The 57,479-nt window shown below is 43.1% G+C and carries 53 protein-coding genes and 2 pseudogenes (1 of these 55 running past the window's edge); 24 read left to right on the forward strand and 31 right to left on the reverse strand.

What is annotated here, in order from left to right; translation table 11 throughout:
- Nucleotides 1-226 precede the first annotated feature (226 nt).
- The 4 genes from AAY47_RS17495 to AAY47_RS17510 all read right to left on the reverse strand — a co-directional run bounded on the left by AAY47_RS17495 (nucleotide 227) and on the right by AAY47_RS17510 (nucleotide 6,349).
- Nucleotides 227-1,048 carry a TonB family protein gene (locus AAY47_RS17495; RefSeq protein WP_047771514.1) on the reverse strand — a complete coding sequence of 274 codons (822 nt, stop codon included), beginning with the start codon at nucleotides 1,046-1,048 and terminating at the stop codon, nucleotides 227-229.
- A 20-nt stretch (nucleotides 1,049-1,068) separates the two neighbouring features.
- Nucleotides 1,069-4,023: a TonB-dependent receptor domain-containing protein gene (locus AAY47_RS17500; protein WP_047771516.1), complete on the reverse strand. Its 2,955-nt coding sequence runs from the start codon at nucleotides 4,021-4,023 to the stop codon at nucleotides 1,069-1,071.
- Nucleotides 4,024-4,040: 17 nt separating this feature from the next.
- Nucleotides 4,041-5,516 carry a porin family protein gene (locus AAY47_RS17505; RefSeq protein WP_047771518.1) on the reverse strand — a complete coding sequence of 492 codons (1,476 nt, stop codon included), beginning with the start codon at nucleotides 5,514-5,516 and terminating at the stop codon, nucleotides 4,041-4,043.
- Nucleotides 5,517-5,608: 92 nt separating this feature from the next.
- Nucleotides 5,609-6,349: a Slam-dependent surface lipoprotein gene (locus tag AAY47_RS17510; RefSeq protein ID WP_047771520.1), complete on the reverse strand. Its 741-nt coding sequence runs from the start codon at nucleotides 6,347-6,349 to the stop codon at nucleotides 5,609-5,611.
- Between the two features lie 568 nt (nucleotides 6,350-6,917).
- On the opposite strand from AAY47_RS17510, the gene AAY47_RS17515 reads away from it, so the two are divergent.
- Nucleotides 6,918-7,682, forward strand: coding sequence for a hypothetical protein (locus AAY47_RS17515; protein ID WP_047771522.1), 765 nt, complete (start codon nucleotides 6,918-6,920; stop codon nucleotides 7,680-7,682).
- Here AAY47_RS17515 and AAY47_RS17520 read toward each other — a convergent pair.
- From AAY47_RS17520 to fdhD, 4 genes are all read right to left on the reverse strand, one after another.
- Nucleotides 7,679-9,187: a porin family protein gene (locus tag AAY47_RS17520; protein WP_152669836.1), complete on the reverse strand. Its 1,509-nt coding sequence runs from the start codon at nucleotides 9,185-9,187 to the stop codon at nucleotides 7,679-7,681. The two genes, AAY47_RS17515 and AAY47_RS17520, sit on opposite strands and share 4 nt — an antisense overlap.
- Before the next feature lie 148 nt (nucleotides 9,188-9,335).
- Nucleotides 9,336-10,055 carry a Slam-dependent surface lipoprotein gene (locus AAY47_RS17525; RefSeq protein ID WP_047771523.1) on the reverse strand — a complete coding sequence of 240 codons (720 nt, stop codon included), beginning with the start codon at nucleotides 10,053-10,055 and terminating at the stop codon, nucleotides 9,336-9,338.
- A gap of 286 nt (nucleotides 10,056-10,341) precedes the next feature.
- Nucleotides 10,342-11,067 carry a Slam-dependent surface lipoprotein gene (locus AAY47_RS17530; RefSeq protein ID WP_047771524.1) on the reverse strand — a complete coding sequence of 242 codons (726 nt, stop codon included), beginning with the start codon at nucleotides 11,065-11,067 and terminating at the stop codon, nucleotides 10,342-10,344.
- Between the two features lie 253 nt (nucleotides 11,068-11,320).
- A complete protein-coding gene (gene fdhD / locus AAY47_RS17535) occupies nucleotides 11,321-12,166 on the reverse strand; it encodes a formate dehydrogenase accessory sulfurtransferase FdhD (RefSeq protein ID WP_047771526.1) in 846 nt (281 codons plus the stop codon).
- 115 nt (nucleotides 12,167-12,281) lie between these two features.
- Between fdhD and AAY47_RS21855 the strand changes: the two are divergent.
- A pseudogene (locus tag AAY47_RS21855) lies at nucleotides 12,282-12,445 on the forward strand (hypothetical protein); the annotation flags it as partial.
- Between the two features lie 88 nt (nucleotides 12,446-12,533).
- Here the strand turns inward: AAY47_RS21855 and AAY47_RS17545 are convergent.
- The gene (locus AAY47_RS17545; protein ID WP_047771528.1) at nucleotides 12,534-14,606 is read right to left on the reverse strand and encodes a plasmid pRiA4b ORF-3 family protein; all 2,073 of its coding nucleotides are present in this window, start codon (nucleotides 14,604-14,606) and stop codon (nucleotides 12,534-12,536) included.
- Between the two features lie 391 nt (nucleotides 14,607-14,997).
- On the opposite strand from AAY47_RS17545, the gene AAY47_RS17555 reads away from it, so the two are divergent.
- Nucleotides 14,998-16,647, forward strand: a complete 1,650-nt coding sequence (locus AAY47_RS17555) for an LTA synthase family protein (RefSeq protein ID WP_047771531.1) — start codon at nucleotides 14,998-15,000, stop codon at nucleotides 16,645-16,647.
- Between the two features lie 93 nt (nucleotides 16,648-16,740).
- Here AAY47_RS17555 and AAY47_RS17560 read toward each other — a convergent pair whose 3' ends face one another.
- Nucleotides 16,741-17,400, reverse strand: a complete 660-nt coding sequence (locus AAY47_RS17560; RefSeq protein ID WP_047771534.1) for a helix-turn-helix transcriptional regulator — start codon at nucleotides 17,398-17,400, stop codon at nucleotides 16,741-16,743.
- Nucleotides 17,401-17,494: 94 nt separating this feature from the next.
- On the opposite strand from AAY47_RS17560, the gene AAY47_RS17565 reads away from it, so the two are divergent.
- Together AAY47_RS17565 and AAY47_RS17570 are read left to right on the forward strand one after the other, a co-directional pair.
- On the forward strand, nucleotides 17,495-18,907 hold the full coding sequence (locus tag AAY47_RS17565; protein ID WP_047771535.1) for an MFS transporter: 1,413 nt from the start codon (nucleotides 17,495-17,497) through the stop codon (nucleotides 18,905-18,907).
- 115 nt (nucleotides 18,908-19,022) lie between these two features.
- Nucleotides 19,023-20,051 carry a TPM domain-containing protein gene (locus tag AAY47_RS17570; protein ID WP_047771537.1) on the forward strand — a complete coding sequence of 343 codons (1,029 nt, stop codon included), beginning with the start codon at nucleotides 19,023-19,025 and terminating at the stop codon, nucleotides 20,049-20,051.
- Nucleotides 20,052-20,277: 226 nt separating this feature from the next.
- On the opposite strand, the gene cml is transcribed toward AAY47_RS17570, so the two are convergent.
- The 5 genes from cml to AAY47_RS17595 form a co-directional block, all read right to left on the reverse strand.
- The gene (gene cml, locus AAY47_RS17575; protein ID WP_047771539.1) at nucleotides 20,278-21,492 is read right to left on the reverse strand and encodes a CmlA/FloR family chloramphenicol efflux MFS transporter; all 1,215 of its coding nucleotides are present in this window, start codon (nucleotides 21,490-21,492) and stop codon (nucleotides 20,278-20,280) included.
- Between the two features lie 348 nt (nucleotides 21,493-21,840).
- Entirely contained in the window at nucleotides 21,841-22,983 is a 1,143-nt protein-coding gene (locus AAY47_RS17580; protein ID WP_047771541.1) for a Fic family protein, read from the reverse strand.
- A gap of 411 nt (nucleotides 22,984-23,394) precedes the next feature.
- Complete coding sequence (locus AAY47_RS17585; RefSeq protein WP_047771542.1) at nucleotides 23,395-23,793, reverse strand: type II toxin-antitoxin system death-on-curing family toxin; 399 nt, start codon at nucleotides 23,791-23,793, stop codon at nucleotides 23,395-23,397.
- Entirely contained in the window at nucleotides 23,790-24,011 is a 222-nt protein-coding gene (locus tag AAY47_RS17590; protein WP_047771543.1) for a type II toxin-antitoxin system Phd/YefM family antitoxin, read from the reverse strand. The genes AAY47_RS17585 and AAY47_RS17590 overlap by 4 nt, the downstream gene beginning before the upstream one ends.
- A gap of 484 nt (nucleotides 24,012-24,495) precedes the next feature.
- Nucleotides 24,496-25,359, reverse strand: coding sequence for a YicC/YloC family endoribonuclease (locus AAY47_RS17595; RefSeq protein WP_047771545.1), 864 nt, complete (start codon nucleotides 25,357-25,359; stop codon nucleotides 24,496-24,498).
- A gap of 124 nt (nucleotides 25,360-25,483) precedes the next feature.
- Between AAY47_RS17595 and rph the strand changes: the two genes are divergently transcribed.
- Nucleotides 25,484-26,227, forward strand: a complete 744-nt coding sequence (gene rph / locus AAY47_RS17600) for a ribonuclease PH (protein WP_047771547.1) — start codon at nucleotides 25,484-25,486, stop codon at nucleotides 26,225-26,227.
- A 118-nt stretch (nucleotides 26,228-26,345) separates the two neighbouring features.
- Nucleotides 26,346-26,987: an orotate phosphoribosyltransferase gene (gene pyrE, locus AAY47_RS17605; protein ID WP_047771549.1), complete on the forward strand. Its 642-nt coding sequence runs from the start codon at nucleotides 26,346-26,348 to the stop codon at nucleotides 26,985-26,987.
- Nucleotides 26,988-27,261: 274 nt separating this feature from the next.
- Here the strand turns inward: pyrE and slmA are convergent, their stop codons facing one another.
- The 3 genes from slmA to coaBC all read right to left on the reverse strand — a co-directional run bounded on the left by slmA (nucleotide 27,262) and on the right by coaBC (nucleotide 29,732).
- On the reverse strand, nucleotides 27,262-27,861 hold the full coding sequence (slmA, locus tag AAY47_RS17610; RefSeq protein ID WP_047771550.1) for a nucleoid occlusion factor SlmA: 600 nt from the start codon (nucleotides 27,859-27,861) through the stop codon (nucleotides 27,262-27,264).
- 160 nt (nucleotides 27,862-28,021) lie between these two features.
- On the reverse strand, nucleotides 28,022-28,480 hold the full coding sequence (gene dut, locus AAY47_RS17615) for a dUTP diphosphatase (RefSeq protein ID WP_047771552.1): 459 nt from the start codon (nucleotides 28,478-28,480) through the stop codon (nucleotides 28,022-28,024).
- The gene (gene coaBC / locus AAY47_RS17620; RefSeq protein WP_235428406.1) at nucleotides 28,458-29,732 is read right to left on the reverse strand and encodes a bifunctional phosphopantothenoylcysteine decarboxylase/phosphopantothenate--cysteine ligase CoaBC; all 1,275 of its coding nucleotides are present in this window, start codon (nucleotides 29,730-29,732) and stop codon (nucleotides 28,458-28,460) included. Before coaBC ends, dut begins: the two co-directional genes overlap by 23 nt.
- Before the next feature lie 307 nt (nucleotides 29,733-30,039).
- Between coaBC and radC the strand changes: the two genes are divergently transcribed.
- From radC to mutM, 8 genes are all read left to right on the forward strand, one after another.
- Nucleotides 30,040-30,732: a RadC family protein gene (gene radC, locus AAY47_RS17625; RefSeq protein ID WP_047771596.1), complete on the forward strand. Its 693-nt coding sequence runs from the start codon at nucleotides 30,040-30,042 to the stop codon at nucleotides 30,730-30,732.
- Nucleotides 30,733-31,008: 276 nt separating this feature from the next.
- Nucleotides 31,009-31,245, forward strand: a complete 237-nt coding sequence (gene rpmB / locus AAY47_RS17630) for a 50S ribosomal protein L28 (protein ID WP_038239873.1) — start codon at nucleotides 31,009-31,011, stop codon at nucleotides 31,243-31,245.
- Between the two features lie 11 nt (nucleotides 31,246-31,256).
- On the forward strand, nucleotides 31,257-31,424 hold the full coding sequence (gene rpmG / locus AAY47_RS17635; RefSeq protein ID WP_010847629.1) for a 50S ribosomal protein L33: 168 nt from the start codon (nucleotides 31,257-31,259) through the stop codon (nucleotides 31,422-31,424).
- A gap of 160 nt (nucleotides 31,425-31,584) precedes the next feature.
- Nucleotides 31,585-32,703 carry a glycosyltransferase family 4 protein gene (locus AAY47_RS17640; protein ID WP_047771556.1) on the forward strand — a complete coding sequence of 373 codons (1,119 nt, stop codon included), beginning with the start codon at nucleotides 31,585-31,587 and terminating at the stop codon, nucleotides 32,701-32,703.
- A 191-nt stretch (nucleotides 32,704-32,894) separates the two neighbouring features.
- Entirely contained in the window at nucleotides 32,895-33,884 is a 990-nt protein-coding gene (locus AAY47_RS17645) for a glycosyltransferase family 9 protein (protein WP_047771558.1), read from the forward strand.
- A 16-nt stretch (nucleotides 33,885-33,900) separates the two neighbouring features.
- Complete coding sequence (locus tag AAY47_RS17650) at nucleotides 33,901-35,022, forward strand: glycosyltransferase family 4 protein (RefSeq protein WP_047771560.1); 1,122 nt, start codon at nucleotides 33,901-33,903, stop codon at nucleotides 35,020-35,022.
- Nucleotides 35,003-36,181 (forward strand): glycosyltransferase family 4 protein, encoded by a 1,179-nt coding sequence (locus AAY47_RS17655; RefSeq protein ID WP_047771562.1) that lies wholly within the window; start codon nucleotides 35,003-35,005, stop codon nucleotides 36,179-36,181. Before AAY47_RS17650 ends, AAY47_RS17655 begins: the two co-directional genes overlap by 20 nt.
- A gap of 123 nt (nucleotides 36,182-36,304) precedes the next feature.
- Nucleotides 36,305-37,114 carry a bifunctional DNA-formamidopyrimidine glycosylase/DNA-(apurinic or apyrimidinic site) lyase gene (gene mutM, locus AAY47_RS17660; RefSeq protein WP_047771563.1) on the forward strand — a complete coding sequence of 270 codons (810 nt, stop codon included), beginning with the start codon at nucleotides 36,305-36,307 and terminating at the stop codon, nucleotides 37,112-37,114.
- Between the two features lie 38 nt (nucleotides 37,115-37,152).
- Here the strand turns inward: mutM and coaD are convergent, their stop codons facing one another.
- The 6 genes from coaD to rfaQ form a co-directional block, all read right to left on the reverse strand.
- Nucleotides 37,153-37,635: a pantetheine-phosphate adenylyltransferase gene (gene coaD / locus AAY47_RS17665; protein ID WP_047771564.1), complete on the reverse strand. Its 483-nt coding sequence runs from the start codon at nucleotides 37,633-37,635 to the stop codon at nucleotides 37,153-37,155.
- A complete protein-coding gene (locus AAY47_RS17670) occupies nucleotides 37,632-38,411 on the reverse strand; it encodes a glycosyltransferase family 2 protein (protein ID WP_047771566.1) in 780 nt (259 codons plus the stop codon). The genes coaD and AAY47_RS17670 overlap by 4 nt, the downstream gene beginning before the upstream one ends.
- The gene (gene waaA / locus AAY47_RS17675) at nucleotides 38,411-39,688 is read right to left on the reverse strand and encodes a lipid IV(A) 3-deoxy-D-manno-octulosonic acid transferase (protein ID WP_047771567.1); all 1,278 of its coding nucleotides are present in this window, start codon (nucleotides 39,686-39,688) and stop codon (nucleotides 38,411-38,413) included. The genes AAY47_RS17670 and waaA overlap by 1 nt, the downstream gene beginning before the upstream one ends.
- A gap of 104 nt (nucleotides 39,689-39,792) precedes the next feature.
- Nucleotides 39,793-40,896, reverse strand: coding sequence for a glycosyltransferase (locus AAY47_RS17680; RefSeq protein ID WP_047771568.1), 1,104 nt, complete (start codon nucleotides 40,894-40,896; stop codon nucleotides 39,793-39,795).
- Nucleotides 40,893-42,023: a glycosyltransferase family 4 protein gene (locus AAY47_RS17685; RefSeq protein ID WP_047771569.1), complete on the reverse strand. Its 1,131-nt coding sequence runs from the start codon at nucleotides 42,021-42,023 to the stop codon at nucleotides 40,893-40,895. The genes AAY47_RS17680 and AAY47_RS17685 overlap by 4 nt, the downstream gene beginning before the upstream one ends.
- Nucleotides 42,020-43,090, reverse strand: a complete 1,071-nt coding sequence (rfaQ, locus tag AAY47_RS17690; protein WP_047771571.1) for a putative lipopolysaccharide heptosyltransferase III — start codon at nucleotides 43,088-43,090, stop codon at nucleotides 42,020-42,022. The genes AAY47_RS17685 and rfaQ overlap by 4 nt, the downstream gene beginning before the upstream one ends.
- Before the next feature lie 218 nt (nucleotides 43,091-43,308).
- On the opposite strand from rfaQ, the gene AAY47_RS17695 reads away from it, so the two are divergent.
- The 3 genes from AAY47_RS17695 (at nucleotide 43,309) to AAY47_RS17705 (ending at nucleotide 46,295) form a co-directional block, all read left to right on the forward strand.
- Nucleotides 43,309-44,271: a polysaccharide deacetylase family protein gene (locus AAY47_RS17695; protein ID WP_047771572.1), complete on the forward strand. Its 963-nt coding sequence runs from the start codon at nucleotides 43,309-43,311 to the stop codon at nucleotides 44,269-44,271.
- Between the two features lie 80 nt (nucleotides 44,272-44,351).
- Nucleotides 44,352-45,245 (forward strand): hypothetical protein, encoded by an 894-nt coding sequence (locus AAY47_RS17700; protein ID WP_047771573.1) that lies wholly within the window; start codon nucleotides 44,352-44,354, stop codon nucleotides 45,243-45,245.
- A gap of 162 nt (nucleotides 45,246-45,407) precedes the next feature.
- Nucleotides 45,408-46,295, forward strand: a complete 888-nt coding sequence (locus AAY47_RS17705) for a GNAT family N-acetyltransferase (protein WP_047771598.1) — start codon at nucleotides 45,408-45,410, stop codon at nucleotides 46,293-46,295.
- Here AAY47_RS17705 and rfaC read toward each other — a convergent pair.
- The 3 genes from rfaC to rfaD are packed head-to-tail and all read right to left on the reverse strand — an operon-like array spanning nucleotide 46,275 to nucleotide 49,252.
- Complete coding sequence (gene rfaC / locus AAY47_RS17710) at nucleotides 46,275-47,252, reverse strand: lipopolysaccharide heptosyltransferase RfaC (RefSeq protein WP_047771574.1); 978 nt, start codon at nucleotides 47,250-47,252, stop codon at nucleotides 46,275-46,277. The two genes, AAY47_RS17705 and rfaC, sit on opposite strands and share 21 nt — an antisense overlap.
- Entirely contained in the window at nucleotides 47,252-48,304 is a 1,053-nt protein-coding gene (rfaF, locus tag AAY47_RS17715; RefSeq protein ID WP_047771576.1) for an ADP-heptose--LPS heptosyltransferase RfaF, read from the reverse strand. The genes rfaC and rfaF overlap by 1 nt, the downstream gene beginning before the upstream one ends.
- A gap of 9 nt (nucleotides 48,305-48,313) precedes the next feature.
- The gene (gene rfaD, locus AAY47_RS17720) at nucleotides 48,314-49,252 is read right to left on the reverse strand and encodes an ADP-glyceromanno-heptose 6-epimerase (protein ID WP_047771577.1); all 939 of its coding nucleotides are present in this window, start codon (nucleotides 49,250-49,252) and stop codon (nucleotides 48,314-48,316) included.
- A gap of 295 nt (nucleotides 49,253-49,547) precedes the next feature.
- On the opposite strand from rfaD, the gene kbl reads away from it, so the two are divergent.
- Entirely contained in the window at nucleotides 49,548-50,744 is a 1,197-nt protein-coding gene (kbl, locus tag AAY47_RS17725; protein ID WP_047771579.1) for a glycine C-acetyltransferase, read from the forward strand.
- A 9-nt stretch (nucleotides 50,745-50,753) separates the two neighbouring features.
- Nucleotides 50,754-51,779, forward strand: coding sequence for an L-threonine 3-dehydrogenase (tdh, locus tag AAY47_RS17730; RefSeq protein WP_047771580.1), 1,026 nt, complete (start codon nucleotides 50,754-50,756; stop codon nucleotides 51,777-51,779).
- A gap of 128 nt (nucleotides 51,780-51,907) precedes the next feature.
- Here tdh and AAY47_RS22945 read toward each other — a convergent pair.
- Both AAY47_RS22945 and envC read right to left on the reverse strand, forming a co-directional pair.
- A pseudogene (locus tag AAY47_RS22945) lies at nucleotides 51,908-52,054 on the reverse strand (divergent polysaccharide deacetylase family protein); the annotation flags it as partial.
- Between the two features lie 98 nt (nucleotides 52,055-52,152).
- Nucleotides 52,153-53,466 (reverse strand): murein hydrolase activator EnvC, encoded by a 1,314-nt coding sequence (envC, locus tag AAY47_RS17740; protein ID WP_047771583.1) that lies wholly within the window; start codon nucleotides 53,464-53,466, stop codon nucleotides 52,153-52,155.
- 329 nt (nucleotides 53,467-53,795) lie between these two features.
- On the opposite strand from envC, the gene AAY47_RS17745 reads away from it, so the two are divergent.
- The 4 genes from AAY47_RS17745 (at nucleotide 53,796) to cysE (ending at nucleotide 56,637) form a co-directional block, all read left to right on the forward strand.
- Nucleotides 53,796-54,233: a rhodanese-like domain-containing protein gene (locus tag AAY47_RS17745; protein WP_047771585.1), complete on the forward strand. Its 438-nt coding sequence runs from the start codon at nucleotides 53,796-53,798 to the stop codon at nucleotides 54,231-54,233.
- A 74-nt stretch (nucleotides 54,234-54,307) separates the two neighbouring features.
- A complete protein-coding gene (secB, locus tag AAY47_RS17750) occupies nucleotides 54,308-54,778 on the forward strand; it encodes a protein-export chaperone SecB (protein ID WP_047771586.1) in 471 nt (156 codons plus the stop codon).
- On the forward strand, nucleotides 54,778-55,797 hold the full coding sequence (gene gpsA / locus AAY47_RS17755) for an NAD(P)H-dependent glycerol-3-phosphate dehydrogenase (protein WP_047771588.1): 1,020 nt from the start codon (nucleotides 54,778-54,780) through the stop codon (nucleotides 55,795-55,797). Before secB ends, gpsA begins: the two co-directional genes overlap by 1 nt.
- An 18-nt stretch (nucleotides 55,798-55,815) precedes the next feature.
- A complete protein-coding gene (gene cysE / locus AAY47_RS17760) occupies nucleotides 55,816-56,637 on the forward strand; it encodes a serine O-acetyltransferase (protein WP_047771589.1) in 822 nt (273 codons plus the stop codon).
- Between the two features lie 75 nt (nucleotides 56,638-56,712).
- Here cysE and trmL read toward each other — a convergent pair whose 3' ends face one another.
- Both trmL and AAY47_RS17770 read right to left on the reverse strand, forming a co-directional pair.
- On the reverse strand, nucleotides 56,713-57,216 hold the full coding sequence (trmL, locus tag AAY47_RS17765; RefSeq protein ID WP_047771590.1) for a tRNA (uridine(34)/cytosine(34)/5-carboxymethylaminomethyluridine(34)-2'-O)-methyltransferase TrmL: 504 nt from the start codon (nucleotides 57,214-57,216) through the stop codon (nucleotides 56,713-56,715).
- A gap of 139 nt (nucleotides 57,217-57,355) precedes the next feature.
- The coding region annotated (locus AAY47_RS17770) for a hypothetical protein (protein WP_235428407.1) crosses the window boundary (this coding region is incomplete at its 5' end): on the reverse strand, nucleotides 57,356-57,479 show 124 of its 546 nt. 422 nt of the annotated region lie beyond the right edge of the window.

A 57,479-nucleotide genomic window follows, 5' to 3' on the forward strand; every position in this document is an offset into this window, starting at 1 on the left:
AGATGCCTACTATAGCAACTGACCGCCTTTTTCAGAAATTGCACTTATCATGCGAATCCAAGGGGAGTTAAAATAAAAAAATTATTTTTCTTTGAGTTATGGTGAATTGCTTTATATTTTTTAAAAATTTCATTATGTTGTTTAACTTTGAGAAAGTGATAGGTTTAATAATTTATTTAGTCATGATCTACGATTTTAAAAACTTATTTTAGTGGCCTTGTTGAATTTACCTCAATGTAAAATCAAGTGTCAGCATGACATTAGGCTCTATACCCGCTGGTATGGAGCCAACTGAATTGGCATGATTGATAGCATCGAGGGCGGCATTATCCAGTGTGCTATTGCCGGAGGAATTCACTACTTTGGCAGCGGTTAATGTGCCGTCATCCAGCAGGGTAAAGTTAACTGTGACTATACCTTGTTGTTTCATTCTCTTTGCTTTGCGGGGATAGCGTTTATGGCGTTCAATTTCTTGCCGCAGTCTTGCATAGTAATTGTCCACTTCGCTATTTCCTTGCCCCACCAAAGGTTTTGATGTTGCCGCGCGGCTCATACTGCCTTCTGAATTAACCTGATCGCTACCGTGCGTTGCCTGCTCTGTCTGATTGTCTTTCTGTACCTGCGGTGATTGGGTGGGTTTCTTTGCTGCCACTTTTTGCGGTTTTTCTTTCTGCTGCTTTTGGCGTTTCTTAGGTTTATCGGCTTCTGGCGGTTTTGCTATCTTATTTTCAGGGTGAATGGCTTTATCCAGTACGAGTTCCGGTTTTGTTGATGATTCCGGTGCCGTCAAAAGTGGGGAGGGAGGAGAAACAGGCTCCGGCTTGTTTTCCCACAATGGGGCGGCAACCATCGTTATAGATAGCCCCATAGTAGAAGCGTTATTGTTGATATGAGGTGCCGTGTCATCATCATATGAAGCATGTCGGTTAAACAGCCATATCAGACTGGTATGCAATAAAATAGCGATCAGGATACCACCCAGCACTCTCCTTCTGGGCATCAGTGGAAAACAGATGGCTGGATTGTCTAATATGGCTGTGTTGGTCATACGATCCTCGAATCAAGTCTCTAAAACTGGCTGGTCAGGCTGAGTTTAAAGGTTCTGCCCGGTGCTGGAATCATCGAACGCGTTAGCGGATCGAGATAATAGCGGTTGGTGAGGTTTGTGCCGGTCAACTCTACGGAGATAGCCGGAGTGATTTGATAGCTGATATAGGCATCAACCGTAAACACCGGATTCCAGCGCATTGGGTTATTGGATTGCCCCTCATAAATATCGGGCAAGGCACTCATCAGCCATTTTTCATCTTTGTTTTCAGCTTTGCTGTGATAGAGCATTCGGCTGCCTAGCTCCAGTTTTTCATCAAACAGGCGGCCGCCGACGGACAGGTTAGCTGAGTATTTAGGCTGGATAGAGGTGCGTAAAAAACCGCCAGGGAAACCGCCGTCAATACATTCAGGTATGCCATAACGATTCTGGGAATCCAGTCTCATGGCCGAGTTACTGTCACATACCTTATTTTTCATGTTGTAAACCAACCCCATCTCGGCAAAGAAGCCACCGTTGTCATAACGTGTCTGGAGTTCCAAACCTGCCAGTTTCTGTTTGTCCAATTGAGAGAATTTATAGGTAGTGTCCCTGTCGAACACATTCTCAATGAGGGTGTTGTAATAGGAAAGTTTGATATCGGCATGGCGTTCAGCGTCGACTAATTGGCTGAAATCGTAGACTAAGCCGACTTCCGCAGTTTTGGCACGCTCAGGCTTGAACTTATAACCTATTTGGTTGGTTTTAGAGCCTGAAAAACCGATGGTATCTTCAAAAATACTGGGCATTCTTACCGCTTCGGCATAGCGGGCGTAGATACGGAAATCGTCAGTGACATAGGCTGTAGCAGAGAAAGTGGGTGCCCAAGCGTGATCCTTACGTTTTGGAGCAGGTTCCCAGGGATCGTTAACATCAGGGCCAGGTACGCCATTAGCGTCAGCTCCCGCATCGTATTCATATTTATAGACTTCTTTGCCGCTTATTGGATCAATAACCTTTTCATTCATGTTTAATTGGCCATTGAAATAGGGGTTACCGCTTTTACTGAGCTTGCCATTGCTAGGATCGTATTTCCAAGTGAATTTTTTTAGAACCATATAGCGTTGTTGTTGCCCATCACGATCAAGAATAGGGTTAGTTGATAAACCTATTTCTTTTAATTTATTAGTCAATTCCTTGCGTTCTTTTCGGCTCAATTTTCCATGCAATCTTTTCTTGAGATACTCAGATTCTTCGACTGTCGGTGTTTGGTAATAACTCATTTCATGGCCAATGGTTTCCCGTTGTTTCTGATAATTGTTATCTCTTACGACACGCCGTTCATTAAGCAAATCGTCTTGGGACCAATAAGAAACACGTTTGGCTCCAGCATTCAACTCCAGCCATGAAGCGGGCTGCCAGTTAAAGTTAAAGGCGAGGTTGATTTCCTGACGTTGTCCTTTCCGTGCCGGTGACTGGAAGAAATATAGGTTAGTTGAATTATAATTATCATTGGAATCGAGGCGTTCCCGTTGGAAATTCCCCATTAAGGTCAACTCTAAGCTCGGGTGTAGGGTAAATTTATTGGAAATATCGACACCCCAACGATTGTTTTGAGAATGGGTGAGAGCGGTATTGATCAATGTGCCATCGATATTGGCGTTTCTGCGGCCAATACCATCTTCCCAACGCCAGTCTCTGTCGACAGGGGAGCGCGGATATCCTCCGGCGGTGTTGGTATTGCTGGTGGTGCGAGTTGTCCATAAGTTCATGTCGAAGTCGATATAGGGGTTATTCTCAGGCTGCCATTTATAGCTCAGGTTGGCTGCTTGCTGATGAACTTTCGCTAATGGCCATTGAGGAACTTTATTTTCTTCGGGCTTAATCCAGCCCAGGCGTGAAGGCATAATATCGCCGAACTCCATGCGCGTATTGCGAAAGCCTAATAGTAATGTTTGATTATGGGTGAAACGCCAACTGTTTTTAATTAATACAGAACGCATTTCACTGGAAGTGTTGGGAACTTCATTACCGGGACGATAGATACGAGCAGCAAAAGGCAGATAGGGGTCCAGCGTTGTCCTGACATTCTTCATGAGTTCCCTGTCGTTTTCCGTAATGGGTTCATCATAGCGATGGGCGCCACCTTTTCCGGCAAAATAGTTACCCTGACGACGGTATGCATAGGCCAGCATTAGGTCAAAATATTCCTGCCGTGTTCCTAATGCGAGACGGAAGGCATTATCTTTGAAGCCAAACAGTTTATTGTCTTTCGATGAATGAGGCGTAATCTGCAACTCTGGATCGGTTTCAATCTTATTTTGGATAAAATCAGGAATATCGCGGTAGTCCTGCCCCAATGGTAGGGACGGTGTACGCTCTCTCACTGAGTTACTACTGGTTTCCAGCTTAGTATTGATGCCGAAAGTTTCTCCTTTCGGCACTACATCATCAATGGTCAATGTTTTGATGGATACTGCACCACCGATAGATCCTTTAACTCTACGGTTCAGAGAAGGGCCTTTTTCGATTTCAATGCTACTGATTAGGTTTGGATCGATGTAATTACGGTTATTGGCGCCATTATAACCACGCCCGACGGTAATCGCCTGTTCTGTACCATCAATGGTGACGGGAATTCGCCCCTGTCCCTGAACGCCACGGATATTGATATCCAGAGCACCACTATTGCGGGCATCACCGCTATATACACCGACAGCACCTTTAATTAAATCGGCGGGAGAAGCACCCTTGTAGCGCTCTATCTGTTCTTTGCCAATATATATATTGGCGATATCCTTGTCATAGACTGCATCGTAACCTTCTTCATCTTTAGCGCTGTTATCCGTGACACGGATCTTGCCCAGATCCGTCTTGCTGTTTGAGGTGGTGCCCGTAGGTTTGGATTCGGCAAACAGGGGGGGGGCAGCCAGTGACAATGCCAGTGACAATGCAATTGTGATGGGGGTGAACTGGGTTCTAACTCGGTATGCCATTGATGCCTCCATTTTGATTAAAAATATTTTTCCAGCCTGATCAGCACTTCGTTTTTGTTATAGCTGTACATCCAACTCACATTGCTGTGATTGCGTCGATGGCGGAAAGTGAAAGAAGGTGTCATGCTCCATATTTCAGCGGCGGGCACTTTAATGACAGCGCTGTAAATCTGCTCATTATCTTGCCGTGTGGCATTCAACATCGGGCTGTAAGCGCCAAAATGACGTTTTTTCAGTGTGGCGAACAGTGAGCCGTTGATTCCGGGATAGATCTGTCCGGCAATCCCTGTCCGAATTCCCCATTGCTGGTAGCGATCCACGGCATACAGGTCGTTGTCGCGGTAAACCCAATCGCCGCCGCCAAACAGGACAACGTCTTTGCTAATGGAATGGAACAGCGTGAAGTAGGCTGTGGTAAGGCTGCCATCTTTCCGGCGGAAACTTGGCTGATGACGTAGCTGTTTGTGCTCTAATTCAACCTTCATGGCTGTTTTGGCCGTGAACGCCCATCGCCATTCTGTTTTGGCGCCTGCCGCACGGTAATAGGGTTCACCTGCTCGTTGTTTATATTCAAATAAGGAACCAAAAGAGAAATCGTGACTTTTGCTTTTATAGCTGTATCCGCTAACCAGCTGAAAAGTATTTTCGTTCTCAGCGTGGTAATCACGATAGTTTTCGCCGTAAATCAGGCCACGGCCGAAAATGCCGTGATGGCCGCTAAGTTGATAGCGCCGACTTAATGTTGCGTCATAAGACATACCCCATGCTTTGATGGGCTTTGGCACCTGCATTTTATAGCGTCTTTGATTTATGAGATCAAAATCGTAATGGGGAGTTTCCTGATCAGGAGACATATTCACATTATCATTATAAGCGTAACCGGCTGAGAAAGAGCCGCGCCAACCGTTTCTCAGATCTATCGCTTCCAGATAGCTGTTAATATTTTTCAATACGACTTCGGGTAGCTTTTGTGCTTTATATAATCCACTAAACAGTTGCTCGGCTTCCCGATTTTTATGATCCTCAAAATAGACGCGGGCCAGTTCCAGTTCGATACGGGGAAAATCGGGCTGTTGATTCAGAACTTGTTGATAATGATAAGCAGCGAGATCTAAATCTCCCTCAAAACGTGCCAGCCCACCCTGAGCAAAATTGACCAACATAACATCATGTTCCGGCAATTTTTGATAAGCCGCCAGAAAGCGTCTGACATCTGACCATTGTTGATGATTAATAGCCAGGAATAGCGCTTGGCCGATATCATTAATATTGTTTTCGACCTGAAACGTTTGCCCATTAATAACAATCAGTGAAGCATTATTTTCAACAAAAATAGGATCTGGCGTAATCAGGTTGGTTTCATTTTCCTGTTGATTATGCTGTGCTTCTTGCCAGATTGTTCGTGGAGTATCTTCATCGGCATAAACGGGTAGGGAGAGGCATAGCGCCACCAGTGCCGTTGATAATATTGGCGTAATTTTATTGTCAGACATCGGGAAACCAGATCACAAAGCTCACGTTATTAGGAATAAAATAAAAACAGAGAACAGGCCAAAAATGGCACTGTTCTCTGAAAAATTAACGATTACTGTTTAGAACCACCGAAAGCGGTATTTTTGGAATTGTCATCAGCAAATGTGGTATATCCCGCAATGCTGGAAGCACTATCACCAAAGAAGTGACCTTGAGTTATCCCATCAAGAGTACCGCTCTTGGCATCACCCTCAAAACTGGCATCATCATAAATATCCGCATCAATATTTATTGTCATTGCGGTATTTTCCATGGAACCGACCAGCGTTTTCTCACCGAAGTCTGCGGTAAATGTACCGGCCAGAGCATTGTCACCACTGTACTGGTTAATACCTGTTATCGTGTAAGTTGCTGTACCGTCGGTTGGAATATTGGTGGTGATATCCTTGCCTGCATAGTAAACGGTATGGGTACTATCCCCGGCTTTACCGGTTTGAGACCATTCACCAAAATAAACATCCGCATTAGCAACTTTACTGAAATGGAATACACCCATCCCGCCGTGAGAGCCTGGTGCACCCGCCATTGAGATATTGTGAATACCATTGCTGTCAGCAGGAGCCATGCGAGTCAAGCCAGCAAAGCCTGTGATTTGGCCGCCATAAACGGAACTAACACCAATACCAGGCTCATCGCCTTTGCCACCGTGTGGCCCTAAACTTGGCTGAGTTTTGCCAACCTTAATGTGTGGTGTAGTTGCTTGCTGGCTCTGCCCAAAACCAACTTCTGCCTGAGCCTGTGCCATCAATCCCAATGTGCCTAAAGCGGCGATTAATACGTTTAACTTTTTCATCATTATCCTCGTTCGGAGTGGGGGATCCCTCGTTACCCAATCTTAAAAACGGCCTGATCTATTGCGCGAGAAAAACGTACACTGTTCAAATGATAATGTAAATGATAATTATTATTATTTGTTTCACTAATGATAGGGTTTATTAGTCAATATCTTTTTTTATTTTATTGATTTTTATTTTATTTTTTTGCATTTTGGGTAAGGTTTGATCTATCTGCTTTTTTTTTGAAAATGTGAGGTTGGTAGATTTTATTCACTGAGGTTATTTTGTTATTAACAATATAATTAGCATTAAAAAAGTTTCTAATGTAATTAAATTGATGGGGGTTGTTTTATTGCTCATATCATTAAATAAAGTTAATGCATGTATTTTATAGGGGGAAATATTCATCTCCTGTTGTGGAAAATAATGAGTTATGGTGAAATTTGAGCGCAAAGAACCAAGCAAATAAATGTTTACTCATATCTTTATTTTCTGCGTAGCAGGAAGCTGCTATCTAAAAGAATAAAGGGTATATCAGTTTTCATATATCTATCTGGCTGAAAAAAGCCTAATTGGAGATGCATTATGGAAGCAAAAATCATTATTCAGTCTGCTGAAGAAAGAACAGATCTTGGTGATGAGGTAGAGGAGCTTATTGATAACAATTGGCCTCTGTTTATGAATTATGATGCAGTCGCTGAACAACACTGGCATAAATTATATGAGCCTGGTTTCAGTCACTTTCAAAAATTTGCCATTCTGCAACAGGGAAAAGAAGAGCGTCTTATTGGCTTACTGAACTCAATTCCTTTTCCTTGGGAAAATCATTCGTTAGATCAATTACCTGATGAAGGATGGGATGCGGTATTTGATGCGGGTGGGAGAGCTAAAGGAAAGGTGCAAGCCAATCTGGTTTCTGCCCTGAGTGTGACGGTTGATCCTGCGTTTCGGGGGCAAAATATTCCGGCTTTATTGATTAACAGCTTGAAACAGACTGCCAGAGATGAGCGGTTGCAGGGGCTGGTTGTGCCTGTCAGGCCGAGTCTGAAAAGCCAATATCCCCTGCAAGACTTCATCGAATATTGCGGGTGGAAAAATGACAAAGGTGAACCGTTTGATCCGTGGGTCCGTACCCATTGCCGATTAGGTGCCAAAATCATCAAACCTGCCCTGCGCTCCATGGATATTTACGGCACTTTGGATCAGTGGCAGGAATGGACAGGCATGAAGTTTCCGCAAAGCGGGGAATACGTCATTCCAGGTGGCCTGGTGCCATTAGTGGTAGATGTTGAAAAGCAGATGGCTTATTACATTGAGCCTAATTTGTGGATGTACCACAGTCTGGATTAAAAATATTTCTCTAACTGTATCTGTACTTCGTTTTTATCATAACTGTATAGCCAGTTGACATTACTGTGATTGTGGCGATGGCGGAAAGTTAAAGAAGGGGTCATTCCCAATATCTTCGCAGCAGGGAATTTAATGGCAGCAGTATAGATCTGCTCATTATCTTGACGTCTGGCACCTAATAACGGGCTGTAAGCGCCGAAGCGTTGTTGCCTCAGTGTGACAAACAGCGAGCCATTAATATGGGGATAGATTTGTCCTGCTATTCCCGCATTGACTCCCCATTGTTGATAACGAGATGTTGGTTGTCGATTATGCTGATAGCTCCAGTTGCCACCACCAAACAGAATTAATTTTTCACTGATGGCGTGAGACAGGCTGAGATAGGCTGAGGAAAGTTCGCTATCGTTCTCACTGTAACGCGGTTTGTAACTTAATTTTTTATGTCCAAGTTCAGCATAGAGAGTGGTATCTTCACTGACTGCCCACTGCCATTCCATTTTAGCGCCGATGGCATGGTATCCGGTATTTTCTGCATACTGTTGATATTCAAACAGAGGGCCAAAGGAGAAATCCTGTTTTTTGCTTTTATAACTGTAGCCACTGAACAGCTGGAACATATTTTTATTTTCGTCATGGTCATTGCGATAATTTTCACCATATATCAGACCACGGCCAAAAACGCCGTGATGGCCGGCAAGTTGGTAACGTCGGTTTAAGGTTGCGTTGTAAGTTCCCCCCCATGCTTTGATAGGCTTAGGCACTTTCCGTTCAACGACGCACGTTCCCTCTTTGTAAAACAGGCAGATCGGTTTTTGGTTTGGTGACATATTAATATTATCGTCATAGATATAGCCTAATGAAAACGAACCGTTCCAGCCATTTCTTTGGGTTACTGCCGCCAGATAACTATCGATATTCTTCAATACCATTTCTGGTAACTGATATTGTTCACTGATTTCTTTAAATAATTGCGCGGATTCTTGGTTTTTGTGATCTTCAAAATAAAGACGAGCCAGTTCCAGTTTAATGCGGGTAAAATTCGGTTTTTGACGTAGGATTTTTTGATAATAAGAGGTAGCAAGCGCTAAATTCCCTTCAATACGAGCCAAGCCGCCCTGGGCAAAATCAATGAGAAACGGATCATACCCGGGAATTTTTTGATAAATCAGCATAAGACGTCTGACGTCTTGCCATTGCTGATAATTAATGGCAAGGTACAGCGCTTGACTGATCTTCTTAAGATTATTTGCACCCTTAAGTTCTTGTCCTGGAATGACGGGCAATGAGGTGACCTCTTTTGTAGAGATAGCGTTTGGTATAATTAAACTGGCTTCATTTCTCTGTTGGGTGTGTTGTTGATGATATCGTGTTTCTTGCCAAATTTTGTGGTTAATATCCTCATTGGCACAAACTGCTGGGGAGAGAAATGAGTTCAGAATGAATATTAATAATATGAGTAATATTGGAAATATTCTCTTTTCAATCACTTTTTTTTGATCAGACATAGCAAACCCGCTTTATAAGATCCCTATTTATTTGAAATAAAAAGTTTGAAATAAACAGCTTGAAATAAACAATTTGAAAATAAATAGGGTAAAGAAGATGAAAAGGAAAACAGTGCCTAGATGACACTGTTTTCTGGGGAATTAATCATTAATCTTTAGCACCGGCGAAAGCCGTATCTTTGTTTCTGTCGCTATCAAATTTGGCATACCCTGCCAGAGCGGAGGCGGAATTACCGAAGAATTTTCCATCAGTCACTCCATTAGTACTACCGTTGGCTGTGGCTTTACCTGAAAAGCCGCCATTGCCATTGATATTGGCATTGATACCAATATTGAGTGAGTTATTGCTCAGTGAACCATTCAATTTTTTGGTCCCGAAGTTTGCGACGAGTTTGCCGGAGAGGAGATTCTTGCCGCTATACTGGCTTAGGCCTTTTACCGTATAGGTTGCAGAGCCACCCGTTGGCAGATTGGTTGTCACATCTTTGCCTGCGTAAAAAACAGTATGAGTAACATCTGATTTATCGGGTGTTTTTTGTGCCCATTCGCCAAAGTAAACTTCTGTATTGGGAACCTGACCGATATCGACATACTGATCCTCAGCACCACATGCTGCCTGAGTCACTTCGTAATGATAGATGCCATTATTATCGAGCGTGGCGCGCTTTTTCAGTGCGGAGGCAGGAAATAATCCGCCTTTTAGTGTAGGCAACGTGATGCCCAGGGCAGGTTCACCATGTTCCTCTCCGATTACAAGATGTGGGTCGGTTTCTTGCTGGCTTATACCATACCCAACTTTTGCCTGAACCTGTGTAGTAGTAAATCCGAGAACGCCTAATATGGCGATTACTATATTGACCTTTTTCATAAGTAGCCTCACAGCGTGTTGAATGTCTTGTTATCCTGTTATAAGAGAGTCCATAACTTTTGAAGTTCTGCGCAAAAAACATACAGAGAATAAAATGTATACTGGATAAATAGTGGTGTAAATGATAAGTTATTATTATGTTTTGTGTTTGTTGAGATTCATTGATTGCGCAAATTAAGTTTTACGTAAATCAGAATCTAATACTTTGAAATAAAAGGTAAGAGTAGTAAAAAAGATGAAGAAAAAAACAGTGCCTGAATGACACTGTTTTTTGGGGAATTAATCATTAATCTTTAGCACCGCCGAAAGCCGTATCTTTGTTTCTGTCGCTATCAAATTTGGCATACCCTGCCAGAGCGGAGGCGGAATTACCGAAGAATTTTCCATCAGTCACTCCATTAGTACTACCGTTGGCTGTGGCTTTACCTGAAAAGCCGCCATTGCCATTGATATTGGCATTGATACCAATATTGAGTGAGTTATTGCTCAGTGAACCATTCAATTTTTTGGTCCCGAAGTTTGCGACGAGTTTGCCGGAGAGGAGATTCTTGCCGCTATACTGGCTTAGGCCTTTTACCGTATAGGTTGCAGAGCCACCCGTTGGCAGATTGGTTGTCACATCTTTGCCTGCGTAAAAAGCAGTATGAGTAACATCTGATTTATCGGGTGTTTTTTGTGCCCATTCGCCAAAGTAAACTTCTGTATTGGGAACCTGACCGATATCGATATATTGGTTCTCTATTTTGTATGTTTTACCATTGAATGCAACGTGATAGATGCCATTGTTATCGAGCGTGGCCTTCTTTTTCAGTACGGAGGCAGGAAATAATTGGCCTCCTAGTATCGCTACATCCACCGTGACGCCCAGGGCAGGTTCACCGTTTACCTCTCCGATTATAAGATGTGGGTCGGTTTCTTGCTGGCTGATACCATACCCAACTTTTGCCTGAACCTGTGTAGTCGTAAATCCGAGAACACTTAATATAGCGATTAATATATTGACCTTTTTCATGGGAAACCTCGCAGAGTATTGAATATTTGATTATCCTGTCATCAGAACGTCCTGAACTTTTTGTGTGAAAAATATGCGCAAAAAATGCACAGCAAATAAAAGGTATGCTGGATAAATGGCGCTGTAAATAACAAGTTATTATTATGTTTATTGTTTGTTATTCTTCATTGCTTGCGAAATTTTAAAATCAACTTATTGAAATTAATTTTATTTTTTATAGTGGAATGAATTTCGGATTGTTTCATTACTTAAATTAAATCACTAACCGTTGAGGATGGGTATACACTGTCCCTCTTCCTGGTTTGCAAAATCCGATCAACGTCAGATTACATTCCTGTGCGACCTCAATGGCGAGTGAGGTTGCGGCAGAAACGGCAAATAAAATTTCGACCCCGCAGTTAGCTGATTTTTGCACCATCTCATAACTGGCACGGCTGGAGACCAACACAGCGCCTTGTTGCCAGCCTGTTTTTGCCCGCATTCCCAGCAACTTATCCAGTGCAACATGGCGCCCAACATCTTCGCAGCCACCAAGTAATTTGCCCTCTGGGTCAATCCAACCCGCCGCATGGGTACAACCAGTGAGTGCGCCGATTTCCTGAACATGCGGTAATTGGGCAAGTGCAATATCAAGGTAAGAGAGTGAAAACGTTTGGGTGAAAGGCAGAGGTGTCATTGGGCGAAAGATCTCTGCGAGTTGTTCTGTGCCACAAATACCGCAACCTGTTCTCCCGGCCATATTGCGTCGGCGCTCTTTTAATCCCGCAAAACGGCGGCTGGAAAGCTCAATATGTAGTTCAATGCCGCCGTGGCAGTTAACTATCGAATCAATCCCCCGAATTTCCTGTGGAGACGTGATGATCCCTTCTGACAAGGAAAACCCGATAGCAAAATGATCGAGATCTTTCGGGCTGGTCATCATCACGACATGGGAAATACCGTTGTAAATCAATGCAACAGGTACTTCCTCAGCGACCCAATCCGGCGTTGGACTGCCCAATGGGGCGCTTTGTTTGGCATTTTTTTGTTGTACATTGGTGCGAGAAACACCATTGATTTTCTCCATAGTTAACTCATTTTCCGGCCTTTTATTTTTCATCAATGAATTCCCCAGTAGTTTGATTCATAATGCTGTTTGTGTGGATAATATATTACCAGTCCGTGTCCTGATAAGAAGCAAATACACCCACGGCATTCCTGTTAGGCGGTGTGTTATTAACCGTGAGTATGCCGAGGATTACACCAATACCAGCCTGATTATGCGGGAAGATTTCTCGTTCGGGGATGGGCTGTTCGAGGCTATGATGCTGAAAATCGCAAGTACGATAAAACGACATGGCACTATGAACCGGATGAAAATGATTTTGCCAAACGTGAAAAAAAACCTGCCCCATCCACGTTGGTATCGCCGTTCTCTGCAAGGTGAAGGAAACCGGAGGCCGTTTTCTCCTCCGGTTTAGTGACTTTTAGTGATTGATAAATGCCTTGAGCTTCTTATTAACCTGCTGTTTATCAAAAGGCTCGAGTGATTCATTCGGGGATAATCCCACAAGCTCTAATTGTTCTGCTTCATCTTCAGTCAGGTGTTTCTTTTTTCTCAATTTGAGTAAATAGTTCCAATTCCAAATGCCACCAGAATCTTCTGCCGGACACATGCCATTACCTGCGGTCACCTCCGGCTGGATAATATCTTTTGGCAGAACTTTCTCTACTGTTATTTGATGGAACCAATCATCGCCAAAGTCATATTGGTAGTTGAATTCATCCCCAACTTCCTCCAGAAATGCACCGATGCGCATTTGGTCATAATGTTCTTCTGGAATGTCGATTCCTGCAAAACCAAAACTGAATAGATGAGCATTTTCCCAACCCATGGCGGTTTGTATCACATCATGAAATTCACTGAGTGTGAGCTGATTGCTGACACGGATCCGGCGCCATATGGCTGGCGTTGCATCAAATAAACTCACTTTGAGAACCAAACCTTGCGGTTCAATCTCTTCTTCTTGCTCCATGTAGAAATATTCAAAACTGAGTTCAGCCAACATATCAAATAAAGCAAATCTCTTGCGATTTAACGCAGGGTCTCTCAGGGCATAAGCCAAATCTAAATATTGCTCTACCAGATATGGCGCTTGTGGTGGCAATCTGTATTGTTCGATTGCAGCGGAATAAGTCAGGCGTCCAATAAACAGCTCGCGGTTTGCATAATAATAGAGCTTCAATAAATCCCTGGGTTTTTTCGCCTTCAACAAGCATTCTTCCGGTGCCAGCCAAGACAGTATTAATGATGAACCCATGGTGATGCCAAGGCGATGTTGATCCTGTCGTTTCGGATTAACCTGGTAATCGAACTGCTGGCTCCAGTGTTCAAGTTCAAATGCTTCTGGCTGTGTCCATTCGACGGGAAGTTGGGACAACCAATAAAGTGAGGTGAGATCGAGCGGTGTGTTTTTATTTTGTTGAACTGAAAGTATCCACGGTAAAATCTGTTGCAGCCAGTCAGGGGAGACCGGAGTATAGTCAACATAAGCTTCATTATTGCCCAACTCTTCAATCAGTTCGGGGATTGTACTCTCAGGGGCAATATTCAGTAAGCTCTCGCGGATACCAGATTTAAAATCCAGCATCATATTCGTTTGATATTCGTGACCATCCAGTGTGATTGTCATCATCATGCTGGCACAGTCATTTCCATCAACGTGAGTAACATATAATTCGTGTATCTTCGCTGTTTCCCGCGCCTTCTTGTGGTGCGACATCGCCTTTTTTTTCCAGCGCTTAAAACAGGTGTGAATGGCTGGATGGCGGTTAAACCGTGCACACAGATTGACAAGTTGCAGGTAGGATAAATTTTCCCATGCAGAGGAAGGGCAATCGTCCAATGCTTGCACACAGGCAAGAGCAATGGGTTCTTCAAAGTATTGGGTGAGTAATAGCAGGGCATCTATACCCCATGAATGCTTGGCGACTTCCGACAATAGATGAGGTAAGGCTTCATGGGGCACGACGGAAAGCCCGCTTTCAAAAAAGTCAATAAATTCAATGCCAGAATGAATTTCAAACTGTTTAAACAGTTGATTTAAGTTTAAGGATTTTTTAGGGAAAGTCGCTATGTTGGTGTTATCAGGATATTGAGGGGCATCCAGTAGCCCAGTGATGTCAGTTTTGATATGAAACTGATTTCTTTTCAGGATTGATACACATAATAATACGCATTCACTATTAATCTCGAATTTTTCTTTGGTATAAACCAAAATTTGTTCAATAACTTCTTCAAGCTGCTGTTTGGCCTCAGCCGGCAATTTATTTGCTGTTAATGCAAGTTCTGCGATGGCAACTTCAAGCCAATGGTTAATGCTATCCCCTATCTCCGTCATCGCTTCCTTAGGCAGCGCTAGCACCAGGCTAATCAACAAGAAGACGTTTTCTGGATCGGAAAACCACCGTATCTGCTTTGGCGTTAAGGTGCGCTGTTTCTCGGGAGTATGGGCATATTTTTCTATTGCAGATAGCAATTTTTCAGGTGTTAATTTCATTATCAACCTCTTCAATATATCGATATTTCAACCAAGAAGAGTGCTGGTTATCACGCTGTCATATCCACCATTCCCCTTTGCGATTATTCAATAGTCTAACCTGAATTTTTGTGAAGGCAGTAAGTTTGTGTTGAAATTTATCTCTGTTATTTCCGGGTTGCTGCTTTGGGGTCTGTAACTTGAAATCGATAGGGTCTGGCAATGCCATTCTCCGCTGGAGATGGCATTGGATGAGCTTCCTGGTCATTCTCAGCAAGACATTTGTCGCACAAGCCGCAGCCTTGCCCGATAGAGCGGGAGCAGTCACCATTTTATTTATAGTATCTTTGACAATCTGTGCTATTTTTCATCGGGTTGGCAAACTGAACTCATGTGTGGAATTCGATAGAGTATGAAAAAGAAGATAATCTCGAGGATTTATCTTGGAGTGTTGTTGATTGCTTCCTTGATATTAGTGTTGGAGAAAGGTGGCGATATTTATCCTGCACTGGTGTCTGTCGGCGTATTCGGCATCCTCTTTGGCCTGGCTTTTTTAGTTTCAGCGCGCTGGTTATTTTCGGCAGTGTTCACTGGCACTTTATTTATCATCCTAAAATTCCTCAACCAGATAAAAATCCATTACTACAAAGAACAATTGATGTTTTCTGATTTGAATGTGATGTTAGATCCATCAAATCAGGAGACTTTGCGCCACTATTGGCTGGCAGGGATCGCTGTAGTGGCTATGCTTATCTGGTTGATATTCAACATAATATTGAGCTGGAAAATAGTCCCTTCTGCGCGTGGGATCAAATGGCGCTTCGCCAGTATCGTTTTGATGGTCGTGAGTGCCTGGGGTATCAATCTCACAGTTAGTGCCTATCATGCTCAATGGCAAGGGGAACTACCGAAGGGGCGGGGAACGGTGACCAATATGGTGATGTCTGCCTCGGATGCGCAATATCAGCCACCGAAATTTGGCTCATCTGCTGATTATTTCTTGCAACAGGCGAAACAGGTGACGTTGCCTGAACCTCAGTCAGAGGTGAAACCCGATGTGGTTGTATTGCTGCAAGAGTCTACTGTCAATCCCCATATTTACCAATTACCTGCCAATGTGCAGTTGCCCGATCTTTACATGTTCCGGCGTGATGCAGGCGTCAGTGCCCAAAGTCCACTCAGGGTACAAACCTTCGGTGGCGGAACCTGGTTATCTGAATTCTCCGTTTTAACCGGATTGAATACGGATGATTTTGGTTCACGTAAAAATGCGGTGTTTTATTTTGTCGTTGATCACCTGAAAAACAGCCTGTTCCGTGCAATGAAAGATAACGGCTATTACACGGTTGTTCTGACACCGTTTAATAAGTCTGCTTACCATGCGGGACATGCTTACAAGACACTGGGTGTTGATCGCATTATCCAACCACAGGAGTTAGGCTATCCCGCTGACATGGATGAGAATTTGTGGAAAATCCCGACACAAGATATGTTGTCTTATGTGAAAACCCTCCTGGCTAAGGAAACAGACAAGCCGATTTTTATTTTCTCTCTCACCATGTATGAACATGGTCCTTATGAAGAGAGCCATCATGATGATTATGGCTTGGCTGGCAACGTTGACTCTGCAACAGCGACAGGTAAGTTTAGCCATTACATGGAAAAAATCGTGGCCTCTGATCCTGCCATCAGGGATTTCAGTGAATTCGTTGCCAAGCGCGACAAGCCTACCGTTTTCCTCTATTTTGGTGATCATCAACCAAACATCAATTTTGAGCACTATACTTCTCCGCTACCTGATCCAGCACATGTGACTCAGTTTACGTTGCGGGATAACCTGAAACAGGGAGCGTCAATAACAACGGGTAAACTGACGGATATCTCCTTCCTCGGCGGAATCATTCTGGAGCGTGCCCGTTTGCCAGCGCCCGCGTTTTACCAAGCAAATATGATCATGCGTCATTTATGTCATGGTGCTTTGAATGATTGTCAGGATAGTGCACTGGTAGAGAGTTATAAGCATTATATTTACCAGCAGTTGGAAGTAGCAGGTAAGGAATAATGTTATCCCTTCTGTCGGTGATGTCGCTGACAGAAGGGATGTGTTATCGATATACTGCGACGATATGGGCGCTATTCGTGAAGCCTCCGTTTATTAAGAATGGACGGCGGTGATGCGATAAACACAGCGTCGGTGGCCACTAAGGATATATTCGGTTCTTTCCACATTGGCTTGCAGGATCTCCCGAAACAGTTTCAGCTCTGTCCGACAAAAGCCCTGACACAATTTGGCGGCGGCACAAATTGGACAATGGTTTTCAAAAAACAAAATAGCGCCATTTTCCTCAACAGAATAATGAGCCATATAACCTTCTCGACAGCGAATCGAAACCAGACGCTCAACCTTCTCCTGTAATCCAGTCGCACCCTCCATCGCCTTTTTATAGTTGGAAAAAGCCTCTTTTTCACGGGCGCTGATAATCAAATCCATCGCATCTTCACCCAACTGATTACGGATAATCGAGATCAGTTGGGTTGTTAACTCTGCGTGAGCATCAGGAAATTTGGCATGGCCTTTCTCTGTGATATGCCAGAGCTGTACTGGACGCCCAACCCCTCTTGTTTCTGATTTTGCTTCAACTAATCCCTCTTTAGCCATTTTCACAAATTGTTGACGGGCGGCTTCTCCAGTTGTTCCCAATAATTTGCCGGCATCAGAGGCTTGTAAGGCACCTTGAGTTTTTAACAGCATTAATAGCTTATCACTCACGGTTTGCCCTACGATTGTGCTATTTTCCAAGTCACCGCTTGACATATTGTTGATCCCGACATTAATTTATTCCAAGATTTATCTTGTTTAATTTAGCGTAAGACTTTTCACAACTCAACCTGTGTTCAGGGCAAAAATTATGATAATGACTGAGGAAAGCCGCTGGAGGGATCTGTTTTCCAGCAAAAATGCGCCAAGTGCGATAGCACTTTCACTGGGCGTGGTATTGATGGCAATGAATACCTTAATTGCGATTACTATTCTGCCTTCTGTCGTCAATGATATTGGCGGATTGAACCTCTATGCCTGGAATACGACATTGTTTGTCGTGGCATCGATTATTGGTTCCGTTCTTTCTGCGAGATTGTTGAGTGTCTTGGGCGCAAGAAATGCTTATCTGGTTGCATCACTGGTTTTTTTTATCGGCAGCTTACTCTGTACTCTTGCACCGACAATGGACGTGATGCTGGTTGGCAGAACTATTCAGGGCCTGGGCGGGGGATTTTTGTTTGCCCTTTCCTATTTGATGATTAATCTTGTATTTGCTCAATCACTTTGGCCGCGAGCTATAGCGTTGGTTTCGGGGATGTGGGGAATAGCGACTTTAATCGGGCCAGCCATTGGCGGTGTTTTTGCTGAAATGGATGCGTGGCGTTACGCATTTGGCATTATGCTTCCCATTACTCTATGTTATGCCGTATTTACCTACCTTATTTTACCTAAAACAGAGGCACAGAATAAAACCAAAACAGCATTGCCCATTGTGCAATTGATCCTATTGTCAGCGGCGGTACTGGCGGTTTCTTCAGGCAGTTTGTCACCGGATATTCGGTTCAACATTTTCGGCATTGTTGCGGCTGTAATCTTAATCTTTTTATTGATCATCTATGAGCGCCGAACCTCAGTCAGGTTATTGCCTGAAAATTCCCTAAGTTTACGTTCTCCTCATTTGGTTTTATTCACTACCCTATTTCTATTGATAGTGGGTTTATCGGGGGATGTTTTTATTCCCTATTTTTTGCAAATTCTGCATGGGCAATCCCCTTTGGCTTCTGGTTACATGGTTGCTTCTGCGGCAATGGGTTGGACTATAGGAGAAATGCTCAGTGCTAGCTGGCAAGGGACAAAGATGCGGTTTGCAATTGTCAGTGGTCCAGTCTTTATGTTGGTTGGCATGTTGGTGTTGCTTGTGTTGTTGCCATCTCAGTCGGCAGGGGAGTGGCAGATTATACTACCGATAATCCTGGGATTGGGGGTATTTGGCTTCGGGGTTGGATTCGGCTGGCCTCATCTTTTGACTCTCATTTTACAGGCTTCCCGTGATGCGGATAAAAACATCGCCGGTTCATCCATTACTACTATACAGTTATTTGCCTCTGCTTTTGGTTCTGCATTGGGAGGAATGACCGTCAATTTATTCGGCTTTTATCAGCCCGGTGGTGTGGAGGGCGCTGCTGCTGCTTCCTATTGGTTATTTCTGCTCTTCTCTATCGCACCCGTATTGGCATTATTGACCGCGTATAAATCAGCAAAAATTAAAGTCGGGGAATAAATTTATTATCAACGGCATTATCGAAAAAATAATGCCGTTTTTTTCATGATGTGCAATGGAGGATATTCATATAATAGTGATGATTGATTCCATAAATAAGAGCTAAGGATATTTGATGTTAGTTATTTCCCCTATGCCGAAGGATGGTTGTCGTACCCGAATGATAGAGCCAAAACGCAGTTATTCATTGATAATGAAACAATTTTTTATACTGTTTTTATTGCTCATCGGGATGGGCAACGTATCAGCCAGAGAGATAAAACAAGAAACAACAACTGTTGATATTCCTGCATTAAGCAAGCGTGTGACAGATATATCTAAAGTTCTAACGAAAGAAGAGCGTCAGGGCCTGACCCGCCAACTGAAAAAACTGCAATCGGAAGAAAAAGTACAGATGGCAGTCCTGATTATCCCGACGACGGGAAGTGATACTGTTGAGGAATTTACTTCCCGTGTATTTGATAAATGGAAGTTAGGTAGTAAAGAACGCAATGATGGCATCTTGTTTGTGATCGCTTCTGATGACCATAAAATGCGTATTGCAGTTGGCTCGGGTTTAGATCGTAAATTATCCGATGGCAAGGTTACACTCATTTTGTTGCAGAATGTGAAACCGGCTTTCAAAGAAGATGATTATTATCAGGGGATTAGCAAGGCAATTGATTCAATTGGTACATGGCTGAAAAAATCCGAACAAGCGGAAGCACAGAAAGAAACGGCGAAGATTGTTCAGGCTTTTGAAGAAGGCGATGGCGCATTCAACAAGATATCCGGTAAAGACATCTTTATGCTACTGGGTTTTTGGTTGGTGAGTATAATCTTACTGCCACTAAAAGTTTTTCGCACAGGGCATTGGTTTAAGCGTTTTCTCAAGAGTGCCCTGACTATCGCTGTAGGAACCTATGTACTGAACTTTATTGGGTTATTTTCTACCATTCCGGCAGAGTTTTATCTGCTTATTATCCTGTTACCCGTGATTCTGGTATTTTTTCTGATCTCGTCCGTGGTGTCATTATTGAAAAGCCTATTCGGCAGCCTTTTTGGTGGCTTGTTTGGTGGCTGTAGTTCTGATCGTAACGATGATGATAATTTTTCCGGTGGTGGTGGCGGCAGTAGCGGTGGTGGAGCTTCAGGCGATTGGTAATTGTTTTTTAATATCAATAAATTCATTGTTATTAATAATAATGAAATTGAATTATTTTGTATTTTGGGAATATAACTGATTACCCAGAATTAAATATTGCGGGCGGATTAATAAAAATACCAAGTGGAAATTACAGATAGTCTATTTTAGAATAATCCGCGACACGAATCTTCAGAAAGAAGTAATTCGTGTCGCGGTTTTTCAGATATGGCCCCAAACAATAGCGTTAGTCATGCTCTTCACTGCTAATATGGTGTCTGCCGGGATTAAAGCAGGACAGACAAATCACAGCTATTGCCAGGATCAGGCAATAAGCGATAATTGGCCAGGTAGTAGCGTTGGATAAAAGTGTAATAGTGAGCGTTCCAATCCCTCCTAACAGTAAGCCCCCTAAGCAGAAGTAGACTGCTGTAACCGTTCCTGCTATATGATCGAAACCTTGAAGTGCGCCATTAGGGGCCACAGAAACCGCAATAGAGATACCAACACCGACAAGCCACATTGGGGCAATGAAGCCCAATACCGAATTAGGTATGAGTATTTCCCCAACAGCCAGCAATAGTGCTCCTGCCATCAGGCAGTACATTCCCGCCCGTAACGTATTTAGGATTCCCCATCGGGTAATCAAACTTCCCACACTTCGCGCAGTCACCATCATTGCGATAGCCACAGTTGCAAATAGCAAGCTGAAAGTAATTTGTGATAATCCTTGTCGGCTCATCATTACCCAAGGGGCCGTTGAAAGAAAGACGAAAAAGCTACCCATCCCTGCGCTGTGGCAGAGCGTGTACAGCCAGAAATGCAGGTGTCTCACAGGAAGAAGTAGCTGCGACCACTGTAAGCTTGCCGTCCCTTGCCGCCGGGTTTCTGGACAGAATTTCCAGGCTGCAATAACAGCAACTACCATTGCACATCCTAATAAACCAAAGATTGCGCACCACCCCAGCCAAGTGTCAATCAGCGCTCCGAGCAAAGGACCTACTGCCGGAACTATAGCAAGCATAGAACCGAGCAAGCCATAGATGACGTTGATTTCTTTACGGCCCGAATAGATGTCGCGTACAGCCGCAAACATGGCTACGAGACATGCCGAAGCCCCACAGGCTTGAATAACCCGGAAGCCCAAAAAAACTTCTGGTGATGAAGTTATGGCAAGGCCGAATGAAGCAACTGTGTAAGCAATCCCACCGCTGAGTAAAACAGGACGGCGACCGAACCGATCTGACAGTGGGCCAAATAAAAGCTGACCAGCTCCTAACAGAATCAGGTATACAGTCAATGTTAGCTGGATCGTCCCTGTTCCGGCATTAAGTACATCGGCCATGAGAGGAACGACGGGCAGATACATATCCATACCCAGTGATGCCAGTAAATCGAATGGTGATAACAATAATATTGTGGCGGTAAGAGAATATTGCCAGGAAAAATCTTTTGAGTGCACGAATCCATCTCCTAAAGTTAAGGAATTGGCGGCGTGCTCATAGAATTGAGAGGTTCTTGAGGACGCCGCAACAACCGAAAAAAACTATGGTTGCTGCGGCTTATCTCTCTGCTCTGTGCTCGTTGAGAATACTCATATGTAGGTTATCCTGTAGTGAATTCGTACCGTAAACATCTCCATGCTGAGATGCAAGGCGCCTTAAATTACGGATGGTACTTTATAGATAATTGTTCATTTTTTCTAAGACATGGAGCAAATAAGCTACGCTTGCTTTATTAGCTACTCCTTTTAGCCATTCGCGTTGTCCCCGCCCTTTTGCCAAGCTTAATATTGATAGGGTATTGGTAGCTATAAGCTAGGAACGAACCCTTCATTTCTCAATGATTGAATTACACCTCTTATCAGATATGAATGAGATATATCAATTGTGTAGCTTCTGGCGTTATCTGATATTGGCTCTAATAATTTCTGTTCTACTAGTTTAGATATTTGGTATGTTATTTGCGCTGGCTTCAGTTCAGGTAAAACCTCTTTCAAGTCTCCTGCCTTAATGATGCCCGTTGTAACCGCTTTTCTCAGTATTTTTGCTTCAATATCGCTTAGCACACCTTTTTCTAAAGCAAAGGTTATTGCTGGAAATAAAATTTTCTGACTCAAAAATTGTAGATTAGTTAGCTGATCAACCTTTTTTAGCTCGGTAGAAATACCACCTAATACATAAATACACCATTCTTCAAGTCCTTCATTAGTTCCAAGATCTGCTTTCGATAACATTTCATAATATTTGTTTCTATCGTTGCAAAACACTGCTGTAGGGTTGAGAACTCTACCGCCAACTTGAACGTTAAATCCATACTTGATAAGTAATGCGTAAGTTAACAATCTTACCGTCCGACCGTTTCCGTTTCCGAAAGGGTGAATCCAGCCAAAGCGATGATGGGCAAGAGCTATCTTCATTAAATCGTATTTAGGGTTGTCTGCACGGTTAATGAAAGAGGTTAATTCATTCATATAGCTAGGCACTTGTATACTATCGGGGGGAAGGTGCTCTGATTGTCCAATGCTCACACCATAATGACGATATTGACCAGGTGTTTTGTCTCCTTCGCGTTGTAAGTTATTAACAGCAAGCGAATGTAACCCTCTTATAAAATGCTCTGTTATATCCTCACCACTTTTAAAATGCCCATCTATAAAACTCATTGCTTTTTCAATATTTTCAATTTCTTTCAACTGGTCATCTTGGCTCTGAGTTCCTGCAATTTTACTTTCAACATAGTCAGCAAGGGTTGTATGGTTGCCTTCAATTCTGGCTGAACCAAGACTTTCAAGCATATGAAAGATCTCTTTTAATTGACTAAAAAGTGATGGATGCACATCAATTTCTAGGCGCAAATGCCTCAATAATTCTAGTTCAGTTATGATATCGACAAGAGCAGAATCAAAACTAGGATTTAATAATTTGAGTTCAAAGTGATTAAATGTAGCCATATCTTAAGTTATCTCAAAAATCATGTTTTCAATATCTCGAAAATAAAGAAAAAAATTGATTATTTATGGTGCGTTATGAACAATAGTGACTCACTATTATCTCAAAAGCAAGGTTATGAAGATCTCAAATATAGCTATGCTGCTATCTCAAAAAATCGGTACACGCTAATACATGCGCTACTGTGATTCACTCTGTAATGCCCTGATAGTAAAAAAACCAGCTATAACATGTACATGCTGGCTTTATGATTTTCTCTAAAATGTTATGAAGCGTTTGAATCTATTCATTGAGTAGAGGGCTTAAGCCCGTATGAATGCTGGATTGGTGTTATTCAATATTTTCTAGGGGTACACCCTTGGGTACACGGCAAACCGAGGTGTTCACTCATTCTCATAAAAAGTAAGTTGTGATTATGTCTTACAGCTTGGCTCAGCATAGTCCACCAATTCGCGCAGATGTTGCGCCAACTGCTCAACGGTCTTCTCACCCGTGGCAGCCTCTACCGTTAAGTTTTCCAATGTATTGTCGTTATCACGGATCTTAATACCGTTACGGTAGAGAAAGGTCATGGTAACAAAAAATGCGGTGCGCTTATTACCATCATTGAAAATATGGCCACGAGCGATAGCAACACAGTAGGTGGCTGCAAGTTCAAAAATGTCTGTTACACCTTCATAGTGGGTACGGTTTTGCACCCGATAGATGAGCGCTTCCGCTCTGCCAGAATCGGGCATTCCGGTAACGCCCGGAAGCCGTTGCAATATACGGTCATGAAAAGCGATAACTTCCTGCGCACTGACCCATATCATCGGTTTGTCAGTGCCTCTACCGTATGCCCGTGACGCTGCATAATATAATCAAACTCTGCATCCAGTTTGGCATTCTGGTATGCCTCGAATTCTGCTTTACTGATAACGACTGCTGAGCTGCCGTCTCGACGAGTAATTTCAACTGGTTCGCCGTGGGTAGCAGCATCCAACACTTCTGAAATATTGGCTCGTGCTTGGGTTGAGGTGTATGTACGCATAATATATCTCCAAAAATGTACATATGAATTGTACATGTTTTGTGTGTTTATTCAACAATAGGGTTCTCGATACGGATTACCTTTAAGTGCGACTTTTTACATCCTCATATAACGCAACCAATCGCATTCTAAGCTACACAGATATGATTTTGTGTCTGAGATGGGTTCATTTTGATCACGCCACCACGTTTTGGATCAAAAAATTTATTTTCACTATTAGCGTTCTGTTTTCATCACGCGTATTTCGCCAGATTTTATCCATGCCCTGATCTCTTTATCGGTGAGTTTAGGCATTGTGAAATTCTCAATGTAAAAAGTAGGAGGTGTACCCAAAATGGTTTTCTAAATGTGTTATGGGTACACCTTTGGGTACACGCCAATCATGCGCTACTGTGATTCGCTCTGCAATGCTCTCATAGTAAAAAAGCCAGCTATAACAAAGTATATACTGGCTTGATGATTTGTTGTGAATCGCTATGAAACGTTACTCAATGTTTTGAATCTGCTCGCGCATCTGTTCAATCAGTACCTTCAGCTCAATCGCTGAATTCGTCACATCTGCATTAATTGATTTTGAAGCCAATGTATTCGATTCGCGGTTAAATTCCTGCATCATAAAATCCAGACGGCGGCCGACGGCTTCTTTTTTCATCAGGATATTACGTGTCTCTTTGACATGGGCATCCAGACGATCCAACTCTTCTGCTACATCAGTACGCTGGGCTAATAAAATTAGCTCCTGGTCAAGGCGGTTATTATCTAACTGAATTTGTGCTTCTTCCAGCTTGGACTGTAAGCGCTCGCGCTGCCATTGTAGGATTGCCGGCATTTGTTCTCGAACTTTAGCCACTTCTACAATTACCGCATCTAAACGTTGTTCAATCAGTGTCTTGAGCGCTTGTCCTTCGCTCTCACGGCTCTGGATAAAAGAATCCAGCGTCAGATCTAATTCCGCCAGCAATTGTGTACTGATGGCATCTAAATCCTGCTCTTCGGCAGACATCACGCCCGGCCAGCGCAGGATATCCACCGGATTAATTTCACCTTCATTACTCTGCTGTTTAACCCAGTTTGCTGCTTCAACCAGTTGTTTTGCCAGATTTTCATTCAGAATCAAAGAACCCTGGGTAAGGGTATCCAGCTCAAAACGCAGGTTACATTCCACTTTGCCGCGCGTCAGGCGGGAACGGATGCGCTCACGGATGACAGGTTCAAGGCTTCTGAATTGCTCTGGCAGGCGAATATAGGTTTCTAAGTAACGTTGATTGACAGAACGCAGTTCCCACGCTGCATTACCCCAATCTCCCCTGATATCTCTCCGTGCAAAAGCAGTCATACTACGGATCATAATTCGTTCCCAATTTATAAAATGATGCGCGGATTATAGCGCTCCGTGTAGATGCAGGATAGGCATTCGCCGCTTTAGGCCGTATAATGCGCCCCTAAAATGTACGAACAACGGAGATCACACTATGAGCTTAGTAGGAAAGCGTCCAGCGGGAAGGTCAGCAGGGCAGGTGCGTTCTATTAAAATGACCCGTCATTACACCAAACATGCGGAAGGCTCTGTTCTGGTGGAATTTGGGGATACCAAAGTGTTATGCAATGCCTCCGTTGAAGAAGGAATTCCCCGTTTCCTGAAAGGCCAAGGGCAAGGCTGGATCACCGCTGAATACGGCATGTTGCCACGGGCAACCAATAGCCGTAATGCACGCGAGGCTGCCAAAGGCAAGCAAACAGGCCGCACGATGGAAATCCAACGCCTGATTGCTCGTTCATTACGTGCTGCCATCGACTTAAAAAAACTGGGTGAATTCACGATTACGCTGGATTGTGATGTGATCCAAGCGGATGGCGGTACTCGTACTGCGGCTATTTCTGGCGCTTGTGTGGCACTGGTCGATGCCCTAAATAAGCTGGTTGCGCAGGGCAAACTGAAAGAAAGCCCACTAAAAGCAATGGTTGCGGCAGTGTCTGTTGGCATCGTTGAGGGTGAAGGACGTTGTGATCTGGAATATGTCGAAGACTCTGCGGCTGAAACTGATATGAATATCGTCATGATGGATGATGGCAGAATGATTGAAGTGCAGGGTACGGCAGAAGGTGAACCGTTCAGCCATGATGAATTGCTCTCACTGCTCTCATTGGCCAAAGAGGGATTGGATACGATTTTCAAAGCGCAGCGAGATGTGTTAGAACAAGATCCATTAAAATAATAAATAAATCAGGCGGCTGAAGAGTCGCCTTTTTTATATCTGCAATAAATTTACCTGTAATAAGTTTACCTGTAATAAATAGTAATGAATGACAAGAGATCAAAGAGGAGAAACGCCAATGAAAGCCTATCAGCGCGAATTTATTGAGCTGGCACTGGAAAAACAGGTGCTGAAATTTGGCGAATTTACGCTGAAATCGGGTCGCAAAAGCCCATACTTTTTTAATGCGGGCCTGTTTAATACCGGACGTGACTTGGCGTTGATTGGTCGTTTCTATGCAGCTGCGTTGCTAGATAGCGGAATTCAGTGCGATTTGCTGTTTGGACCGGCTTATAAAGGCATCCCGATTGCAACCACTACCGCAGTGGCATTGGCTGAACATCATGATATCGATATGCCTTATTGCTTTAATCGCAAGGAAGCTAAAGATCATGGCGAAGGTGGATCATTGGTTGGTAGCCCTCTGCAAGGTAATGTTGTGGTGGTGGATGATGTCATTACCGCAGGTACGGCGATTCGTGAGTCGATGGAAATCATTAAACAACATGGCGCAACGTTATCCGGTGTGATTTTGTGTCTGGATCGTCAGGAACGTGGGCGTGAAACGCTTTCGGCGATTCAAGAAGTTGAGCATGACTACCATTGTCAGGTCTTCTCCATTATTACTTTAAATGATTTGGTGAGTTATTTACGCGAAAATCCAGAGATGCAATCCCATTTGGAAGCGGTGGAAGCTTATCGCAAAGAATACGGTATTTGATGGCTGGAAAATGTGGCGCGTTAGTAACCTATAACCTATGAATTGGGTTGAGCGAAAAAAATCCCTCGCCCAAGGATGGGCGGGGTGAGTAGTAGAAATGGCATCTATCTATATGGTAAGGATTGTGACAATGATGCCATTATTAAGTCACTTAGTAGTGAACTCAATGAGCTGGAACATATTAACACAACCCGATAAAAAATCCGCACGTTATCATTCACTGTATAAGGATATGAACTTACGATACTGCGATAAGCTATTGTAGTGGATTAGATTATTGCAGTTGGGTCAATATCAATGGCCAGCGTACTTCAAATTCAGTTGTCGGGCGATAGCGAAATTCAGAGCGAACAAAACGGGAAAGCATCCCTTCACAAAACGCCAGTAACTGTGATGCCAACACAGATTCTTCATAAGCGAATCCTTGCCCATCACGGATTTTTCTCTCTTTTAAAATTTGGCGAAGTTGCATTTCAATTCGCTCAAATAGCTGGTTGATGCGATTTTGCAATCTGTCTTGTTCGAACATTAGGGCATGACCGGTCATAATACGGGTCAGCCCCGGATTCCTTTCTGCAAAACCCAAAAGCAGGACAAGAATTAACCGAATACGTGTGATGGTGTCCTTTTCATCTTGCAGGATCAGATTGATACGTGAAATTAAGGAATCTTCAATAAACTCAATCAAGCTGTCAAACATCCGGGTTTTGCTCGGAAAATGACGGTAAAGGGCTGCTTCAGAAACACCAACGTTTGCGGCAAGTTTTGCAGTAGTAATACGTTGGCTGCCATCACTGGATTCCAGCATATGTGCTAATGCCTGCAAAATTTCCTCACGCCTATTTTTCTTTTTTGTACGTTCTTTTTCTGCCATGTCTGGTAAGACCCCTGCTAAAACAGCAAAACAAATCCGGCTATTTTTTGCCACAACGTTATTGCTGTCAAAAGCTATTGTTGTCACAACCTATTGCTGTCACAAACATTGTGGGCAAAAAATATGAAAATCGATTGACGGTATCAGGCCTTATGGAAAGTTATTGACGACCGGAATGGCCAAATCCACCACTGCCGCGCTGGCTCGTTTCAAAATCTGCAACCAAATTAAATTCGGCCTGTACAACGGGTACAAAAACCATCTGGGCGATGCGTTCACCTGGTTCGATGATGAAAGTTTTATCACCACGGTTCCAAACGGAGACCATCAATTGTCCCTGATAATCTGAATCGATAAGTCCCACTAAATTACCCAGAACAACGCCATGTTTGTGACCCAGACCAGAGCGGGGGAGAATAACTGCCGCTAATTGTTCATCTGCAATATGGATAGCAATCCCCGTTGGCAGAAGTTCGGTTTGGCCAGGAGCCAGTTCCACTGCATTATCCAGACAAGCACGTAAATCTAAACCCGCAGAGCCAGGTGTAGCATAAGTCGGTAAAGGAAATTCTTGCCCGATGCGGGGATCAAGGATTTTAACGTCGATTTTTTTCATCATAGCGTTTGAGTATCTCGTCTAATAAGCGGTGGCTGAGTTGTAATTTACCACTGTGGGGTAAATGAACACTACCATCATGCCAGAATAGATGTAATGCGTTAGTATCACTGTTGAAACCGTGTCCGGCCAGCGATACATCATTCGCGCAAATCAAGTCCAGATTCTTCTGCTTGAGTTTTCCGCGAGCGTATTCTTCCACATTCTGGGTTTCGGCTGCAAATCCAACGACAAATGGCCGATTTTTTTCCATGGCCGCAACGCTCGCTACAATGTCAGGATTTTTCACCAGTGTAAATGTGATTTCATCACCCTGCTTTTTGATTTTCTCTGTTGAGATTTGTTTAAAACGATAGTCAGACACGGCCGCGCAACCAATAAAGATATGCTGTGAAGTTACGGCAGCTTGAACCTGTTCATTCATTTCCAGTGCACTACTGACATCAATGCGTTTAACGCCTTGTGGTGTGGGTAAATTAACGGGACCGGTAATTAATGTCACCTCAGCGCCACGCTCTGCCGCAGCTTGCGCAATGGAAAAACCCATTTTACCGGAGCTATGATTGCTGATGAAACGGATGGGGTCCAGGGCTTCACGGGTTGGTCCTGCGGTAATAGCGATGCGTAGACCAGAAAGATTTGGCTCGGTGTTGAAATGTTGTATTGCCCGTTCGACGATAGTCATCGGTTCCAACATTCTCCCTGGCCCTACATCACCACATGCCTGGCTGCCTTCATCGGGTCCCCAAACCAATACATTACGCTCTTTAAGCACCTTCAGGTTATCTTGGGTGGCCTGTGCACGGTACATTTGCTGGTTCATTGCGGGGGCAACAGCAATAGATGCAGCGGAAGCCAGACAGATTGTGGTGACTAAATCATTCGCCATGCCTGCGGCCAGGCGAGCCAGCAGATCAGCAGTGGCGGGCGCGAGAATAATTAAATCAGCCCATTTTGCCAGTTCGATATGCCCCATAGCGGCTTCGGCTGCGGGGTCTAGAAGATCATCTGAGACGGGATGACCAGATACTGCCTGTAAGGTCAGTGGAGTGATGAAAGCTTCGGCTGCGGGAGTCATGACAACGCGTACCTGGGCACCACGGTCACGTAAACGGCGCACCAATTCGGCAGTTTTGTAAGCGGCGATCCCTCCACTGATTCCAAGGACTATTTGTTTATCAGAAAGTTGTTTATCAGAAAGTTGTTTACCGGAAAGCGGATTATCAGAAAGTGGTTTGCCGGAAAATCCTGTCATTTTGATTGTCCAGATGTCAGTTGTAATTCCTTAAGATTCTATCACAAGAAAATATTGCGTTGAGAACCTTCCCTATTTAGCCAGCCAAAAATGGCAAGTTTGCGAAGCGCTGCGCAAGCCTCGCAAGTCGAGCTAGCGATGATTTTTTCATCATGGGATAGTAAGATGTGTAAATGTAGGCGCATGAATATATAACTGTATGAATATAGTGGAAGAATGGATATAGCCGGCGAGTAAATATTGATTGATAGCACCCATTGTTATGGGGGTTATAGGGCAAAGGATATTGACGGTGGGGGGAAGTATTATGGATTTAACGCTAATGGAAAGAAACGATGAATCGCATTTAAACCTTCTTCCCCGGGAGAAATTACTGGCTTATGGGGCGGTTTCCCTAACGGATGCGGAGTTATTGGCTATCTTTTTGCGCACGGGAACCCGAGGCGTTCCGGTCGTACAAATGGCAGAATATCTGCTGAACTCATTTGGTTCTCTTTATCACCTTCTGTCCGCCGATTACGCAGACTTTTGTGCACATAAGGGGATGGGGCTATGTAAGTATGTTCAATTGCAGGCGATATCTGAATTGGCAAAGCGGTTTTTTTCCAGTCAATTTATCCATGAAGATATTATGAGCAGCCCCACGATAACCCAGAATTATTTGCAGGATTTATTATCCTGGCAAGATCGGGAAATATTTGTGGTGCTGTTTTTAACTAACCAAAATAAAGTTATCTGTCATGATGAAATGTTTAAAGGAACGATAAACAAAGTTGAAGTTCACCCTCGTGAAATTGTGAAACAGGCGGTTAAAGTGAATGCTGCATCAATTATTCTGGCTCATAATCATCCTTCCGGTAACCCAGAACCTAGCTTGGCAGATAAATTGGTGACAGAAAAAATTATTGAGGCTTGTGACTTGGTTGGCGTTAAAGTTTTGGATCATATCGTCATTGGTAAGCAATCTTGTGTCTCATTTATGGAAAGAGGTTGGATTTAATGCCGTTTTTTCGCGATACGATCAGATCTTAGTTGTTCGGGACTTGAGCATCAGCGAATGAGGGCGTATACTACGCCACCTTTGAGGATCTTGGGTTTGACGAGAAGAGCCTATCTCAGTAAGTTTTTTTACTGGGAAAATGTGAGTCTTTTCAGTGACGTTCTTTTCAGTAACCTATTTTCAGTAAAGAAAGTTTGCTGAGATGGGCTCCTAAGCCTGACGAGGCGGTCACACCCAATACAAAGCTCGAGCTGATTTGATTTTTGGAGAATAGACATGTCCCGAGTCTGCCAAGTTACTGGCAAACGTCCGGTGAGTGGTAACAACCGCTCCCACGCATTAAATGCGACTAAGCGTCGTTTTCTGCCTAACCTGCACTCTCACCGTTTCTGGGTTGAGTCTGAGAAACGTTTTGTAACTCTGCGTGTATCTGCTAAAGGTATGCGTGTGATTGACAAAAAAGGCATCGACACAGTTCTGGCCGAACTGCGTGCCCGTGGCGAGAAGTACTAAGGAGCTGAAAAATGGCTAAAGGTATTCGCGATAAAATCAAGCTAGTTTCTTCCGCTGGTACAGGTCACTTCTATACCACTACGAAGAACAAGCGTACTATGCCTGAAAAACTGGAAATGAAAAAATTCGATCCAGTTGTTCGTCAGCATGTTATGTACAAAGAAGCTAAAATTAAATAATTTTAGCGCATGATAAAAAGCCCGGCATTATGCTGGGCTTTTTTATATCTGTTGATAGTGCCACTGTAGCTTATTTTAAATTGGTTATGCGTGTAGACCAATGCATTGTTCAGTTATACTCCCGTTTTTTCAATTATGAACCGTCAGGTGTAGCGCTAAAATGGTTAGAAAGACCTTGAATATCTTACATACAGAATCATCGTGTGGTTGGGGAGGGCAGGAAATTCGTATCCTGACAGAATCTCAGGGCATGATACAGCGTGGACACCATGTGGTTATCGTTTGTTGTCCAACTTCAACCCTTTACCGTGAAGCTCATCATTATGGTGTGCCTGTTGTTGCGCTCCCAATTGAAAAAAAACGTCTTTCGTGTCTTCGGGCGATGCGTCATTGGTTAAAAACTGAAGGTCGCCAGTTCGATGTAATCAATACCCATAGTTCTACTGATTCCTGGCTGGTGGCTGCGGCATGTGCCACATTAAAAGGTATGCCTGCGATAGTCCGAACCCGTCATGTTTCGACTCATGTTTCAAAATCCATTGTGACTCGTTGGCTGTATTTGCACGCGGGTCAGCATATTGTGACAACCGGAGAAAAACTGCGCCAATATCTGCATTTACATAATGAGTATCCTCTATCTCATATGACCTCTGTGCCGACGGGGATCGATTTGTCACGTTTTCATCCTGAAAGTCAGTCCTCAAGTCGTCAGCGTATTGGCATCAAAGACAAGCCAACACTGGGCATTGTTGCCACAATGAGAACGTGGAAAGGCCATCGTTACCTGCTTGATAGTTGGAAAATTCTCCATCAACGTTATCCTGATTGGCAATTGCTGTTTGTGGGAGATGGTCCTCAAAGAAAGAATTTGGAGCCGCGAGTTCACCAGGAAGGGTTGACAGAGAGCGTCATCTTTCTTGGTAATCGCCAGGATGTTCCTGATTGCTTAAATGCAATGGATATCTTTGCTCTACCTTCGTTTGGTAATGAAGGTGTACCTCAAGGCATCATGCAGGCAATGGCATGTGGATTGCCGGTTGTCTCTACCTCGGTAGGCGCGATTACCGAAGCTGTAATTGATGGCGATACAGGGTATATTATCGAACCTAAAAATGTCGAACAATTAACAGAAAAATTAGATTTATTAATGCATGATGCAGGGCTACGTTTACAAATGGGAGAGGCTTCACTGCGACGGGCAACTCATTTATTTGGCATGGATAATATGTTAGAAAAAATGGAGTCTATTTTTTATTCCAGTATAGAAAGCAAGCGGTAATATTTTGTTTATATTATTTTTATCTGTATTGGCAGAGTCATTGATGCTTTTTATTAACTATTTGAAATGTCACTGGCTTTATTTTTGTATGCCTGTTGTGCTTATTAACTGTAAATAGAACAGTGACTCACTTTACTGTATAGTACCTAAAGTGATCCAGTCTTTGGATTGATAATTTAATATTCATTATTATGCAACCCCAAAATATTCTAATCATCAATATCGCCCGTTTTGGTGACACCTTGCTAATAACGCCGGTTATTCGCGCCCTGAAAGAAAAATGGCCAGAGGCAAATATTGATATATTTGTGCATAAAAAGACGAAAGAAATCCTTGAAAATATCGATTTAATTAATAAATTAAAAGATTTTTCAAAAGGCAAGGCTAAATGGTGTGGCTGGTTTTCTCATCGGCACTATGATCTGGCATTCGTCTATGGCCAGGATAAACTCTTATTGCAGTATGCCAAACGTGTAGCCAATTTGACCGTTTATTTTTCGGATACCCCTGGTAAAACATCAAATGAGTATGCTATAGCAAGGCCCGGAGAACTTATGCCTGCCCAACAGGAAAGGGCACTGTTAATCGATTCACTTGGGGTTGAAGTAAGTAATTGGCGTTTGCAGTATAGTGTAAGCCCGCATGAAGGGGAGTACGCCAGAAATTTTCTTCAACGGCAAGGGATAGAACGACAATTAAAAATTGGTTTTCAGTTACAGAGTTTCCCAGCAAAAGCCTATCGTGATTGGCCTGTAGAACACTTTTACGAATTAGCTAAACATATTTATCGAGATTATCCGCATGCGCATATATTACTATTAGGCAGTAAAGAGGGTGAGGACAGTGCGCGAATGCTGGCTGAGAAATTGGGCACAAACAGATGCTCATCATTAGCGGGTAAGACTACGATGCGGCAAAACGCGGCAATCATGAGTCAACTTAATTTGTATGTGGGCGTTGATACTGGAACAACTCATCTGGCCGGGGCCTTGGGAATACCAATGGTTGCTCTGTATCACAGCTTTCACCCAGGACGTTTTCTCGCACCTCAGCAACATCCAAAATTAGTGGTAATTGAACATCCTGTAGATTATCGACAGGCAACGCGTCAAGATACAATGTCAGCAATATCGGTCGATCAAGTCTGGCATTCTGTTCAGAATTTGCTGGAAAATGAATGAAAGGATAATTAACCCAATGAAGATAGGATTTATCGATGTTACTGTTACCATGTCGTACGGTGGCATTCAAACGGCTGTTTGGGCGTTAGCTAAGGCGCTGACAGATGCGGGGCATGAAGTCCATATTTTCGGTGGAACTGGCGATATTCGGCCTGCATTAGGCGAAAGAAATATCCCTATTCATATTTTTCCATTTATTCCCAGAGAACGCGTGCTTAACATTGGACGCCGTTTCCAACGTATTGTTGAACGTTATTCTTTTGCCCGTCATGCCCGTGCAACAGTTATTGCTGAAAATTTTGATTGGGTGATTTTGACTAAGCCTTTTGATTTTTTCTGGCCCAGAATGATGCCTGAAACATCCCATACCCAGTTTTGTTATATGAGTGGTGGAACCAGTTTTTTTAAAGGGGATCGGGTATTGGGTAAAAAAATATCTGCATGGGTTGCATGTAGCCATTTTAATGCCTGGCAGATTCAGCATCATTTTAAGCAATTTCCCAGTATCATCTATAATGGGGTAGATATCGATAAATTCAAACCATCTGACTCGGATGTCCGAACTCGATTAGATATCAATGAGAAAACGTTCCTGTTAACGTTTGCTGGCAGGTTGGTTGGTTGGAAAGGCATGAAAGTCGCCATTGATGCAATGGCTTTGTTGCGGAACAAGGATGTAAAATTATTGATTATTGGTGAAGGTGAAGATTTGAAATCGCTTAAAAAGCGGGTTTCTACTTTGCAGCTAGAAAAATCCGTCATTTTTCATCCTCCTGTTGGTCATGATCAATTACCTGAATTTTATGCGGCGGGTGATGCCGGGATTTTCCCCAGTATTGGTGATGAAGCATTTGGTATTACTATTTCTGAAGCGATGGCGTGTGGACGGCCTGTGATTGCCAGCTATATAGGTGGAATACCGGAAGTGGTTGGTAATGAAGGCAGTGCTGGTATTTTGGTGACACCGGGTGATGCTATGGCTATTGCTGAGGCGGTAAATCATCTTTTATCTTTGCCGGATAGAGGCGAAAAGATGGGGAAATCTGCCCGCCAGAGGATTGAATCGATGTACACTTGGGAACATTCTGCTAGCCGTTTATTGAACGCCATAAAAAATAATGAAAATTGCGTATATTGATCCTTATCCTGTACCTGATTATCGGGTTGCATCACTACAAATTTTACAGAATGTAGATGCTTTTGCTCGTCAGGGGCATCGTGTTTTCCTGATTACCCCAAAAGGCCAAAGCCAGGTTGAGGAGATTCTTGGCAGGTCATTGCCACCTTCTGTGGAGCTAATTGCCCTGCACGATATACGCAGAAAATGGTATTTTCCGCTAAATACTCAGAAACTGTTTTATTTGCAAGTTTCGCGCTGGCTTAAAGAGCATCAAGTTGATGCCCTTTTTACCCGCAATATTAAAATGGCGAATTACCTGTTGTGTAATCATCCAGATACTCCTCATTTCTTTGAAAGCCATGAAGTATTTTCTCAGTCTTTTAGGGAATCCCATGATTTGCTCAATCGTAGAAACCAACGTAAGTATCATAAACTGAGAAAAATTGAGCAGCAGGTTTATGCGGATTCTAAGGTTGTTTTTGCCCTTACTTCACTATTACGAGAAGATATTTATAAGCAATACGGTGTCAAAACACCGATTGTTGTGGCTCCCGATGGGGTTGATATGCTGGCAGTTGAATCGGTTAAGCAGACAATTACCGGCAACGATGACAGCAATACTCTTCCTAAAAAGGTACTTTATTTGGGCAGTTTACATCGTTGGAAAGGTATCCCAACGGTAATGAAAGCCATGTCTTACCTGGATAACGTTGAACTGAATATTGCTGGTGGCACTACTGAACAAATTGAGCGATTGCGGCAGACGGCTAAACAGATTGGTGTCAATGATAAAATTAATTTCCTTGGTTTTGTCCAACCTAGAAAACGCTTTCAGGTTATTGCGGGTAGTGATATTTGTGTTCTGCCATTGACGAAAACCAGTATTGGCAGTCGCTATACCTCTCCTCTCAAGCTTTTTGAATATATGGCTATGGGTAAGCCTGTAGTTATTTCTGATTTTCCTTCCATTCGTGATGCCGTTGATGAAAATGCAGTAAATTTTGCTGATAGTGAAGATGCAGCGAGTTTTGCTGAACAAATTCAATGGCTGATTCATCATCCCGCTGAAATGATGGCTAAAGTTGACTATTCCCAACGGCTGGTTGCAGAACGTTTTAACTGGGATCAGCGTGCGAAGTTAATTATGGGCGTGATAGCGGAAAGATTGTCTCAGTGAATATCTTGCCCTGTTATCTCAATTAAATCTGGCTGCAAATGATACATGAAAACGGTATTGTAATCGGCTCAGATGCAATATTCTCAGAAACAATATCGTAGATAACATATTCAAGGGGTGGGTATGCCGGAACTACCAGAGGTGGAAACCAGTCGCAGGGGGATTGAACCTCACCTGGTTGGAAATGTGATCCAATATGCTGAGGTCAGAAATTCACGTTTGCGCTGGCCTGTTTCTGCACAAATCATGGCGCTTTCAGACAGGCCTGTGCTGAGTGTCCAACGGCGGGCGAAATACTTATTGCTTGAGTTGCCGGAGGGCTGGATTATTATCCACTTAGGAATGTCTGGTAGCTTGCGTGTCTTGTTGGATGAACAACCCCCGGCAAAGCATGATCATGTCGATTTGGTTATGGCTGATGGTAAAATTCTCCGGTATACCGATCCCCGACGTTTTGGGGCATGGTTATGGAGCGACACTCTTGATGAGTGCTCTGTACTTGCTCATTTAGGTCCTGAACCTCTTTCTGATCAATTTGATGGTGAATACCTTTACACGGTTTCCCGCAACAAAAAAATGGCTGTCAAACCTTGGTTGATGGATAACAAAGTTGTGGTTGGGGTTGGGAATATCTATGCCAACGAAGCGTTGTTCGTTGCTCATATCCTGCCTGAACGTCCGGTGAATTCATTAACGCAGCAAGAAGCCTATCTCTTGGCCGATATAATCAAACAGATTTTACGTCGTTCCATTGAGCAAGGTGGTACGACCCTGAAGGATTTTCTGCAATCTGATGGCAAACCGGGATATTTTGCTCAGGAGTTGTTTGTCTACGGCAAGAAAGGTGAACTTTGTCCCGTATGTGGTGAGAAAATCGAGTGTGTAAAATTGGGGCAACGCAGTACATTTTTCTGTCGTCAGTGCCAGCATTAAACGGATTGGGGGCAGAGGATAATTGCCCCGCCTGATTATTATTTGCCCAATTTCTTTAGCATTGCCTGTGTAGCTGGCTCTGACAGGAAAGATGAAACGTCGCCATCATGACGAGCAACATCCTTGATTAAGGATGATGAGACAAAAGACAGCGTTTGGGAAGGCAATAAAAAGACACTTTCCAGCTCAGGCATAAAATGTCGATTCATATTGGCAAGTTGCCATTCATATTCAAAATCGGAAACAGAACGTACTCCGCGGATTAAGATGTTAGCCTGCTGCTTTTTGGCGAAATTGACCATCAGTTCGCTAAACCCAACCACATCGACATTTTCCAGATGAGCCGTGACTTCTTTTGCCAATGTGACCCGCTCTTCCAAACTGAACATGGGACTTTTTCTATCACTATTAGCGATAGCCAATAAAACATGGTCAAACATGTTTGCGGCACGAGTAACAATATCAAGATGACCGTAAGTGATAGGGTCAAAGGTGCCGGGATAAATCGCTTTTCTTTTCATCGTGGTTTTTTACCCTTTGTCTGAATCACTTCCCAAAGTGCAGCGTATTTATTGAATGTATATTGAGCATTTACAATTGCCAATATCAGGCCTTGCTTACCGTCCAAAAAACCTGCCCTTAATAGCCAGGTTTTGAGAAATGCGCCCAGCGTATGGCTGATTATAGAAAAATAACGGATTTTTTTGCCTTGATCGTAGCGGTGCTTCGCCCAATCTCTTGCATAATTTAACTGTTTTTGCTGGAACTCCATCAGGTTACGGCAGGTCAAGTGACGCAGATCTCCCCTGAGCGTCACGATAGATACGCCTTGAGTATCAAGGGATTCGTGAACCTGATTGTTATTGTATTGGTAACGTTCACGGCAATAAAGGCGGATAACCCTATCAGGATACCAGCCACTGTGTTTCATGAATCGGCCCATAAACAGATTGAGGCGTGCGCAGCTATAGACTTTATTGTTATCAGGATTTGCCAGGACTTGTTCAATGGATGCTCTTAGTTCTGGCGTTACGCGTTCATCGGCATCAATCATAAAGATGTAATCACCGCTGGCATAGGATTGTGCAAGCTGCCGTTGCCGCCCGAAGCCGGGCCATTGGGCATTTGAATAGACTTTTGCACCCATTTCGCTGGCTATTCGGCAAGTGGTATCGGTACTGCCGGAATCCAGGATGATAATTTCATCCGCCCAATCCACAGAAAGCAAGCAATCGGCAATCACATCAGCAGCGTTTTTGGTGATCATGACAACGGACAGGCGTTTCTTGGCAATCATCAATGGCTCCTTGGCGGGAGGTAAGGTTCCAGTAATTTTAGCAAACGTTGAAGTGCCCCTTGGTTTTCATGCAGGACTTCTGCGGCGTGGTGGCCGTAATAGCGTCGGTAATCTTCGTCTGTCAGCAGGCTATTGATAGCTGAACTTAATGATGGGCTATCCGTAACAGTAATCAATCCATCCGCTTTATGCAGTTTGGCACAAATATCTTTAAAGTTGAATGTGTGTGGACCCATGATAACAGGAATGGCATGGGCCGCCGCTTCCAGTGGGTTATGTCCTCCGCGTTCTATCAGGCTCCCTCCGACAAAAGCCAGATCAGCGATACCATACAGGAGCATCAATTCGCCCATCGTATCGCCAATCACCACTTGCACATTAGTGTCAGGAATAGTGCCAGCACTGCGTAGTATCGCGTTTAATCCCGCTTTTTGGGTTAACTCAGCGGCCTTACCAAAACGTTCAGGATGGCGGGGTACTAGAATCAACAGCAGATCAGGAAATTGTTTAAGCAATTTGCAATGCGCATCCAGAATTATCGTTTCTTCCCCATCATGGGTGCTGGTTGCTATCCATACAGGGCGATGAGGTGCCCATTGGCGGCGCAATGTGACGGCTTTTGCCGCGAGTTCTGGTGTAACAGAGATATCGAACTTAAGGCTACCCGTCACGGAGAGTTGGGAACGTCTCAAACCCAATTCGATAAAGCGGTCACCATCTTCCTGAGTTTGTGCGGCGATCAACGTGATTTTATTTAAAATGGTTTTGATAAAGCTGCTAATTTTCTGATATCCCTCCGCAGAGCGGGCAGATAGCCTTGCGTTGGCGATAACCAGCGGGATTTCCCGTTGACGTAACTGGGTAATCAGGTTCGGCCATAGTTCGGTTTCCATAATGATCACTAACTTGGGATTGACGTGATCCAGAAAACGTTTCATTGAACCTGGCAGGTCATAGGGAAGATAGACATGGTTAACATCATTGCCGAGGGCAGACAGAACCCTTTCAGAACCTGTCGGTGTCATGGTTGTTATCGTAATGGGTAAAAAAGGGTAATGGTGCCGCAAGATCCGTACGAGCGGAATGGCCGCCAATGTCTCTCCAACAGAAACGGAATGCAGTAAGATCCCACCGGGTGCCACCTTTTTAGCGCAGAAGCCATAGCGTTCTCCCCAGCGTTTGCGGTACGCAGGCGACTTACGGCTGCGTAGCAGCAGACGTAACCAGATAATGGGTTGGATAAGGTAGAGAAGTACCTGATATAAGCGAAGCAACATTCTATCAAATTCACTGACATAGACTGCGGATATAGTACCACATTGGCTTGAAGAAAGTGTGTAAAATGAAGTTTCCCTTGAACCATATTTTGGTGTTCTGTGGGCTATTTTTCTATTAATTCAATATATTGCTTCTGTATATTGTTTGCCTCAAATTTTTCATACAGTTCATCTGTAATTTGTGGGGGCGTATCGTAAGCAAGCTGTATTTTTTCGGCCAAAGAATCTACGTCTAGTTTAGACAGATAGTTTTTCAGTTGATCTGTCATTATCTCTCTAACACCACCAGGGCAATCAGTACTGACAATAGGAGTATGGCAAATTAATGCTTCGATTAATACTGTCGGTAATCCCTCACTATCTGAACTTATCACAACCGCTTTTGCTTCATTGATTATGGGATGTGGATTGGGGTGAAAGCCAGCCAAAATAACGTTATCATCTAACCCATGCTCATGAATTTTTACTTTAAGATACCTTTCTATTTCTTTGGAACCTTGCCCAACAATAATTAGCTTGCATGGGAGATTTGTCTTTGCAAAGGCACCTATTAATCGGTCTTGACGTTTTACTTGATGTAAGCGCCCGACATGCAGAATGTAATTCAATCCGTGATAAGGATTGGTTTCTGATGCCTGTGCTTTTATTTTTTCAAAATCAAAGGGATTGTAGATGGTTTTTATCTGCTTGGGCTGTATCCCGATATTGCTTAGTAGATCATGACTAACAGCCTCGGAAACGCAGATAATTTTTTTATTTTTATAAACTTTTTTTATCTTTTTCTTTTTAATCCAAAAAGAAAAGCCACTCTTATTGCTTAAGTAGGATTGAGAGTAAATGCCATGAATACAATGCCATACATTACAATTTCTCAAGGCTTTGGATTTTACTACGATACGGTCGGTTTTATGTAGATTGGATATGACAAGAGCAGGTTTACCTTTTTGTTGGAAAAGCTTAAATAAAACTTTATCCATTGCTTTAGCTCTGCGGCTTATCTCATTGAGTTTTCTGAGTAGCCCTCGATAGTCATCTGGGCTGACGATGTAATGAATATCTTCTGGGATGGTGTAATCTAATTGAGTATTGAGTGAAAGTAATGAAATTTGGTAGTTTGATTTACTCAGACCTGCCGCAAGGCGAAGGGTAACATTTTCAGCTCCTCCTCCGGGTAATCCATCAATAATAAAAAGGATATGTTCTTTCACTGTGTTAAAACTCGTTGATAAAGATCAATTAATTGTTTGGATAAATTTTCAGGTGTTGCAGCGATTATTTGGTTTCTGGCGGCAATAGACATGTTGGTTCCGAATATGTTATCAGGAATGTCATAAACAGCATCCCTTAATTTTTCAATATCTAATGCATCACAGATAAAACCATTCTTCCCTTCGGTGACAAATTCTGCCCCACCACATGTTGTGCTAGTAATGACGGGCAAACCACTGGCCATAGCTTCAAGGATCACATTAGGAAAGGGATCATATAGTGTCGGCAGTAGTAAAGCATCAGACAACTGGTAAAAGGGCAATGTATTTTTTTGTAACCCCATGAAACGGACGCGATAAGTACACCCCAGCGTATTTGTCAGCGCCTGATACTTTTTCTGCTCTTTGTCTTTACCAATAACTAATAGATAGCTATCTGTCTTTGCGATGGCCTGGATTGCCGCAGATAATCCTTTTCGCTCAAAACCAGAACCAACATAAACTAAGCATCTTGCTGTTACGGGGATTTGATATTGTTGTCTAAGTTGTAGACGGGTTTGCTCATCAGCAGGAAAGAACTTTGTATTATCGATTGAGTTATATATAACAGTGATTTTATCTTCGGCTACACCAAATTCTTCGATAATTTCCCTTTTTATCATTTCAGCGTTACAAATCACTTTTTTTAAGGCCGGATCTGCATACATTTCTGCCTCAGCATTCATAACATAGCGGTGATACCTATCATTTAACAACCAGCGTGCTTTCCATGTTGGTAAGATACGGGTTCTTTGATGTAACCAGCGCTTATGGACGCCATCTCCGGCCCGATAAATATCACAGCCAGCAATGCGTTCATGGCTTTGAACCAAATCAAATTGTGCTTTTTGCCATAATTGCCGTGCTGATTTGGCAAAACCGCTTTCGCGGCTAATTCTTCCATATTTAATGGGATCACACAGGTGGATATGCCAATTGGGGGTACTTGCACCTTGCCAAGAGCGTGTAATAACATTCAGTTCAAGCTGTTGGTGCTCTAGAGCTTCCAAAGCTCTTGAAATAAAACGTTCAGCACCTCCATCTGGACGATACTTTTGACGGACAATGGCTAAACGTAATGGTTTCATGAAATATATTTCCTTGCTGCTGAAATGACGACATCTGTGGGTATCAGATCTAAGTAGCGTTCGTTTGTACAAGTTTTTATATCATCTGGGTGTGGAATATTGCCATAATCGCCAGCCCAAATCACCTCACCAACCGATTGCCAGGGTTTCCAAAATGTCAGTTTGGATGGACCGAACAATGCAATGCAGGGCGTTTTTAGGGCTGCGGCCATATGCATTGGTACTGAATCTACGCCAATGAATAATTTAGCATGATCAATCAAAGCGGCAAGTTTGGGTAATGTTAATTTTCCCGCCAGAGAAAGAATGTTCTTTTTATCATCAGGGCAGTGTGACAAGATGGTGTTTACCATTTCCAATTCCTTTTGGTCTGGTCCAGCAGTAATGATAATGCTATGCCCATCTTTTTGTAGTGAAGTAATCACTTGTGCCATTTTTTTTTCATCCCAACACTTAAAAAACCATCGAGATGTGGGTTGAACAACGACATATCTTTCTGAAAATCCATACTTAGAACGTGTTTGCATTATCCATTTTAAATCGTCTTCACTATAACTCATTGTTACTTTTGTGATAATTGAATTAAGTTGCAATGGCTTTAGGATAGAAAGATTTTGTTCTACTGTATGTAATGAATCATGGTTATCTGTTGGTACAACCTCAGTATGACATAAACTCCATTTCCAATTTTGTCGTTTAGGGAAACTAAGGGCCAGGCGGATAGATGCGCCGGTAAAACGGGAAATAAATGCACTTCTCCATTGGTCGGCAAGGTTGATTACTAAATCATAATGCTGCTGTCTCAATGTCTTAAGCAGAGTCCACTCATGTAATAATTTTTTCCTTGTGTCCAGCTGCCTCCACGTGCGGTCTATAGAAAAAATACGGGAAATCTCTGCTAAATTTTCCAGCATCGGTGAGGTTTCTTGATAAAGGAGAACATCAATTTTTGCATCTGGATAGTGGAGAGTAAGTGTGCTGATCACCGGAGTTATCAGTAACATATCTCCATGATGTTGTAATTTAATCAACAGAATGCGTTTGATTTTATTATTTTTTGGGATCATTTGTTGGGTTCTTTAGCATATCGAGGTATACGATGATCTTAATGTAAAAATCATAGCGTGGCATCTTAAGTACACCAACCAAGAATAGTACTAGATAGGGTTTATATTCAATCAGATAGATAAGAATCATATAGGCAATCGGTATTCTCTAATTGCGCTCTTTGTTTGCTATGCGTACCATTAGGACAATTATCATCGTCACGTTTTGGTGTATATCAATGTCATTACCCGCTTTTATTATCACGATCGACACCGAAGGTGATGATCTATGGCAAAATAGTGGTCAGATCTCAACAAAAAACACGCATTATTTGCCAAGGTTTCAGAATCTCTGTGAGCGTTTTGGCTTCAAACCCGTTTGGTTAACTAACTATGAAATGGCAATGGATGGTAGCTATATCGAATTTGCCAAGGATGTGATCGCCAGAAATACGGGTGAAATCGGTATGCATTTGCATGCCTGGAATAGTCCACCTATTGTCCCTCTTACTGATGATGATATGCACTATAAACCATATCTGATTGAGTATCCTAAAGATCAGATTAAAGCAAAAGTTGATTTAATGACCCATCTTTTGGAAGATAAGCTCCAGACTAAAATGTTAAGCCACCGTGCTGGGCGCTGGGCATTTAATGAGTATTACGCACAATTATTAGTGGAATATGGATATCAAGTAGATTGTTCTGTTACACCAAAAGTTAATTGGAACTTTACCAAAGGTGATCCTAATGGAAATGGTGGAACAGATTATAGCCGTTTTCCTGATCATGCTTATTTTATGGATTTGCAGGATATTTCCAAAGAAGGACATTCTCCGTTATTGCAAGTCCCTATGAGTATTCAATATAAGCACTCTGCGGTTATGAACTTTATTAAGCAGAAATATGATCGATTGAGAGGAAAACAGCGTTCTCCATCGGTTAATTGGCTGAGATCAAAAGGCGGAAATTTGGCACAGATGAAAACCGTTGTCCAACAAACTTTGTCTAATGGCAGTGACTATGTTGAATTTATGTTGCATTCATCTGAGTTTATGCCTGGTGGAAGCCCAACGTTTAAGAGTGAAGAGCAAATTGAACAGCTTTATCAGGATTTGGAAGGATTGTTTGAGTTTTTGAAGCCACTGGTGCAGGGGATGACACTGAAAGAGTATTATCAATTTAAATTAAAAGAAGGTTAAAAATTTTAATCTAGTCTATAGAAAATTAGATGTATCATTACAATAATTATGGTTAGTTTTTTCATATAAAGGATTGTAAAATGATTTATAAACTTATAGATGTTTTTAAATATAAAATAAGTAAAACAATATATAGAAATATATGTAATAATAAAATGAAACATAATATGAGTTTTTGGCCTCACATAAAGATATCAAGAAATATCAATGGTAAAATAGATGCTGTTTTTTTCAAAAAAAAGCAGATTGATATTGCAGACTTTGAATTTTCATCAGGAAAGCCATTGATTATAATTGCTTCTGGCCCTTCTGTAATAGATATAAATGTTGATTTTTTTAATAGTGAAAAGTTTGATATTCTGGGAGTTAATGGTTCGTATAAATTATATTCATCTGTAAATTTCAAATATCATATGATAATTGATATAACATTTGTTATAAATAGAAGTGATATTGTTTTTGATATTTTGAATGATGATTCACTAACATTATTAACAACGATGGATTGTTTGAATGAAATTTTGACCAAACATTATTCTGTTGTGATTAAGTGTAAAATATTAATTATAGAGCATGTTGAACAACCAGTTTATGAAAAAAAGAAAGAACTATTTAATATAAAAGATGATGAATTAGTTATAAGAGAAAATATTGCATTTTCACTTAACTTAAATAAAGGGTTCTTTGATGGCAGTACAGTAGCATATGCTGCTTTGCAAATGGCATTTTTCTTAAATTATAAAAAAATATATTTTGCTGGATTAGATATGAATAATTTTGATAAGCCAAGGTTTTATGAAAATCCAGAAGATATTCTCAGTACTGATCTAGATAAGAATTTTAAAAATATAATGGTACCTTGTTTTGAGTTGTCTTACGAGTTGGCTAAAAGGCATGGAGTTATGATTTATAATTTATCAAGATATAGTGCAATAAATTCTTTTAAAAAGATAGATTATACCACCGTCCCATAAAATATATTGTATGGAGGATTTTTACGTGATATTAAATTTTTGATAGGAGTATAATCGACATTTATCACCAATTTAAAATGTATTATTTTTAACAAAATGATGATTAAAATATAGTGTTAATTATTTCTAATTTTTAAGGGAATCCATTTTATGGAATTGGTCATGACACAAATAAAATCTTTTCTTTCAGGATGGAAAAAAAGCAATTTTGAACAATATAAAGAAGCACATGCTCTTTTTGGCGGATGTACATTAACACATCCCAATATTGTATCTTTTTTGGATAAACATCTTGATGGGCAGTTTGGTTTTTATATCAAAAAAACAGCATCTGGCGTTAAGGGTGCCTGTTTTTCTTTTAAAAACAAAAAGCTGATTGAAGAAATGCAAACCAGATACCCAGTTTCATATGATGAAATTGTTTTCCCTATCGCAACAGATGTAAAATTATTTTTACCTATAAAATCGAAGAGATTATCACCTATTCATAAAAATAATTTTATCAATACGAGTTATAGGTCTCTTTTCAGTAAGCGCCAAATCTGCCTAATCAAAGACAGTTTTTCTTATAAAACCCGCCGCAATCGTAGCAACGAGATCAATAAATTTAAGCGTGCAGGAGGAGAAATTCGCTCTTCAAGTGAATTCAGCGCAGAAGAGTTGGTGGATATTTATATCGATCTGTACCAAAAGCGCTGGAATTATAGCCACTCGGAAGAACAAAAAAAGCATCTCCTTGAAATATACACTGAGCTTCGTGAGCATATATTTGGCAATGTGCTGCTGATTAACGGCAAGCCTTGTGCTTACGATCTTGTCTTGTGGGCAGAAAGCCCCAAATGGATCTCCTTTGATGCCATTAATGGGGGTTATGAACCTGAGTATGCCCATCTCAGCATTGGCAGTATCTTGATGTGGGTGAATATCCAAGAAGCAAAAGCACTGTGTCAGCAGCAAGACAAAACTATGCGTTACTCTTTAGGTAACCCTACGTTTGAATACAAAAATCGTTGGTGTGAAACATTCCCACTAGGCAGAGTGCTTTTTTAATGTATCCTGCAAGAGCAGCATAACTTCCCCTGAAGTGATACCTTTCATCGTATTATCCGCTGATTTTAGAGGATGCTGCTCTTTGCCATATCCACCGATCAAACCAGGATCAGTCGGCCCAAATAGCGTAATATTGGGTCGATCAAGTGCTGCTGTAAGATGGCTTAATCCTGTATCAACTGAAACTACAGCTTGTGCCCCCGCAATAACATGTGCAACTTCGGCCAGCGTTAGTTTTGGCAGAACATCAACATGGGAAAACCCTTTCGCTAGCCGTAATGCCCGCTGATATTCATGTTCAGCGCCCCAAGGGAGTTTAATGCGCATACCCGTTGCCCGGAGATCTGCGATAAGCCGCTTCCAATGATTTTCAGGCCAATGTTTTTCATCGCGCGTTGTTGCATGAAGAAAAACGAGATAGTTATTTTGGCTACTGGTTTGCTGGTGCAAAAAATGGCAGGCGATAGCGTAATCACCTTGCCCTGACGGTTTTTGATAGCCCAGGCTCTCAGCAAATAAAGCTCGGGTGCGTTCAACCGCGTGTTGTTGCTTGCTGATAGCATGACAATGATCGTAGAAAAAACTGGCGATGGGTTCACGAATACTTTTTCGATCGTAACCATGTTTTGGGCCATGTGCCAGCCTGGTTACCAAAAAAGCACTTTTTAACAGACCTTGCGCATCAATGATGGCGTCATATTGGCGCTGTTGTAGTTGTTGCCGGAATCGTGCCCGTTCTTCACGAATATCTTTTCTGAACCAATTTTTTCGCCAACGGCGAATAGCCACAGGGATCACATTTTCGACCGCATTGTGCCAGGTTGGAATTTGGGCAAATCCTTCTTCCACTACCCAATCAAATTGAATGTCAGGAAGCTGCTGTTTTGCATCAGTTAATGCTGGCAGAGTATGTAACACATCCCCCATCGAAGATGTTTTTACCAGTAAAACACGCATTAATTTTGCTTCTCCGCCTGTAGCCGTTTTTCTAATGAAGATAGAACCTGTTCAGGTTGAATATCGATCAGGCTTTGGTGATAGCCGCCGTCGCTGTCGCCTTTTCTGATTTTGTGATAGCCCGTAATCAGGCGGATCACTTCAGCCTTATTTGATAGTGGCGGGGTAAAATCCGGGCTACTTGGTCCATATAATGCTACCAGAGGACGGTTTAAGGCCGCCGCTATATGCATCAAACCGGAGTCATTTGTGACGATGGCGTCACAGGCGGCGATGACATTTACCGCTTGTTCAAGCGAGGTTTTTCCTGCCAGATTGAGACAATTTTCGCGGGCATCATCGCTTAAAAGTGCGCGAATATCTTCACCTGCCGGATGATCTTTGTCAGAACCAAACAGCAAAATTTGATAGCCTTTTTGGGTAATTAACTGTTCGGCAAGAGCGGCATAGTGATAATGTGGCCAGCGTTTGGCTGGGCCGAACTCAGCACCAGGGCAGAAGCCAATAATAGGGCGGTGATCAGAGATATTGAAGGCTGAGGTTGATTCTGCAATATCTTCGTCATTGACACTTAATCGCGGCCATAACAAAGATTGTGGAAGATCATCGGCGTTACGTATATTTTTCCCTTCATACGCGAGAGCGACATAACGTTGAACCATGAGTGGAAACGCACTCTTATTCAGGACTCGGATATCATTTAGCAACCCGTAACGCATCTCGCCGCGCCAGCCTGTACGTAGCGGGATATTGGCGAAGAAAGGAACCAGCGCAGATTTGAATGAGTTGGGCAATACATAAGCACGATCGTATCTATTTTCACGCAATGCCAGACCGAGGCGTCGGCGTTCACCCAAGGCAAGGGCACCATGACCCAGCGGCATAGCCAATGCCTGATGCACTTCTGGCATTTTTGCCAGTAATGGGCGACACCATGCAGGTGCCATCACATCAATTTCCGCACTGGGGTACAACGCTTTCAAAGTACGGTAGAGGCTTTGTGACATCATCATGTCACCCACCCATGATGGGCCGATCACCAATATCTTCATAGAGGTCGATTAATTATCCTGATTGAGCCATTGCATATATTCAGCGACGCCTTCGGCAACCGTCCTGAACGGTTGTTGATAGCCAGCAGCGCGGAGTTTTGTCAGATCTGCTTGAGTAAAACTCTGATAACGGCCTTTTAATTTTTCCGGAAAGTCGATGTATTCCACGGTTGGGGATTTTTCTTGATGGAATGCAATTACAGCATCTGCCACAGCCTGAAAAGATTCCGCGCGGCCTGTTCCACAGTTAAAAATGCCGGAAACGCCATTTTTCCAGAACCACAGATTGACAGCGGCAACATCCCCGACATAGATAAAATCGCGGCGGAAATTCTCACTGCCAGCAAATAACTTCGGATTCTGTCCCTGGTGAATTTGGTTATTTAAATGGTAGGCGACACTCGCCATGCTGCCCTTATGCCCTTCGCGCGGCCCGTAAACATTGAAATAACGGAAGCCGCAAATTTGCGAATCCGCGTGAGGCAAAATATCACGAACATATTGATCAAACAGGAACTTGGAATAACCATAAACATTGAGAGGTTTTTCATATTGGCGCTCTTCAATGAAATTGTCACTGCGGCCGCCATAAGTCGCCGCAGAAGAGGCGTACAGGAAGGGGATTTGGCGCTCAAGGCAGTAATGCAGCACATCTTTAGAGTACTGATAATTATTGTCCATCATATACTTACCATCCCATTCGGTTGTGGATGAACAAGCACCTTCATGGAAAATAGCATCAATGTCACCTAAATCGTCACCCGCCACGATGCTGGCGATGAAGTCTTCTTTATCTATATAATCGGTGATATCCAAATCAACCAAATTGACGAACTTTGTGCCATCTTTCAGGTTATCAACAACCAGAATATCCTTATAGCCTTCGTCATTCAGTGCCTTGACAATATTGCTGCCAATAAACCCTGCGCCACCAGTGACAATAATCATTTGGCCCACCTCTAAATAGTCAGTTCACTTTATACCCGGCTTTATGCAAATTGCAGCTTTATCGCTGCAATTTGACATCTATTGGGCATATCTTTGCTGCGTATAATAGCACTTAACCCTACTGACGACAGCAGCTTAACCAGGGGAATATCCTGAAATTTTGCTGTATGCCAGGCTCTGGGCCGTGATCAGCTTTACAAAGTTGATATTATCTTGCTCGTTATGTCGTCACTGGCAGGATCTATCAGTAAAATACACCACGCCTTTCACTTAGTTAGGGATTCAGGAGAGAAACATGTCAGCGTCGTTTTATCAGAAAATGAATGAGCAGTTGGAACAAACCCGCTCCGAAGGGTTATTCAAAAGTGAGCGTATTATCACTTCTGCTCAGCATGCCAATATTGCTGTTGCTGAGGGTCACCAAGTCGTTAATTTTTGTGCCAACAATTACTTAGGTTTGGCCAATCACCCTGACCTGATCGCGGCGGCAAAAGCAGGCATGGATAGCCACGGTTTTGGTATGGCATCCGTGCGTTTTATCTGTGGTACGCAAGATGCCCATAAAGAATTAGAAAATAAACTTGCTGAATTTTTGGGTATGGAAGACGCCATTCTGTACTCCTCGTGCTTTGATGCAAACGGCGGTCTGTTTGAAACCCTGTTTGGACCAGAAGATGCCATTATCTCTGATGCTTTGAACCATGCCTCCATCATTGATGGCATCCGTTTATGTAAAGCGAAACGTTACCGCTATGCTAATAATAACATGCAAGAATTAAGGACTCAGTTGGAAAAGGCAAAAGCGGAAGGTGCGCAAAATATCCTGATCGCAACTGACGGGGTATTTTCCATGGATGGCGTTATTGCTGACCTGAAATCCATCTGTGATTTGGCAGATGAATTTGGTGCATTGGTCATGGTGGATGATTCACATGCAGTTGGCTTTGTTGGCAAGCACGGCCGTGGCACACATGAATATTGTGATGTTATGGGACGTATTGACATCATCACCGGTACGCTGGGTAAGGCTCTGGGGGGCGCATCGGGTGGTTATACTGCTGCGCGCAAAGAAGTGGTTGAATGGTTGCGCCAGCGTTCACGTCCCTATCTGTTCTCCAACTCACTGGCGCCAGCCATTGTTGCCGCATCGATCAAAGTGCTGGACATGCTGAAAAATGGTGATGATCTGCGTGAGCGTCTCTGGAAAAATGCGAACTTGTTCCGTGAAAAAATGACAGCGGCAGGTTTCATTCTGGCGGGAGCAGACCATGCGATCATCCCTGTTATGTTGGGAGATGCGAAACTGGCGCAGGAATTCGCGGCGGAACTGTTGAAAGAAGGCATTTATGTGATTGGATTCTTCTATCCGGTTGTGCCAAAAGGTCAGGCCCGTATTCGAACCCAGATCTCAGCCGCCCATACTGAAGAGCAAATTGAACGTGTGGTGGCTGCATTTATCCGCATTGGCAAGCAATTGAATGTGATTGCTTAAGGTATCTTTATGAAAGCCTTGTCCAAATTAAAGCCAGAAGAAGGTATCTGGATGACAGAAGTGCCCCCGCCAGAAATTGGACACAACGATGTGATGATTAAAATCCGTAAAACGGCCATTTGCGGGACGGACGTTCACATCTATAACTGGGATGATTGGTCGCAAAAAACTATCCCTGTCCCGATGGTCGTCGGGCACGAATATGTTGGTGAAGTGGTTGCGATTGGTCAGGAAGTCAAAGGGTTCAAGATTGGTGATCGTGTATCCGGTGAAGGCCATATCACTTGCGGTCACTGTCGTAATTGCCGTGGTGGACGTACGCATTTATGCCGCAATACCACGGGTGTTGGTGTGAACCGTGAAGGTGCATTTGCTGAATATCTGGTTATTCCCGCCTTTAATGCTTTTAAGATCCCAGACAATATACCCGATGAGCTGGCTGCGATTTTCGATCCATTTGGCAATGCGGTACACACTGCGCTGTCTTTTGATCTGGTGGGGGAAGATGTTCTGGTATCAGGCGCTGGCCCTATCGGGATTATGGCAGCCGCGGTATGTAAGCACGTCGGTGCGCGTCATGTCGTGATAACAGACGTCAATGAATACCGACTTGAGTTAGCTCGCAAAATAGGCGTTACCCGCGCGGTGAATGTCAGCAAAGAAAATCTGACTGATGTCATGGCAGAACTGGGAATGACAGAGGGTTTTGATATTGGTTTGGAGATGTCAGGCGCTCCACCAGCGTTCCGTACTTTGCTTAATACCATGAATCATGGTGGACGCATTGCACTATTGGGTATTCCACCTTCAGACATGGAGATAGATTGGAATCAGGTCATCTTTAAGGGGCTGTTTATCAAAGGCATCTACGGACGTGAGATGTTCGAAACCTGGTACAAGATGGCGGCTTTGATCCAATCTGGTCTGGATTTGTCCCCGATTATCACTCACCAATTCTCGATTGATGATTACCAGAAAGGTTTTGATGTCATGCGCTCAGGGCAATCTGGCAAAGTTCTCTTAAATTGGGATTAAAAATTAGCACAGGCACCTTTGGCTTTTGGGTGCCTGTTTTATCCGCTTTTGGTGGCAATTGTGTTTTATTGGCAGCCTTGTTTTCCGTTGTTTGTTTTACTTCTGGCTTGCCTGAAATATTGGATGTTTTTTCTGCCATACGGGGCGTTGGGCAGGATCGCAATAGAAACCGCAACGGGCATTTGTAAGATCTTATTTTCTTCACTAACACGATAGCCAACATCATCAATGACGATGGCTAAACGTGCAGCCTGAGCATTTAGAGTCAACAGCATAAACAGCAATAGATGTGAAGAATAGCAGCATCCAAGATAAAAGCGTGAATGCATTAACCCGCTTTATCAATCGATACCGCATCTTCACCATTATTATCCTATTTCCCTAGCCACGGTAATGGGTTAACAGCCTGCCCTTGACGGCGGATTTCAAAGTACAGTGAAGGTTGTTGTTGCCCGCCACTGCTGCCAACCAATGCTATTGGCTGGCCTGCCCGAACCTGTTGCCCAACACTGACCAATGTGCTCTGGTTGTAACCGTAAATGCTCATATCACCTTTACCGTGTTCAATCACGACAATCAGGCCATAGCCTTGCAGCCAGTCCGCCAGCAATACACGTCCATCTGAGATTGCCCTGACTTCCGTCCCTTCCGCTGCTGAGATAACAACCCCTTTCCAGCGAAGTTCACCTTGTATCGCTTCGCCAAAACTATGGATGACACGACCGCGTACTGGCCAGATTGCTTGCCCGGCAGGACGCCCAAGGCCACCCGTTCGTGCCATGAGAGCACGTTCTGCTTCTGTTGGCTTATAACTGGAACCTTTTTGTTGCGCTTGTTTCTGTTTAGCGGCAACCTGGGCACGAACACGAGCCGCTTCACGTGCTTCACGTTCAGCACGCGCTTTGGCTTCCCGTTCAGCTTTGGCAATTTTGTCTCTCAGTCTGGTTTCATTCTGCCGAAGCACAGCCAGGCTTTGTTGAACTTTTTTCAATGAAGATTCAAGAACCGTTAATGTCTTATGTCGCGCCGTGCGGGCAGTTTCCATCTTTTGCTTTTGCTGTTTTTGGCTAACCAGTATCGCTTTTTGTTCACTTTGTTTTTCTAGTTGCAGTTTTTTTTGCTGGTTGAGTTCTTCAGTTGTTTTTTGCAGTCTGGCAATAGTTTCCTGACGTGCCTGATTCAAGTAACTGTAATAGGCGAGAATACGTTCTTTGCGCTGATTTTCCTGCCCATTGAGCAACAATTCTAAACCTTGGTGATTTCCTTGCCGGAATGCGGCATCCAATTGGTTGGCAAGTAATTGTCGTTGCTCCTTTTGTTGCATTCGCAGGTGTTTGATATTGGCATTTAGCGATGACACGTCGTTTTCTAGCTTATTCAGACGAGTTTGTGTCGTGTGCAGCGAACGTCCCACTTCTGAGATAGTACTTTCTTGTTCTTTTAATTGGTTAAGCAGATCTGTACGTTGTTTTTGTTGCTGTTTTACGCTTTCCTCTTTCTCGGCAATATTCTGTTGAATATCTTTGAGCTGATTTTTATTCTCTGAAATTGGATTGGCGAAAGTCTTTATACTGAAACTGAGAAAGGTGAACAACAAGGCACAGAGCTGTAACACCCTGATTTTATTTTGCAGTTTGTATTGCCTCTGCCGATTCTTACGGCTCCTGAGATCCTTATTTTCAGCCATCTTATTGGTTACCCTGCTGCTACATAGCGCCTGATTATTTCATGAGGAATTGCACCTGACCAGAGAACAGACTGTTTTTTATCATTAATATAAGTTTTAGTTAATTTAGTCTATTTATTGTCGAAAATCCTGCCTTGCCCCAGTGTTACATGAAATATTTTATTGATGCATTACAATTAAGTTGTTCTCGGTATGTTTTTAAATTTTTCTCGAAACTCTCCGCAAAATCTGCATTGGATTGATGCTAATTGGCTGTAATTGAGGCAACACACAGGTATACTCTTCTACCTTAGATATTTGTTATTAACCAACGGGAGTTGTTGCCCTCCATGCTGCAAGAAATCATGCAATTTATTAGCCGGAACACGATCCTGAGCCTTGCCTGGATTGCATTGCTGGTGGCTGTCATTGTGATGACGGTAAAAAGCGCGTTCTCCAAGAGTAAAGAGATCACCCGTGCTCAGGCTATCCATTTCATCAACAAGGAAGACGCTATCGTCGTGGATTTACGCTCCCGGGACGATTTCCGCAAAGGGCATATTATTGGTTCCGTTAACCTGACGCCATCTGAAATTAAAGACAATAATTTAGGTGAGTTGGAGAAACATAAAAAACAGCCTGTTATCGTCGTTTCAGCGAATGGGCTGGAATCCAGAACACCAGCGGAAAATCTGGTTCGTTTGGGCTTTGAGCAGGTCTATTCCCTGAAAGAAGGGGTTACTGGTTGGGCGGGTGAAAATTTGCCATTGGCTCGCGGCAAGAAATAACGAACTGAGGTGCAAGTAGTCGCTTGCATTGTAGAAAAGTTTAGTAAGGACATCTGAAAAAGGTAAATATTATTATGTCAGAACAAAACAACACAGAAATGGCTTTCCAGATCCAGCGCATTTACACGAAAGATATTTCTTTCGAAGCACCAAAGGCCCCACAGATTTTCCAGCAGGATTGGCAGCCGGAAGTTAAATTGGATCTGGATACCGCTTCCAGTGAATTGGTTCAGGGAGTTTATGAAGTTGTTCTGCGCGTTACTGTCACGGCGACACTGGAAGAAGAAACAGCGTTTTTGTGTGAAGTCCAGCAGGCGGGGATTTTCTCTGTTGATGGTCTTGAAGGGACTCAGTTGGCACATTGCTTAGGTGCATATTGCCCGAACGTCCTGTTCCCATACGCCCGTGAGTGCATCACCAGCCTGGTTAGTCGTGGTACTTTCCCACAACTGAATCTGGCTCCTGTTAACTTCGATGCCCTGTTCATGAATTATCTGCAACAGCAGACTGAATCTCAGTCTAATGAGGCTGCACAGGAAGCCTGATGAATACCGCTTCTATGACAGTAATCGGTGCCGGCTCATACGGCACCGCTTTAGCGATTACGTTGGCTCGCAATGGGCATGATGTTGTGCTCTGGGGGCATAACCCTGCGCACGTCAATGCATTGCAACAAGCGCGCTGTAATCAGGCATTTTTACCGGATGTTTCTTTTCCTGACAGCTTATTGCTCGAGTCCGATCTGAAAAGCGCTGTTTCAGCCAGTTGTAATATTCTGGTGGTGGTTCCCAGCCATGTTTTCGGCGATGTCTTACAGCAGATAAAACCATATTTACAACAGGATAGCCGCATTGTTTGGGCAACCAAAGGGCTTGAAGCGGAAACCGGGCGTTTATTACAAGATGTCGCTCGTGAGATATTAGGCGATGAAATCCCCTTGGCCGTCGTTTCTGGCCCGACATTTGCGAAAGAGCTAGCAGCAGGTTTACCAACCGCGATTGCGGTTTCTGCCACAACACCTGAATTTGGTGAAGAACTGCAACAGTTTTTCCATTGCGGCAAAAGCTTCCGGGTTTATAAAAACCCAGATTTCATAGGAGTACAGCTCGGCGGGGCAATAAAAAATGTTATTGCAATTGGTGCAGGGATCTCTGATGGTATGGGATTTGGAGCCAATGCCCGCACGGCATTGATCACCCGAGGGTTGGCAGAGATGAGCCGCCTCGGAGTAGCATTGGGTGCTGATCCTTCTACATTTATGGGAATGGCTGGACTGGGTGACTTAGTTCTGACCTGCACTGATAACCAATCTCGCAACCGTCGCTTTGGCATGATGCTGGGAAAAGGTATCGGTGTTGATGAAGCGCAGAGTGAGATCGGGCAAGTGGTTGAAGGGTATCGCAACACTAAAGAAGTTCGTGCCTTGGCAAAACGAGCGGGTGTTGAAATGCCTATTACAGAGCAGATCTACCAGATACTATACTGCAATAAAAATGTGCTTGAGGCCGCCCAAACATTATTGGGAAGAGCGACAAGAGATGAGGGAGAAGGCTCTCACTCTTAAATAAATGAGAACACTGATATGTCGCGAGCAGAACTGAACGAAGTCTGGAAAAATATTAAAAACGAGGCGAGGGCGCTGGCAGACTGTGAACCCATGTTAGCCAGTTTTTTTCACGCGACACTACTCAAGCATGAAAATCTTGGTAGTGCCCTGAGCTACATGTTGGCAAATAAGCTGGCATCACCGATTATGCCCCCCATAGAAGTCAGAGAAGTCGTTGAAAATGCGTATCGCAGTGATCCCAAGATGATTGAATCGGCAGCACGTGATATCAAAGCTGTTCGACTGCGCGATCCGGCAGTAGATAAATATTCGACACCTTTACTCTATCTTAAAGGTTTCCATGCTCTGCAAGCCTACCGTATTGCTCACTGGTTATGGAAAGAAAATCGCAAGGCATTGGCGATTTATCTGCAAAACCAAGTCTCAGTTTCGTTTGGTGTCGATATCCATCCTGCCGCAAAGATTGGCTGCGGCATTATGCTAGATCACGCAACGGGCATTGTGATTGGTGAAACAGCGATTGTTGAAAACGATGTCTCCATCCTGCAATCCGTAACGCTTGGGGGAACAGGTAAAACTAGCGGAGATCGTCATCCGAAAGTACGTGAAGGGGTGATGATTGGCGCGGGTTCCAAAATACTCGGCAATATCGAAATTGGTCGAGGTGCGAAAATTGGGGCAGGGTCGGTTGTATTAAGATCAGTTCCACCTCATACCACAGTGGCAGGCGTACCGGCGAGGATTGTTGGTAAACCGGAAAGTGAGAAGCCATCGCTGGATATGAACCAACATTTTAATGGCATCAATAATGGATTTGAGAATGGGGATGGGATTTGAAATTCTGTTCTTTTCTTATGCACATTAATAGATAGGACATTCAGCGCGGATTAGACGCTGAATGTCCTATTAATCTTAATCCCGCAATAACGCACCCGGATAACCCAGTTGCCGCCATGCTTCAAACACAACCACTGAGACAGAATTAGACAGATTCATGCTACGGCTATCTGGCAGCATGGGAATTCTGATTTTCTGTTCAGGCGGCATGTTATCTAACACATAAGGTGGTAACCCACGGGTTTCCGGGCCGAACATCAAGTAATCACCATCACGATAACTCACGTTACTATGAGCCGGAGTACCTTTTGTGGTTAAGGCAAACAGACGCGCTCCAGAAGGGGATTGTGAATTGATGGAACTGAGTCCTTCACTTTCCAGGAACGCATTGTAATCGTGGTGTTGTTTGATATTGGCAAACTCATGATAATCCAACCCCGCACGACGCAGGCGTTTGTCGTCCCATGTAAAACCCAAAGGTTGAATGAGATGAAGCTGACAGCCTGTGTTGGCACACAGGCGGATAATGTTGCCTGTATTAGGCGGAATTTCTGGTTCGAATAGGACGATGTTTAGCATGTTTTGATTAAATTGTTACAGATGTAGTTGTAATCATCAACTTATTGAATTTCATATACATTTAATGTAGCTCAACGAATTCAATACATAATCACTAATTAAAATAACCCCCCAATTATAATTTTTTGGGGGAGAAGAATTATTTTAATGGTTTGATTTTGAGAGAATCCGAGTAAGAGTTAATTATATAATTTCCATTTTTTAAATTATCCCCGTTTAGTATGTATTTCTTATTTCGCTCTATAAATTTAGCATCTGCTCTA

The sequence above is a fragment of the Xenorhabdus griffiniae genome, from assembly GCF_001028135.1.
Lineage (GTDB): Bacteria > Pseudomonadota > Gammaproteobacteria > Enterobacterales > Enterobacteriaceae > Xenorhabdus > Xenorhabdus bakwenae.

What these genes read in the sequence shown, in the direction of transcription:
- AAY47_RS17495 (WP_047771514.1), bottom strand. Translation starts at nt 1,048, where the DNA reads ATGACCAACACAGCCATATTAGACAATCCAGCCATCTGTTTTCCACTG.
- AAY47_RS17500 (WP_047771516.1), bottom strand. Translation starts at nt 4,023, where the DNA reads ATGGCATACCGAGTTAGAACCCAGTTCACCCCCATCACAATTGCATTG.
- AAY47_RS17505 (WP_047771518.1), bottom strand. Translation starts at nt 5,516, where the DNA reads ATGTCTGACAATAAAATTACGCCAATATTATCAACGGCACTGGTGGCG.
- AAY47_RS17510 (WP_047771520.1), bottom strand. Translation starts at nt 6,349, where the DNA reads ATGAAAAAGTTAAACGTATTAATCGCCGCTTTAGGCACATTGGGATTG.
- AAY47_RS17515 (WP_047771522.1), top strand. Translation starts at nt 6,918, where the DNA reads ATGGAAGCAAAAATCATTATTCAGTCTGCTGAAGAAAGAACAGATCTT.
- AAY47_RS17520 (WP_152669836.1), bottom strand. Translation starts at nt 9,187, where the DNA reads ATGTCTGATCAAAAAAAAGTGATTGAAAAGAGAATATTTCCAATATTA.
- AAY47_RS17525 (WP_047771523.1), bottom strand. Translation starts at nt 10,055, where the DNA reads ATGAAAAAGGTCAATATAGTAATCGCCATATTAGGCGTTCTCGGATTT.
- AAY47_RS17530 (WP_047771524.1), bottom strand. Translation starts at nt 11,067, where the DNA reads ATGAAAAAGGTCAATATATTAATCGCTATATTAAGTGTTCTCGGATTT.
- fdhD (WP_047771526.1), bottom strand. Translation starts at nt 12,166, where the DNA reads ATGAAAAATAAAAGGCCGGAAAATGAGTTAACTATGGAGAAAATCAAT.
- AAY47_RS17545 (WP_047771528.1), bottom strand. Translation starts at nt 14,606, where the DNA reads ATGAAATTAACACCTGAAAAATTGCTATCTGCAATAGAAAAATATGCC.
- AAY47_RS17555 (WP_047771531.1), top strand. Translation starts at nt 14,998, where the DNA reads ATGAAAAAGAAGATAATCTCGAGGATTTATCTTGGAGTGTTGTTGATT.
- AAY47_RS17560 (WP_047771534.1), bottom strand. Translation starts at nt 17,400, where the DNA reads ATGTCAAGCGGTGACTTGGAAAATAGCACAATCGTAGGGCAAACCGTG.
- AAY47_RS17565 (WP_047771535.1), top strand. Translation starts at nt 17,495, where the DNA reads ATGATAATGACTGAGGAAAGCCGCTGGAGGGATCTGTTTTCCAGCAAA.
- AAY47_RS17570 (WP_047771537.1), top strand. Translation starts at nt 19,023, where the DNA reads ATGTTAGTTATTTCCCCTATGCCGAAGGATGGTTGTCGTACCCGAATG.
- AAY47_RS17580 (WP_047771541.1), bottom strand. Translation starts at nt 22,983, where the DNA reads ATGGCTACATTTAATCACTTTGAACTCAAATTATTAAATCCTAGTTTT.
- AAY47_RS17585 (WP_047771542.1), bottom strand. Translation starts at nt 23,793, where the DNA reads ATGATATGGGTCAGTGCGCAGGAAGTTATCGCTTTTCATGACCGTATA.
- AAY47_RS17590 (WP_047771543.1), bottom strand. Translation starts at nt 24,011, where the DNA reads ATGCGTACATACACCTCAACCCAAGCACGAGCCAATATTTCAGAAGTG.
- AAY47_RS17595 (WP_047771545.1), bottom strand. Translation starts at nt 25,359, where the DNA reads ATGATCCGTAGTATGACTGCTTTTGCACGGAGAGATATCAGGGGAGAT.
- rph (WP_047771547.1), top strand. Translation starts at nt 25,484, where the DNA reads ATGAGCTTAGTAGGAAAGCGTCCAGCGGGAAGGTCAGCAGGGCAGGTG.
- pyrE (WP_047771549.1), top strand. Translation starts at nt 26,346, where the DNA reads ATGAAAGCCTATCAGCGCGAATTTATTGAGCTGGCACTGGAAAAACAG.
- slmA (WP_047771550.1), bottom strand. Translation starts at nt 27,861, where the DNA reads ATGGCAGAAAAAGAACGTACAAAAAAGAAAAATAGGCGTGAGGAAATT.
- dut (WP_047771552.1), bottom strand. Translation starts at nt 28,480, where the DNA reads ATGATGAAAAAAATCGACGTTAAAATCCTTGATCCCCGCATCGGGCAA.
- coaBC (WP_235428406.1), bottom strand. Translation starts at nt 29,732, where the DNA reads ATGACAGGATTTTCCGGCAAACCACTTTCTGATAATCCGCTTTCCGGT.
- radC (WP_047771596.1), top strand. Translation starts at nt 30,040, where the DNA reads ATGGATTTAACGCTAATGGAAAGAAACGATGAATCGCATTTAAACCTT.
- rpmB (WP_038239873.1), top strand. Translation starts at nt 31,009, where the DNA reads ATGTCCCGAGTCTGCCAAGTTACTGGCAAACGTCCGGTGAGTGGTAAC.
- rpmG (WP_010847629.1), top strand. Translation starts at nt 31,257, where the DNA reads ATGGCTAAAGGTATTCGCGATAAAATCAAGCTAGTTTCTTCCGCTGGT.
- AAY47_RS17640 (WP_047771556.1), top strand. Translation starts at nt 31,585, where the DNA reads ATGGTTAGAAAGACCTTGAATATCTTACATACAGAATCATCGTGTGGT.
- AAY47_RS17645 (WP_047771558.1), top strand. Translation starts at nt 32,895, where the DNA reads ATGCAACCCCAAAATATTCTAATCATCAATATCGCCCGTTTTGGTGAC.
- AAY47_RS17650 (WP_047771560.1), top strand. Translation starts at nt 33,901, where the DNA reads ATGAAGATAGGATTTATCGATGTTACTGTTACCATGTCGTACGGTGGC.
- AAY47_RS17655 (WP_047771562.1), top strand. Translation starts at nt 35,003, where the DNA reads ATGAAAATTGCGTATATTGATCCTTATCCTGTACCTGATTATCGGGTT.
- mutM (WP_047771563.1), top strand. Translation starts at nt 36,305, where the DNA reads ATGCCGGAACTACCAGAGGTGGAAACCAGTCGCAGGGGGATTGAACCT.
- coaD (WP_047771564.1), bottom strand. Translation starts at nt 37,635, where the DNA reads ATGAAAAGAAAAGCGATTTATCCCGGCACCTTTGACCCTATCACTTAC.
- AAY47_RS17670 (WP_047771566.1), bottom strand. Translation starts at nt 38,411, where the DNA reads ATGATTGCCAAGAAACGCCTGTCCGTTGTCATGATCACCAAAAACGCT.
- waaA (WP_047771567.1), bottom strand. Translation starts at nt 39,688, where the DNA reads ATGTTGCTTCGCTTATATCAGGTACTTCTCTACCTTATCCAACCCATT.
- AAY47_RS17685 (WP_047771569.1), bottom strand. Translation starts at nt 42,023, where the DNA reads ATGAAACCATTACGTTTAGCCATTGTCCGTCAAAAGTATCGTCCAGAT.
- rfaQ (WP_047771571.1), bottom strand. Translation starts at nt 43,090, where the DNA reads ATGATCCCAAAAAATAATAAAATCAAACGCATTCTGTTGATTAAATTA.
- AAY47_RS17695 (WP_047771572.1), top strand. Translation starts at nt 43,309, where the DNA reads ATGTCATTACCCGCTTTTATTATCACGATCGACACCGAAGGTGATGAT.
- AAY47_RS17700 (WP_047771573.1), top strand. Translation starts at nt 44,352, where the DNA reads ATGATTTATAAACTTATAGATGTTTTTAAATATAAAATAAGTAAAACA.
- AAY47_RS17705 (WP_047771598.1), top strand. Translation starts at nt 45,408, where the DNA reads ATGACACAAATAAAATCTTTTCTTTCAGGATGGAAAAAAAGCAATTTT.
- rfaC (WP_047771574.1), bottom strand. Translation starts at nt 47,252, where the DNA reads ATGCGTGTTTTACTGGTAAAAACATCTTCGATGGGGGATGTGTTACAT.
- rfaF (WP_047771576.1), bottom strand. Translation starts at nt 48,304, where the DNA reads ATGAAGATATTGGTGATCGGCCCATCATGGGTGGGTGACATGATGATG.
- rfaD (WP_047771577.1), bottom strand. Translation starts at nt 49,252, where the DNA reads ATGATTATTGTCACTGGTGGCGCAGGGTTTATTGGCAGCAATATTGTC.
- kbl (WP_047771579.1), top strand. Translation starts at nt 49,548, where the DNA reads ATGTCAGCGTCGTTTTATCAGAAAATGAATGAGCAGTTGGAACAAACC.
- tdh (WP_047771580.1), top strand. Translation starts at nt 50,754, where the DNA reads ATGAAAGCCTTGTCCAAATTAAAGCCAGAAGAAGGTATCTGGATGACA.
- envC (WP_047771583.1), bottom strand. Translation starts at nt 53,466, where the DNA reads ATGGCTGAAAATAAGGATCTCAGGAGCCGTAAGAATCGGCAGAGGCAA.
- AAY47_RS17745 (WP_047771585.1), top strand. Translation starts at nt 53,796, where the DNA reads ATGCTGCAAGAAATCATGCAATTTATTAGCCGGAACACGATCCTGAGC.
- secB (WP_047771586.1), top strand. Translation starts at nt 54,308, where the DNA reads ATGTCAGAACAAAACAACACAGAAATGGCTTTCCAGATCCAGCGCATT.
- gpsA (WP_047771588.1), top strand. Translation starts at nt 54,778, where the DNA reads ATGAATACCGCTTCTATGACAGTAATCGGTGCCGGCTCATACGGCACC.
- cysE (WP_047771589.1), top strand. Translation starts at nt 55,816, where the DNA reads ATGTCGCGAGCAGAACTGAACGAAGTCTGGAAAAATATTAAAAACGAG.
- trmL (WP_047771590.1), bottom strand. Translation starts at nt 57,216, where the DNA reads ATGCTAAACATCGTCCTATTCGAACCAGAAATTCCGCCTAATACAGGC.